General features: G+C 69.3%; 55 protein-coding genes (2 of these 55 only partly in view). 31 read left to right on the top strand and 24 right to left on the bottom strand.

The window, feature by feature from the left end; all coding sequences use genetic code 11:
- The 12 genes from ppsA to FB561_RS28580 form a co-directional block, all read left to right on the top strand.
- A protein-coding gene (ppsA, locus tag FB561_RS28635; protein WP_145812061.1) for a phosphoenolpyruvate synthase crosses the window boundary here: on the top strand, positions 1–1,598 show its 3' portion. Its footprint begins 829 nt before the window's first position; 1,598 of the gene's 2,427 nt are visible here — the last part of the coding sequence; the start codon falls outside the window, past its left edge; its stop codon occupies positions 1,596–1,598.
- On the top strand, positions 1,598–2,188 hold the full coding sequence (locus FB561_RS28630; RefSeq protein WP_145812059.1) for a 2-oxoacid:acceptor oxidoreductase family protein: 591 nt from the start codon (positions 1,598–1,600) through the stop codon (positions 2,186–2,188). The genes ppsA and FB561_RS28630 overlap by 1 nt, the downstream gene beginning before the upstream one ends.
- Positions 2,172–3,410: a transketolase C-terminal domain-containing protein gene (locus FB561_RS28625; protein WP_145812057.1), complete on the top strand. Its 1,239-nt coding sequence runs from the start codon at positions 2,172–2,174 to the stop codon at positions 3,408–3,410. The genes FB561_RS28630 and FB561_RS28625 overlap by 17 nt, the downstream gene beginning before the upstream one ends.
- 14 nt (positions 3,411–3,424) lie before the next feature.
- Entirely contained in the window at positions 3,425–4,429 is a 1,005-nt protein-coding gene (locus tag FB561_RS28620) for a thiamine pyrophosphate-dependent enzyme (protein ID WP_145812055.1), read from the top strand.
- Positions 4,430–6,067, top strand: a complete 1,638-nt coding sequence (locus FB561_RS28615; RefSeq protein WP_145812052.1) for an NAD(P)-binding protein — start codon at positions 4,430–4,432, stop codon at positions 6,065–6,067.
- A gap of 56 nt (positions 6,068–6,123) precedes the next feature.
- Complete coding sequence (locus FB561_RS28610; protein WP_145812050.1) at positions 6,124–7,017, top strand: class I fructose-bisphosphate aldolase; 894 nt, start codon at positions 6,124–6,126, stop codon at positions 7,015–7,017.
- 140 nt (positions 7,018–7,157) lie between these two features.
- Positions 7,158–8,402, top strand: a complete 1,245-nt coding sequence (sqr, locus tag FB561_RS28605; protein ID WP_145812048.1) for a type III sulfide quinone reductase, selenoprotein subtype — start codon at positions 7,158–7,160, stop codon at positions 8,400–8,402.
- A gap of 2 nt (positions 8,403–8,404) precedes the next feature.
- Entirely contained in the window at positions 8,405–8,719 is a 315-nt protein-coding gene (locus tag FB561_RS28600) for a TusE/DsrC/DsvC family sulfur relay protein (protein WP_145812046.1), read from the top strand.
- A 12-nt stretch (positions 8,720–8,731) separates the two neighbouring features.
- Positions 8,732–9,247 (top strand): DsrE/DsrF/DrsH-like family protein, encoded by a 516-nt coding sequence (locus FB561_RS28595; RefSeq protein WP_145812044.1) that lies wholly within the window; start codon positions 8,732–8,734, stop codon positions 9,245–9,247.
- Between the two features lie 48 nt (positions 9,248–9,295).
- Positions 9,296–9,904 (top strand): Rv1733c family protein, encoded by a 609-nt coding sequence (locus FB561_RS28590; protein ID WP_145812043.1) that lies wholly within the window; start codon positions 9,296–9,298, stop codon positions 9,902–9,904.
- Between the two features lie 120 nt (positions 9,905–10,024).
- The gene (locus FB561_RS28585) at positions 10,025–10,765 is read left to right on the top strand and encodes a phytanoyl-CoA dioxygenase family protein (protein WP_145812041.1); all 741 of its coding nucleotides are present in this window, start codon (positions 10,025–10,027) and stop codon (positions 10,763–10,765) included.
- Between the two features lie 36 nt (positions 10,766–10,801).
- The gene (locus FB561_RS28580; RefSeq protein WP_145812039.1) at positions 10,802–11,662 is read left to right on the top strand and encodes a helix-turn-helix domain-containing protein; all 861 of its coding nucleotides are present in this window, start codon (positions 10,802–10,804) and stop codon (positions 11,660–11,662) included.
- A gap of 52 nt (positions 11,663–11,714) precedes the next feature.
- Here the strand turns inward: FB561_RS28580 and FB561_RS28575 are convergent, their stop codons facing one another.
- Positions 11,715–12,455 carry a hypothetical protein gene (locus FB561_RS28575; protein ID WP_145812037.1) on the bottom strand — a complete coding sequence of 247 codons (741 nt, stop codon included), beginning with the start codon at positions 12,453–12,455 and terminating at the stop codon, positions 11,715–11,717.
- Between the two features lie 159 nt (positions 12,456–12,614).
- On the opposite strand from FB561_RS28575, the gene FB561_RS28570 reads away from it, so the two are divergent.
- Positions 12,615–13,343, top strand: coding sequence for a VIT1/CCC1 transporter family protein (locus tag FB561_RS28570; protein WP_145812035.1), 729 nt, complete (start codon positions 12,615–12,617; stop codon positions 13,341–13,343).
- Between the two features lie 21 nt (positions 13,344–13,364).
- Here the strand turns inward: FB561_RS28570 and qcrB (FB561_RS28565) are convergent, their stop codons facing one another.
- Positions 13,365–14,966 (bottom strand): cytochrome bc1 complex cytochrome b subunit, encoded by a 1,602-nt coding sequence (gene qcrB / locus FB561_RS28565; RefSeq protein WP_145812033.1) that lies wholly within the window; start codon positions 14,964–14,966, stop codon positions 13,365–13,367.
- 120 nt (positions 14,967–15,086) lie between these two features.
- Positions 15,087–15,977, bottom strand: coding sequence for a MerR family transcriptional regulator (locus FB561_RS28560; RefSeq protein WP_145812031.1), 891 nt, complete (start codon positions 15,975–15,977; stop codon positions 15,087–15,089).
- 144 nt (positions 15,978–16,121) lie between these two features.
- Here FB561_RS28560 and FB561_RS28555 point away from each other — a divergent pair, with 144 nt between their 5' ends.
- The 4 genes from FB561_RS28555 to FB561_RS28540 all read left to right on the top strand — a co-directional run bounded on the left by FB561_RS28555 (position 16,122) and on the right by FB561_RS28540 (position 19,381).
- Positions 16,122–17,459 (top strand): TIGR01777 family oxidoreductase, encoded by a 1,338-nt coding sequence (locus FB561_RS28555; protein ID WP_145812028.1) that lies wholly within the window; start codon positions 16,122–16,124, stop codon positions 17,457–17,459.
- Between the two features lie 160 nt (positions 17,460–17,619).
- Positions 17,620–18,600, top strand: coding sequence for a chymotrypsin family serine protease (locus FB561_RS28550; protein WP_170284793.1), 981 nt, complete (start codon positions 17,620–17,622; stop codon positions 18,598–18,600).
- 215 nt (positions 18,601–18,815) lie between these two features.
- Positions 18,816–19,043: a hypervirulence associated TUDOR domain-containing protein gene (locus FB561_RS28545; protein WP_145812023.1), complete on the top strand. Its 228-nt coding sequence runs from the start codon at positions 18,816–18,818 to the stop codon at positions 19,041–19,043.
- Positions 19,040–19,381 (top strand): DUF3140 domain-containing protein, encoded by a 342-nt coding sequence (locus tag FB561_RS28540; RefSeq protein WP_145812021.1) that lies wholly within the window; start codon positions 19,040–19,042, stop codon positions 19,379–19,381. Before FB561_RS28545 ends, FB561_RS28540 begins: the two co-directional genes overlap by 4 nt.
- Positions 19,382–19,400: 19 nt before the next feature.
- On the opposite strand, the gene FB561_RS28535 is transcribed toward FB561_RS28540, so the two are convergent.
- Positions 19,401–20,270 carry an alpha/beta hydrolase gene (locus FB561_RS28535; protein ID WP_145812019.1) on the bottom strand — a complete coding sequence of 290 codons (870 nt, stop codon included), beginning with the start codon at positions 20,268–20,270 and terminating at the stop codon, positions 19,401–19,403.
- A gap of 80 nt (positions 20,271–20,350) precedes the next feature.
- Between FB561_RS28535 and FB561_RS39055 the strand changes: the two genes are divergently transcribed.
- Positions 20,351–21,826 (top strand): aminotransferase class I/II-fold pyridoxal phosphate-dependent enzyme, encoded by a 1,476-nt coding sequence (locus FB561_RS39055; protein ID WP_145812017.1) that lies wholly within the window; start codon positions 20,351–20,353, stop codon positions 21,824–21,826.
- Here FB561_RS39055 and FB561_RS28525 read toward each other — a convergent pair.
- Positions 21,823–22,701 carry an SDR family oxidoreductase gene (locus tag FB561_RS28525; RefSeq protein WP_145812015.1) on the bottom strand — a complete coding sequence of 293 codons (879 nt, stop codon included), beginning with the start codon at positions 22,699–22,701 and terminating at the stop codon, positions 21,823–21,825. The genes FB561_RS39055 and FB561_RS28525 overlap by 4 nt on opposite strands.
- 106 nt (positions 22,702–22,807) lie before the next feature.
- Here FB561_RS28525 and FB561_RS28520 point away from each other — a divergent pair, with 106 nt between their 5' ends.
- Positions 22,808–25,273, top strand: coding sequence for a molybdopterin oxidoreductase family protein (locus FB561_RS28520; protein ID WP_145812013.1), 2,466 nt, complete (start codon positions 22,808–22,810; stop codon positions 25,271–25,273).
- Positions 25,270–25,761 (top strand): hypothetical protein, encoded by a 492-nt coding sequence (locus tag FB561_RS28515; protein ID WP_145812011.1) that lies wholly within the window; start codon positions 25,270–25,272, stop codon positions 25,759–25,761. The genes FB561_RS28520 and FB561_RS28515 overlap by 4 nt, the downstream gene beginning before the upstream one ends.
- Before the next feature lie 47 nt (positions 25,762–25,808).
- Here the strand turns inward: FB561_RS28515 and FB561_RS28510 are convergent, their stop codons facing one another.
- The 4 genes from FB561_RS28510 to FB561_RS28495 all read right to left on the bottom strand — a co-directional run bounded on the left by FB561_RS28510 (position 25,809) and on the right by FB561_RS28495 (position 27,398).
- Positions 25,809–26,228 (bottom strand): PRC-barrel domain-containing protein, encoded by a 420-nt coding sequence (locus FB561_RS28510; RefSeq protein WP_145812009.1) that lies wholly within the window; start codon positions 26,226–26,228, stop codon positions 25,809–25,811.
- Between the two features lie 23 nt (positions 26,229–26,251).
- Complete coding sequence (locus FB561_RS28505; protein WP_145812007.1) at positions 26,252–26,647, bottom strand: hypothetical protein; 396 nt, start codon at positions 26,645–26,647, stop codon at positions 26,252–26,254.
- A gap of 122 nt (positions 26,648–26,769) precedes the next feature.
- Positions 26,770–27,102, bottom strand: a complete 333-nt coding sequence (locus FB561_RS28500) for a hypothetical protein (protein WP_145812005.1) — start codon at positions 27,100–27,102, stop codon at positions 26,770–26,772.
- A 50-nt stretch (positions 27,103–27,152) separates the two neighbouring features.
- Complete coding sequence (locus FB561_RS28495; RefSeq protein WP_145812003.1) at positions 27,153–27,398, bottom strand: hypothetical protein; 246 nt, start codon at positions 27,396–27,398, stop codon at positions 27,153–27,155.
- Between the two features lie 466 nt (positions 27,399–27,864).
- Between FB561_RS28495 and FB561_RS28490 the strand changes: the two genes are divergently transcribed.
- The gene (locus tag FB561_RS28490; RefSeq protein WP_145812000.1) at positions 27,865–29,667 is read left to right on the top strand and encodes a thiamine pyrophosphate-requiring protein; all 1,803 of its coding nucleotides are present in this window, start codon (positions 27,865–27,867) and stop codon (positions 29,665–29,667) included.
- Between the two features lie 125 nt (positions 29,668–29,792).
- Here FB561_RS28490 and FB561_RS28485 read toward each other — a convergent pair whose 3' ends face one another.
- Positions 29,793–30,230: a MarR family transcriptional regulator gene (locus tag FB561_RS28485; protein WP_145811999.1), complete on the bottom strand. Its 438-nt coding sequence runs from the start codon at positions 30,228–30,230 to the stop codon at positions 29,793–29,795.
- Between the two features lie 89 nt (positions 30,231–30,319).
- Between FB561_RS28485 and FB561_RS28480 the strand changes: the two genes are divergently transcribed.
- Positions 30,320–31,234 carry an oxidoreductase gene (locus FB561_RS28480; protein WP_145811997.1) on the top strand — a complete coding sequence of 305 codons (915 nt, stop codon included), beginning with the start codon at positions 30,320–30,322 and terminating at the stop codon, positions 31,232–31,234.
- Positions 31,235–31,313: 79 nt separating this feature from the next.
- Here FB561_RS28480 and FB561_RS28475 read toward each other — a convergent pair whose 3' ends face one another.
- Positions 31,314–32,294: an ArsR/SmtB family transcription factor gene (locus FB561_RS28475; RefSeq protein WP_145811995.1), complete on the bottom strand. Its 981-nt coding sequence runs from the start codon at positions 32,292–32,294 to the stop codon at positions 31,314–31,316.
- Between the two features lie 166 nt (positions 32,295–32,460).
- Here FB561_RS28475 and FB561_RS28470 point away from each other — a divergent pair, with 166 nt between their 5' ends.
- Together FB561_RS28470 and FB561_RS28465 are read left to right on the top strand one after the other, a co-directional pair.
- A complete protein-coding gene (locus tag FB561_RS28470) occupies positions 32,461–32,943 on the top strand; it encodes a DUF4440 domain-containing protein (RefSeq protein ID WP_145811993.1) in 483 nt (160 codons plus the stop codon).
- A 175-nt stretch (positions 32,944–33,118) separates the two neighbouring features.
- Entirely contained in the window at positions 33,119–33,895 is a 777-nt protein-coding gene (locus FB561_RS28465; protein WP_145811992.1) for a phytanoyl-CoA dioxygenase family protein, read from the top strand.
- A gap of 185 nt (positions 33,896–34,080) precedes the next feature.
- On the opposite strand, the gene FB561_RS28460 is transcribed toward FB561_RS28465, so the two are convergent.
- Positions 34,081–34,479, bottom strand: a complete 399-nt coding sequence (locus FB561_RS28460) for a VOC family protein (protein ID WP_145811990.1) — start codon at positions 34,477–34,479, stop codon at positions 34,081–34,083.
- A gap of 120 nt (positions 34,480–34,599) precedes the next feature.
- Positions 34,600–35,055, bottom strand: a complete 456-nt coding sequence (gene soxR, locus FB561_RS28455) for a redox-sensitive transcriptional activator SoxR (RefSeq protein WP_475422034.1) — start codon at positions 35,053–35,055, stop codon at positions 34,600–34,602.
- A 52-nt stretch (positions 35,056–35,107) separates the two neighbouring features.
- Between soxR and FB561_RS28450 the strand changes: the two genes are divergently transcribed.
- The 3 genes from FB561_RS28450 (at position 35,108) to hrpB (ending at position 41,110) form a co-directional block, all read left to right on the top strand.
- Positions 35,108–36,595 carry an MFS transporter gene (locus tag FB561_RS28450; protein WP_145811986.1) on the top strand — a complete coding sequence of 496 codons (1,488 nt, stop codon included), beginning with the start codon at positions 35,108–35,110 and terminating at the stop codon, positions 36,593–36,595.
- A 333-nt stretch (positions 36,596–36,928) separates the two neighbouring features.
- Positions 36,929–38,464 carry a cytochrome bc1 complex cytochrome b subunit gene (gene qcrB / locus FB561_RS28445; RefSeq protein ID WP_145811984.1) on the top strand — a complete coding sequence of 512 codons (1,536 nt, stop codon included), beginning with the start codon at positions 36,929–36,931 and terminating at the stop codon, positions 38,462–38,464.
- Between the two features lie 135 nt (positions 38,465–38,599).
- Positions 38,600–41,110 carry an ATP-dependent helicase HrpB gene (gene hrpB / locus FB561_RS28440; protein WP_145811982.1) on the top strand — a complete coding sequence of 837 codons (2,511 nt, stop codon included), beginning with the start codon at positions 38,600–38,602 and terminating at the stop codon, positions 41,108–41,110.
- Positions 41,111–41,280: 170 nt separating this feature from the next.
- Here the strand turns inward: hrpB and FB561_RS28435 are convergent, their stop codons facing one another.
- Positions 41,281–41,499: a hypothetical protein gene (locus FB561_RS28435; protein WP_145811980.1), complete on the bottom strand. Its 219-nt coding sequence runs from the start codon at positions 41,497–41,499 to the stop codon at positions 41,281–41,283.
- Here FB561_RS28435 and FB561_RS28430 point away from each other — a divergent pair.
- The 3 genes from FB561_RS28430 (at position 41,488) to FB561_RS28420 (ending at position 45,204) form a co-directional block, all read left to right on the top strand.
- The gene (locus FB561_RS28430; RefSeq protein ID WP_145811977.1) at positions 41,488–43,512 is read left to right on the top strand and encodes a CehA/McbA family metallohydrolase; all 2,025 of its coding nucleotides are present in this window, start codon (positions 41,488–41,490) and stop codon (positions 43,510–43,512) included. The two genes, FB561_RS28435 and FB561_RS28430, sit on opposite strands and share 12 nt — an antisense overlap.
- Positions 43,512–43,925 (top strand): hypothetical protein, encoded by a 414-nt coding sequence (locus FB561_RS28425; RefSeq protein ID WP_145811975.1) that lies wholly within the window; start codon positions 43,512–43,514, stop codon positions 43,923–43,925. Before FB561_RS28430 ends, FB561_RS28425 begins: the two co-directional genes overlap by 1 nt.
- A gap of 61 nt (positions 43,926–43,986) precedes the next feature.
- Positions 43,987–45,204 (top strand): GNAT family N-acetyltransferase, encoded by a 1,218-nt coding sequence (locus FB561_RS28420; protein WP_145811973.1) that lies wholly within the window; start codon positions 43,987–43,989, stop codon positions 45,202–45,204.
- Positions 45,205–45,259: 55 nt separating this feature from the next.
- Here FB561_RS28420 and FB561_RS28415 read toward each other — a convergent pair whose 3' ends face one another.
- The 10 genes from FB561_RS28415 to nadC form a co-directional block, all read right to left on the bottom strand.
- On the bottom strand, positions 45,260–46,648 hold the full coding sequence (locus FB561_RS28415) for an MptA/MptB family glycosyltransferase (RefSeq protein ID WP_170284792.1): 1,389 nt from the start codon (positions 46,646–46,648) through the stop codon (positions 45,260–45,262).
- Positions 46,645–47,940, bottom strand: coding sequence for a DUF2064 domain-containing protein (locus FB561_RS38335; RefSeq protein ID WP_202880759.1), 1,296 nt, complete (start codon positions 47,938–47,940; stop codon positions 46,645–46,647). Before FB561_RS38335 ends, FB561_RS28415 begins: the two co-directional genes overlap by 4 nt.
- Positions 47,937–48,596 carry a glycosyltransferase family 2 protein gene (locus FB561_RS28405; protein WP_145811969.1) on the bottom strand — a complete coding sequence of 220 codons (660 nt, stop codon included), beginning with the start codon at positions 48,594–48,596 and terminating at the stop codon, positions 47,937–47,939. The genes FB561_RS38335 and FB561_RS28405 overlap by 4 nt, the downstream gene beginning before the upstream one ends.
- Entirely contained in the window at positions 48,593–49,609 is a 1,017-nt protein-coding gene (locus FB561_RS28400) for an NAD-dependent epimerase/dehydratase family protein (protein WP_145811967.1), read from the bottom strand. Before FB561_RS28400 ends, FB561_RS28405 begins: the two co-directional genes overlap by 4 nt.
- A complete protein-coding gene (locus FB561_RS28395; RefSeq protein WP_145811965.1) occupies positions 49,606–50,400 on the bottom strand; it encodes an S-methyl-5'-thioadenosine phosphorylase in 795 nt (264 codons plus the stop codon). The genes FB561_RS28400 and FB561_RS28395 overlap by 4 nt, the downstream gene beginning before the upstream one ends.
- Before the next feature lie 10 nt (positions 50,401–50,410).
- Positions 50,411–50,854 (bottom strand): hypothetical protein, encoded by a 444-nt coding sequence (locus FB561_RS28390; RefSeq protein WP_145811963.1) that lies wholly within the window; start codon positions 50,852–50,854, stop codon positions 50,411–50,413.
- Positions 50,851–51,972: a molybdopterin-dependent oxidoreductase gene (locus FB561_RS28385; protein WP_145811961.1), complete on the bottom strand. Its 1,122-nt coding sequence runs from the start codon at positions 51,970–51,972 to the stop codon at positions 50,851–50,853. Before FB561_RS28385 ends, FB561_RS28390 begins: the two co-directional genes overlap by 4 nt.
- A gap of 99 nt (positions 51,973–52,071) precedes the next feature.
- Positions 52,072–53,589, bottom strand: coding sequence for an L-aspartate oxidase (gene nadB / locus FB561_RS28380; RefSeq protein WP_145811959.1), 1,518 nt, complete (start codon positions 53,587–53,589; stop codon positions 52,072–52,074).
- Positions 53,586–54,566: a quinolinate synthase NadA gene (gene nadA / locus FB561_RS28375; protein ID WP_238335106.1), complete on the bottom strand. Its 981-nt coding sequence runs from the start codon at positions 54,564–54,566 to the stop codon at positions 53,586–53,588. Before nadA ends, nadB begins: the two co-directional genes overlap by 4 nt.
- 74 nt (positions 54,567–54,640) lie before the next feature.
- Complete coding sequence (nadC, locus tag FB561_RS28370; RefSeq protein WP_145811956.1) at positions 54,641–55,507, bottom strand: carboxylating nicotinate-nucleotide diphosphorylase; 867 nt, start codon at positions 55,505–55,507, stop codon at positions 54,641–54,643.
- Between the two features lie 69 nt (positions 55,508–55,576).
- On the opposite strand from nadC, the gene FB561_RS28365 reads away from it, so the two are divergent.
- Positions 55,577–55,797, top strand: partial view of an NUDIX hydrolase gene (locus tag FB561_RS28365; RefSeq protein ID WP_145811953.1) — the 5' end (the start) only. Its footprint extends 484 nt past the window's final position; the window shows 221 of its 705 coding nt (coding positions 1–221); it begins with the start codon at positions 55,577–55,579; its stop codon lies off the right edge, out of view.

Genomic DNA, 55,797 nt, shown 5'->3' with positions numbered 1-55,797 from the left:
AACGTCAGAGCTTGGTGCTCGCGGACGACGACATCTTGAGATTGGCCCGGTGGGCCGTGCTGGTCGAGCGACACTACGGCCGGCCGATGGACATCGAGTGGGCCAAGGACGGCCGCACCGGAGCCATGTACCTGGTGCAGGCCCGGCCTGAGACGGTGCAGGCGCGCCGGCGACCGACTTCGCTCCACACGTACCGGCTGCTCGGTCGAGGGGCCGAGCTGATCAGTGGTCTCGCCGTCGGCGAGGCGATCGCGGCCGGCCGAGTGTGTCGTCTTGATTCACCGCGGGAGCTGGACAGGTTCGTCGACGGGGCGGTCCTCGTCACCAGGCTCACCGATCCGGACTGGGAGCCCGTGATGAGCAGAGCCGCCGCCATCGTCACCGACCACGGTGGGCGGACCTCGCACGCGGCGATCGTCAGCCGAGAGCTCGGCATACCCGCCATCGTCGGGACCGGTGGTGCGACGGCGACGCTGACCGACGGCGCCGTGGTCACGGTGTGCTGCGCCGAGGGCGAACGAGGTCTGGTCTACGCGGGAGCAGTGCCGTACGAGACAGCGGAGGTCGACCTTTCGGCAGTCCCCGATACGGCGACCGAGGTGATGCTGAATCTCGCCGACCCGGCCGCGGCGTTCCGGTGGTGGCGGCTGCCCGCGGACGGCGTCGGTTTGGTCCGGATCGAGTTCGTCGTCGCCAATCAGGTTCGGGTCCACCCGATGGCGCTCGCGCATCCCGAGCGGATCGACCCTGAGGAACTGCGCCAGTTGGAGGAGATCGTCGGCCCGGGAACCGCGCCGGAGCAGTTCCTGATCGACACTCTTGCCGAGGGCGTCGCGCGCATCGCGGCCTCGCGCTGGCCGGCACCGGTGATCGTCCGCACCAGTGATTTCAAGACCAACGAGTACGCGCGGCTCGTCGGTGGGAGCAGCTTCGAGCCGGCCGAGGAGAATCCGATGATCGGCTGGCGTGGCGCAAGCAGGTACTACGGGCCCGGCTACGAGGACGGCTTCCGGCTCGAATGCCGGGCGCTTCGCAAGGTCCGTGACGAGCTCGGGCTGACGAACGTGGTCGCCATGATTCCCTTCTGCCGCACGGTCGACGAGGCCCACAAGGTGCTCGCGGTGATGACTTCGGAAGGGCTGAGCCGGGGACGCAACGGTCTGCAGGTCTTCGTGATGGCCGAGATCCCGGCCAACATCGTGCTGGCCGACGAGTTCGCCGCGTGCTTCGACGGGTTCTCCATCGGCAGCAACGATCTCACCCAACTCACGCTCGGCGTCGACCGGGACTCGGAGTTGCTGGCGCCGCTGTTCGACGAGCGGAATCCGGCCGTGACCCGGAGCATCGAGCACCTGATCACGACGGCTCATCAGCACGGTCGCAAGGTCGGGCTGTGCGGGCAACGCCCCAGCGACGACCCCGGTTTCGCGACGTTCCTGGTGGACAGCGGCATCGACTCCGTCTCGGTGACGCCGGACAGTTTCCTCCGGGTCAAGGCGAACGTCGCCCAGGCTGAGGCATCCAGGACCCGCGGGATGCCGGCTGCGAGGCAGGCGGCCGGTTCGTTCGTTCGAGCCGGGGACGGAGGAACGCACTGATGTTCCAGGTCCGGATCCATGGACGCGGTGGCCAAGGAGTGGTGACCACGGCGGAGCTGTTGTCGGTCGCGGCGTTCGCCGAAGGCCGGTACGCGCAGGCGTTCCCGACGTTCGGTTCGGAGCGGACGGGCGCTCCGGTCACCGGCTTCTGCCGGATCGACGACCGCCCGATCCGCAGCCATGAGCCGGTGTTGCGGCCCGACGCGGTGCTGGTGCAGGACGCCACCTTGGCGCATCAGGTCGACCTGTTCGGCGGGCTCGGCCCGGACGGGTATCTGCTGATCAACAGCGCTCGCAGCCTGGCCGAGCTGCACCTCGACGCGCTGGTCACGAGGTTCGACCGCCGGCGGCTGATGACCGTCGGCGCCACGGATCTGGCGATGGCCCACCTGGGTCGCCCCCTTCCGGGAACCGCATTGCTGGCGGCGTTCGCGGCGCTGACCGGCCAGCTCGGGCTGCCGTCGGTCGTCGCGGCGATCGAGGAGCGTTTCCCGGACCGGATCGCGGCCGGCAACGTGGCGGCCGCGACCTCGGCCTACGCGATGGCCCGGTCTCAGATGGAGGAGCCGGCTCGTGCTTCGGCAGATTGAGGGTTCTCGCGGGGTCGCCGCGGCGGTGGCGCTGTGCCGTCCCGAGGTGATCTGCGCCTATCCGATCTCACCGCAGACGCACATCGTCGAGGCGCTGAGCACGCTGGTACGGTCGGGCGAGCTCACGCCCTGCGAGTTCGTCAACGTCGAGTCCGAGTTCGCGGCCATGTCGGTGGCGATCGGTGCGTCCGCCACGGGAGCCAGGACGTACACCGCGACCGCGAGCCAAGGCCTGCTGTACATGGCCGAACCGCTCTACAACGCCGCCGGCCTCGGACTCCCGATCGTGATGACCGTGGCCAACCGGGCGATCGGGGCCCCGATCAACATCTGGAACGACCACGGCGACTCGATGTCGCAGCGGGACTCGGGCTGGATCCAGTTGTACGCGGAGTCGAACCAGGAGGCCCTCGATCTGCAGATCCAGGCGTTCCGGATCGCCGAGGAGGTCTCCTTGCCCGTGATGGTCTGCATGGACGGGTTCGTCCTGACCCACGCGGTGGAGCGGATCGAGGTGCCGTCGCAGGACCAGGTGGACGCGTTCCTGCCGCCGTACGAACCTCGGCAGCTGCTGGATCCGGACGACCCGATCTCGATCGGTGCCATGGTCGGTCCGGAGGCCTTCACGGAGGTGCGGTACCTGGCGCACCACCAGCAGATGCAGGCGCTGGACCTCATCCCGGCGGTCGCTGACGAGTTCGCGGCCGGCTTCGGACGCGCCTCGGGTGGATTGGTCCGGCCGTACCGGTGCGCCGGCGCCGAAACTGTCGTCGTCGCGCTCGGATCCGTCCTGGGAACGCTCCAGGACACCGTCGACGAACTGCGGGACGAGGGTGTCTCGATCGGTGTCCTCGGACTCACGTGCTTCCGGCCGTTCCCCCTCGACGCCGTCCGCGAAGCGCTCGGCCGCGCTCGCCGAGTGGTCGTGCTGGAGCGCGCCCTCGCGGTGGGAATCGGCGGCATCGTCAGCGCGAACGTCCGGATGGCCCTGGCCGGTGTCCAGGCGCACGGCTACACCGTGATCGCCGGGCTCGGCGGCCGGGCGATCACCAAGGACTCGCTGCGACGGCTCTGCGCCGACGCGATCGCGGACCGGCTCGAGCCACTGACCTTCCTCGATCTGAACCAGGACCTGGTCGAGCGAGAGCTGCACCGGCACCGGACCACCCGCCGCTCGGGGCCGACGGCCGAGAACCTGCTGCGGGATCTCCGGACCGGCTGAGAGGAACCCCGACGATGGGACAGCAACGGATTCGCTTCTACCAGACCGGCAGCTTCGTCGTCGGGAACCGGCTGCTCGACCCGGACCAGCGCTCGGTCCAGTCCGACACCCGGCGGACGAACTCGTTGAACTCCGGTCATCGGGCCTGCCGGGGCTGCGGCGAGGCGCTGGGCGCGAGGTACGTGCTCGACGCCGTGATGCGTGCCACCGGCCACCAGATGGTGGCGGTGAACGCGACCGGCTGCCTCGAGGTCTTCTCGACACCCTACCCGGAGACGTCCTGGCAGATCCCCTGGCTGCACTCGTTGTTCGGCAACGCCCCGGCGGTCGCGACCGGTGTCGCGAGTGCGCTCAGGGCCAAGGGCCGGCGAGACGTCCGGGTCGTCGGTCAAGGGGGCGACGGGGGCACCGTCGACATCGGCCTCGCCTGCCTGTCGGGGATGTTCGAGCGGAACGACGACGTGCTTTACATCTGCTACGACAACGGTGGCTACATGAACACCGGCGTGCAGAGATCCGGCGCGACGCCGCACGGCGCGGCGACAACCACCACACCGGCGGTGGGCCCGGATCCGGGCAACAGCTTCGGCCAGGGCAAGAGCCTGCCGCTGATCGCGATGGCGCACAGGATCCCGTACGTCGCGACGGCGACCGTGGCGGACCTGCGCGACCTCGAGTACAAGGCGACGCGGGCGATGGAGTTCCGGGGAGCGCGCTACCTGCATGTGCTGGTGCCCTGCCCACTCGGCTGGCGGACGGGGCCGCACGAGACGATCCGGGTGGCCAGGCTGGCGACCGAGACGGGGATGTTCCCGGTCTTCGAGGCCGTGGACGGAGAGGTCGTCGGCGTCACGAAGATCCGCAGGCGGCTGCCCGTGACGGAGTACCTGAGACCGCAGGGCCGGTTCGCGCATCTGTTCGGTGAGACGCCGCGTTCGGACATCATCGGCAAGCTTCAGGCGGAGGCGGACCGTACGGTCCGGACCTTCGGCCTGGTCGACCCCGAGGAGGTGAGCTGAATGCCGGAATCGCGGCAACACCAGTCGGTTCCGTTCGCGATCTCGCTCGATCCTGGCTCGAGCCTGGCCAACAAGACGGGCTCCTGGCGGACCGAGGTACCGAAGTACGTCGACCGGATGCCACCGTGCAACCACGCCTGCCCAGCCGGCGAGAACATTCAGCAGTGGCTCTCGTCCGCTGAGGAGGCCGGCTACGAGGCCGCCTGGCGCCAGATCATGGCCGACAACCCGTTCCCGGCTGTGATGGGGCGAGTCTGCTACCGGCCGTGCGAGACGGCCTGCAACCGGGCCGTCCTCGACGAGGCAGTCGGGATCAACTCGGTCGAGAGGTTCCTCGGTGACGAAGCGATCGCGCAGAACTGGTCGATCGAGTCCGCCGTGGCGCCTACCGGCAAGCGGGTGCTCGTCGTCGGCGCCGGGCCGTCCGGGCTCTCGGCCGCCTACCACCTCAGGCTCCTGGGGCATGAGGTGACCGTCCGCGACAGCGCCAAGGCCGCCGGCGGGATGATGCGGTACGGGATCCCGCGGTACCGGCTACCGCGGGACGTGGTGGACGCGGAGATCCAGCGCATCGTGGACCTGGGTGTGCGGCTGGAGCTCGGCACGGCGGTCACGGAGCTCGCTGGTCCACTGGACGAGTTCGATGCCGTCTTCCTCGCGGTTGGTGCGCATATCGGGCGGCGCGCGGAGATCCCGGCCGGAGACTCCGCACGCATTCTTGACGCGGTGTCGCTGCTTTCCGGCCTGGAGGAGGGGGAGCGGCCACTGCTCGGTCGAAGAGTCGCGGTGTACGGCGGCGGCAACACGGCCATGGACGTGGCACGGACGGCCCGCCGTCTGGGCGCGACCGACGCGGTGGTGATCTACCGCCGGACCGAGGACCGGATGCCGGCTCATCCGATCGAGGTGACCGAGGCGCTGGAGGAAGGCGTCCGGATGCGGTGGCTGTCCACGATCACGGCCGCGGACGCCGGCCGGATCACGATCGAGAAGATGCGGCTCGACGCCACCGGCTTCCCGCAGCCGACCGGTGAGTTCGAGGAACTGGACACGGACACGGTGGTGCTCGCCCTCGGACAGTCGTCCGACCTGACGTTGCTGGCCGGCGTGCCGGGCGTGACCGTCACGGACGGGGTGGTCGAGGTCGGCGCGAACCTGATGACCGGACGTCCGGGACTGTTCGCAGGCGGCGACATGGTGCCGGACGAACGGACCGTCACGGTGGCGGTGGGCCACGGGAAGAAGGCGGCGAGGAACATCGACGCCTGGCTGCGGGGAACCTCGTTCGAGCGGCCACCCCGGCACGCACCGGCGACGTTCGACCGGTTGAACACCTGGTACTTCTCCGACGCGCCGGCGACCGTCCGGCCGCGGCTGGAGTCCGCCCGCCGGATCACGACGTTCGACGAGGTGACCGGTGGGCTCGACGAATCCACGGCACTGTTCGAGGCCCGCCGGTGCATGTCCTGCGGCAACTGCCTGGAGTGCGACAACTGCTTCGGCGTCTGTCCGGACAACGCGGTGATCAAGCTCGGCGACGGCCGCTACGAGATCGACCTCGACTTCTGCAAAGGCTGCGGGTTGTGTGCGGCCGAATGCCCGAGCGGAGCGATCGAGATGTTCCCCGAGCGGTCCTGAGCAGGGACCTACGGCGAAGGGCCGGTGCATCCCACCGACCGGAAGAGGTGATCAGTATGCAGACACGGCCGCCCTTGGGAGAGCTGGGGCTGAACAGTGGGAAGAAGACGAGGCTCCGCCGGATCCTGTTCCGGCACGGGCTGAAGAACGGGACCGCGATCTTCCTGCCGTACGACCAGGGTCTCGAACACGGACCGCGGGACTTCTTCGCCAATCCGCAAGCGTCCGACCCGGCGTACATCGTGCGGCTCGCGGTGACCGGTGGCTTCAACGGGATCGCGGTCCAGATCGGCTTGGCGGAGAAGTTCTACTGGGACTACGCGGGCGAGGTGCCGTTGATCCTCAAGCTGAACGGCAAGACCGACATCCCCTCCGACGCGGAGGCGTTGTCCCCGGTCCACGCGAGTGTGGAAGACGCCGTCCGTCTCGGCGCCGACGCGGTGGGCTACACCTTGTACGTCGGTAGTCCCGCGCAGGAGCGCGACTTCGCGCAGTACCGGCAGATCCGTGCCGACGCTCACCGCCTCGGGATGCCCTTGATCGTCTGGGCGTATCCCAGGGGTGCGGCGATCGAGGCGAAGGGCGGCAAGGACTCCTTCTACGCGGTGGACTACGCGGCGCGCGTGGCGAGCGAGCTGGGTGCCGACGTGGTGAAGGTGAACTTCCCGCATCCCGAGAAGACGTCGGACGTGAAGTCCGCCTACCGGGCGGAGTTCAGCCCGGCGCAGGCGATCGACGGTGTGGTGCGCTCGGCCAATCGGACGCTGGTCCTGGTCTCCGGTGGGGAGAAGGCCGGTGACGACGCCATGCTCACCAAGGCGCGGCTGGCGATTGAAGCCGGTGGCCTCGGCCTCATCTACGGCCGCAACGTCTGGCAGCGCGGGTACGACGAGTCGTTGCGTTTCGTCGACGCGCTGAAGGAGATCCTCGCGCAGCATCCGAGTGAGTGAGGGGTCCGGAGCGGCGGTCGGACGACCTGGCTTCTGGCGGGCGGACGGAGGCCGAAGGGCCTGGAGAACACGTTCTCAACGGCCCTTGGGGACGTGGTCGCGGACGGCTGTGCTGGAGGTGAGAGCAAGGGGGAGCGCAGATGAAGCGGTTGGTGATCCTGGGTGCGGGGACGGCCGGCACGATCGTCGCGAACAAGCTGCGTCGCCGGTTCCCGATGAGCGAGTGGCAGATCACCGTGGTGGATCGCGACGACCACCACTTGTACCAACCGGGTCTGTTGTTCGTGCCGTTCGGAGCAGAGCCGCCGGAAGCGCTGACGCGAAGCCGGCGCAGCTTCCTGCGGCGCGGGGTGCGGCTGTTTCTGGGTGAGGTCGAGGTGGTTCAGCCGGAGCTGCGGGTCGTGCTGCTCACCGACGGTCGCGTCATCGGCTACGACTATCTGGTGATCGCCACGGGGACGAGCCCGCGGCCGGACCAGACGCCGGGGATGCTCGGACCGCAATGGCGTCGCAGCATCTTCGACTTCTACACCGCCGACGGGGCGGTCGCCCTGCGGCAGGCCCTGGCGGATTTCGACCGAGGACGCCTCGTGGTGCACGTGGTCGATCAGCCGATCAAGTGCCCGGTGGCGCCTTTGGAGTTCGCCTTCCTGGCCGAAGCCCGGTTCCGCGAGCGCGGGCTGCGCGATCGGATCGAGCTCGTGTACGCGACCCCGCTGTCGGGAGCTTTCACCAAGCCGGTCGCTTCGGCGGCCCTCGGGCACCTGTTGACCGAGCGGAAGATCGAGCTGGAGACGGATTTCCTGGTGGAGCGCGTCGATGCCGAGCGCAAGACGCTGGTGTCGTACGACGAGCGCGAAGTCCCGTTCGACCTCCTGGTCACCGTGCCGCTGAACCTGGGGGCCGACTTCGTCGCCCGCTCGGGGCTGGGGGACGAGCTGAACTACGTGCCGGTCGACCGGCACACGCTGCAGGCCACCGGCCACCCGGAGATCTTCGCGATCGGCGACGCGAACGACCTGCCGACCTCGAAGGCGGGATCGGTCGCGCACTTCTCCGCCGAGGTGCTGGCCGAGAACCTCGACGACCTCGTGCACGGCCGGCCGCTGCGGGCGAGCTTCGACGGGCACGCGAACTGCTTCGTCGAGACCGGCGACGGCAAGGGCCTGCTGATCGACTTCAACTACGACGTCGAACCACTGCCCGGGGAGTACCCGGTGCCACGGATCGGGCCGCTGAGCCTGCTCCACGAAACCGCCCGCAATCACTGGGCCAAGCTGGCCTTCCAGTCGGTCTACTGGCACCTGCTGTTGCCGGGCCGGCGGATGCCCGTACCGAATCAGCTGTCCCTGCGGGGCAAGCGACGAGTCAGCCGGGAGGACTGATCATGCCTGTGACGACGATCGGAACGAGTCGAGTACAGGTCGACGCCGAGGGTTTTCTCACCGAGTACGCGGAGTGGGACGAGAACCTGGCCGAGCAGTTGGCCGCCGCGATCGGGATCACGCTCACCGACGAACACCGAGAGCTGATCCGCTTCCTGCGCACCGACTTCGCGGACCACGGTGAGACGCCGACCCTGCGCCGGGTGGCCCTGGCCACGGGGACGCCGATCAAGCGGCTGTTCACCCTGTTCCCCGGCAAGCCGGCCAAGAAGATGGCCTACGTGGCAGGACTGCCGAAACCACGGGGCTGTGTCTGACAGGAGGAAATCATGACCACCACCGACGAGTTCGCCACGTTGGTGCCGGACTTCGGCGACAGCGCCACGACCGGCCGGAAGCTCGCGATCATCTGCTCCAAGGGGACCCTGGACATGGCCTACCCGGGACTGATCCTCGCGAACGCCGCGTTGGGTGAGGGCGTGGAGACCCATCTGTTCTTCACGTTCTGGGGCTTCGACATGATCACCAAGTCGAGGATGAAGGACCTGAAGTTCACCCTCCTGGGCAACACCGCGACCCATCTGCCGCAGGGACTCGGCGGACTGCCCGGGATGACCGGACTGGCCACCCATCAGCTGCGCCGGCAGATCCACGAGGCCGGCGTGCCCGACGTGCCGGAGTTCCTCGACCAGATCGTGGCGTCCGGCGGACATCTGTGGGCGTGCCGGTTGTCCGCCGACATGATGGACCTCGACCTGGACGACCTGTACGGCGCCGTGGAAGGCATCATCAGCGCGGCCGACTTCGTCGAGAAGACCGAGGGTGCCCAGTTGCTCTTCATCTGACCGGCTACTGGGCTCGTTGCGGCAGCGGCTGGTGGAAGGAGGACGAGGATGCGGGACAAGCCCAGGTACGCCGAGCAATGGGTCGTGATCCAGGCGCGCAGGCTCGCCTTCGGACGCAACCCGCTCCGGCGCCGCGTCGACCGCGTCGAGTCGGCGCTGCTGATCGTCACGCTGCTGCTGTCGCTCTTCTCGATCCCGGTCGCGGGCGGCGTCGGCTCGGTGGTGCGGGACCGGAGCGAAGCAGCTGCCGCTCGGCAGCGAGCACTCCTCCATCCGGTCCAGGCCCGAACGTTGGAGCCGACGGTGTCGGCGATCGGCCTCGCGCCGGGGCAGGTGACCTCGCGGGTTCGCGTCGGCTGGCTGGACGCTACCGGCGTCAGCCACGAAACCTGGACCGATGTCGTGGTCGGCACCGATCGAGGGACTGAGCTGACGCTCTGGCTCGACCGGAGCGACCGGGTCGTTGCCTCGCCGAGGTCGAGTGCGGACAGCGGCATGATCGGGGACGTGGCCGGCCTGGTGACGGTCATGCTCCTCTGGCTGCTGCTGTACGGCGCCTTCCTCGCGGCAAGGTTCCCGCTCGACCGCCACCGAGCCGAGAGCTGGGCCGACGAATGGAAGCAAGTCGCCCCGAGATGGAACGGCAACCAGCGGTAAGCCGTACAGACACCCCTCGCCGGGATGTCCAGGGGCTGGATTGTGCAGTCCATGTCGATCGGGGTCGGGCCGCTGGCAGGGTGGGTTCACGAGTTCCCGACCTGAGGAGTGGTTGTTCCGATGACTGTGACCGAGATCGGTGATCCGGAGACCCTGCAGCGCGGGTACGTCCTGATCGAGGACCTGCTGACGCCCGCCGAGTGCGAGGAGATCGGTGAGCGGCTGCTCGAGTACGCGCGGGGCGATCGGCAGGCGAGCGGCCGCCTGCAGGTCCAGCGCGAGCCCGCCCTGGTGCGGTCCGGCCAGGAGGTCGCGCCGGGCCAGGACGTCCGCAAGGTGGGCGGGTTGTGGGACGACGAGCTGATCCGGCGGGAGCTGATCACCCGGCCGTCGGTCGTCGGTCGGATCCAGTCCATCCTGGGCGAGCAGCTCTGGTTGTACCGGGCCGACGCCCTGATGAAGCCGGGCAAGGTCGGGTCCGAGAAGGGCTTCCACCAGGACTCGCCGTACTGGCCGATCCAGCCGATGTCGCTGTGGTCGTGCTGGTTGCCGCTCGACGACGCCACGATCGAGAACGGCTGCATGCTCGTCGTCCCCGGGAGTCATGCGGGCGGTGGTCTGCCGCACGAGTCGACCCTGGACGACTACGTCATCCCGGAGTCCCACTACGATCTGGACGCGGTGGTTCCGGTACCGATGCGCCGCGGCTCCGGGCTGTTCTTCCACAGCCTGGTCGTCCACGCTACGGCGGCCAACACCTCCGGCAAGTCACGGCGGGCGATCACGATGAGCTACTTCGGCGCCGAACACCGCCACGTCGGCGCGGAGGAGCCGCCCGAGTACCCGGTCGTCGCGCCCTGACACTGAAGACCGGCCAATGACGACGGGAGTCTTCGGGTGGGGACTGACGACGACGGTGCGGGACTTTCGCTGACCGTGCACGCGGCGGCCTTGTTCCACTGCGCGTCCAGCTGGCGGTTGCCGCCGCGGTCGATGCCGCACTACCAACTCTGGGTCGTCACGGCCGGCTCGATGAAGTTCCGACTCGGCTCACTCGCCGCCACCGAGGTCGGTCCGCGGTCGGCGATCCTGATCCCGCCGAAGGTCGCCCAGCAGGCCGAGTACGGCGCGCCGCCGCTGCGGACGTACGTCGCGCACTTCATGGCGTACGACCGTGGCGAGCCGCGCGCCGACCTCTGGCCGCCGACCCTGCTGATCGGCTGCGCGGCCAAGGGATGGGACCGCATCGTCGCCGACGTCCAGGACACCGCGGACGAACTCGAGCAACGCCGGCCCGGCGGCCGGATCATCGCGAACGCATCGATGGCCGGCGCGTTGGGGCGGCTGCTGCGGTCCGACGCGAAGTCGGTGATCACCGACGCGGGCGAGACCCTGCCACCCGCCGTCGCCGCCGCGATCGACCACATCCGGCAGAACTACGAGCAGGACCTGACCACCCGTGACCTCGCCGAGGTGGGCCACGTCAGCCCGGAACACCTCCGCCGCATGTTCCGCCGAGCCACCGGCCAACCCCCGTCCCGCTTCCTCCAGCGCTACCGCCTCGGCATCGCCCGCCAACTCCTTCGCGACACCGAGCTCCCGATCGCCACCGTCGCCCGCCGAGCAGGCTTCCCCGACGCCTTCTACTTCAGCCGGGTCTTCACAGCCACCGAAGGCACAGCACCCTCCCGCTACCGGGCAATAGCCCAAGACGACCTCACCGCCGGCCCAGGAGCCTCCCCGACCAACCTCCGCTAGGGCTCTGAGCACCTGGTTGGGTGAGCGGGCCTCCGGCGCCGGACGTCGTTGCCTACGAACTGTGTCCGAGACGCCGAAGACATTCCCGCCCGAACTCCGAACAACTGAACTCGATCAGTTCCGCGGCTGTCGGCGCCGGCGGGAAGTACGCGCGGGTCGAGCGCTCCCGGTAGTACTCGGTTTCCTCTTCGTCGGGGGTGAGGGCCCCTTCGCTCTGCACGACGAGGCCGTTGCGCTCGAGCACGGGCAGGACCGCGCGGGACAGATCCGGCTGTGCCTGCCGGGAGTCGTCGCCGGCCACGAACCGGTGAATGTGCAGCGCTCTCATCGGCCGCCGGTCGAGCGCGGCCAGGACCCGGACGTGGACCGGATCCAGATCGGCGAGCGAGCGGACGATCAGCGCCTCGGCATCGACTCTCGCCGCGTCGTCGATGCCGTTGGCCAGGCAGCGGGCGAGGCCCTCGATCTTCTCCCGATCCAGCGCCTCGGAGGCGGCGAGCAGGCTCGCCTGCAGCAACTGCCAGACCTTCGGATCGGCTTGTGCGGCCGCCAGGATCTCTTCCGGTTCGATCCCGTCCAAAGCCGCCGTCCGGGTGAGCAGGTGCTCGACGTTGGTCTCACGAAAGCCGATGAGCTCGCCCCAGACCTTGCGGATCAACGCGGCCGTCGCCGGAGCGGCGCCGGCGCCGACGACACCTCCGATCGGGCCGCCCAAGACCGCGCCGGCCGCCGCTGCGGCCGCCGCCCCCAGCACCTCTGAGCCGATCTTGGAGGACTCGCCGCGGTCGCTCATCTGTCTCCTCGATTGTCGACGCCGACCCGGAATGTACCCCGACCGCGGGCCATGGGACCTCCGGCGATCGGAGCGGGTCGCTCGCCTCTGTGGGCCGAGGTTCTTCGTGGAAAGCATGGGCGAGTCAGTTCCATGCCGCTGATTCGGAGGTCGGTCGAGATGTCTGGTTTTGAGGTGGTGCCTGCGCGGCATTCTGGTGAGCCGCATCGGGGGAATCTGGCTGGTCGGCTGAACTGGCTTCGGGCTGGGGTACTGGGTGCGAACGACGGCATCGTCTCGACCGCGGGACTGGTGGTCGGCGTGGCCGGCGCGACCACGTCGGCGACCGCGATCCTGACGGCTGCGGTGGCTGGGGTGACCGCGGGAGCGGTGTCGATGGCGCTGGGGGAGTACGTCTCGGTGAGCAGCCAGCGCGACACCGAACGGTCCCTGCTGGCCAAGGAGCGGGCTGAACTTGCCGCGTCACCCACCGACGAGCTGGCCGAGTTGACGGCCATCTACGTGAGCAAGGGCCTGCGTCCGCAGACGGCCGAGTTGGTGGCGACCGAGCTGACCGAACGGGATGCCCTGGTGGCACACGCCGAAGCGGAGTTGGGCATCAACCCCGAGGAGCTGACCAATCCCTGGCATGCGGCCGGTGCCTCCGCGCTGGCGTTCACCGTGGGCGCGTTGCTCCCGGTGATCGCGATCCTGCTTCCACCGGCCGCGATCCGGGTGCCGGTGACTTTCGGCGTCGTACTGCTGGCCCTCGCCGGTACTGGTGTGCTCAGCGCGTACCTGGGTCAGGCTCGGAAGACCCGGGCTGTCCTGAGGCTGGTGCTGGGTGGCGCGCTCGCGATGGCAGTCACGTTCGGTCTGGGGCAGCTCGTCGGGTCCTCCGCGCTGTGAATGCCGCGGGCGGTTTCAGGATCAGTGGTCTCGGGAGGAGGTGAGTTCGCGGTCCGTGGGTTCCAGTTCGTCGGCTGTTGGTTTCTGGACGGCGTCGGCGAAGTAGAACCTCGAGAGGGCGGCGCGGAGGCGGTGGCGGCGGGGGTTGGCTACGCCGTTCTCGTCGGTTTCCGGTGCTGGGTCCAGGGGTTCGAGGCGGGGGCGGGCGGTCAGTTCGTAGGCCTCGTACTTCGAGATCGGGCTGTGGGCTTCGACGTACTCGCCGTCGGGGCGGCGGACGATGACGCCGGTTTCCAGGCCGTGCAGCAGCCGCTCCTTGTCGGCGCGCTGCAGCGAGATCGCGATCCGCCGGGTCACCCAGAACGCGAGCACCGGGCCGGCGAAGATCAGGATGCGGCAGATCCACGTGATCGTGTTGATCGAGGTGTGGAAGTGGGTGGCGAGCAGGTCGTTGCCGCTGTTCAGCCAGAGCACGCCGTAGAAGGTGATCATCCCGGCGCCGATGCCGGTCCGGGTCGGCATGTTGCGCGGCCGGTCCAGCAGGTGGTGCTCGCGCTGGTCACCGGTGATCCACTGCTCGATAAAGGGGTAGAGGGCAACGGACGTGATGAACAGCGGTGGAACCAGGAGCGCGGGCAGCAGGATGTTCCAGCTGATGGTCGCCCCGGCGAACGAGGACTCGAGCCCCGGCATCAGCCGCACTGCCCCGTCGAGCCAGCCCATGTACCAGTCGGGTTGCGAGCCTGCGGTCACCTCCGCCGGGTTGTACGGGCCGTACAACCAGATCGGGTTGATCTGCAGGAGCGCGCCGAGGACCGTGGTGACGCCGAAGACGACGAAGAAGAAGCCGCCCGCCTTCGCCATGTACACCGGCATCAGCGGGTAGCCGACGACGTTCTTCTCGGTCCGGCCGGGACCGGGGAACTGCGTGTGCTTGTGGTACACGACCAGCATCAGGTGAACCGTGATCAGCGCGAGCAACAACCCAGGGATCAGCAACACGTGGACGGTGAAGAACCTGGGCACGAAGTCGTCGCCGGGGAACTCGCCGCCGAAGATGAAGAAGCTCAGCCAGGTACCGATGACCGGCGAGGCGAGGACCAGGCCCTCGGTGATCCGCAGTCCCGTGCCGGACAGCAGGTCGTCGGGAAGGCCGTAGCCGATGAAGCCCTCGACGACGCCGAGGAACAGCATCCCGATCCCGATCAGCCAGTTGAGTTCGCGCGGTTTGCGGAACGCGCCGGTTAAGAAGATCCGGAGCAGGTGCACGCTCATCGCCGCGGTGAAGAGGATCGCGGCCCAGTGGTGGATCTGCCGCATCAGCAGGCCGCCGCGGATGTCGAACGAGATCGCGAGCGCCGACTCGTACGCCTCGGACATCTTCAGCCCCTTCAGCAGGCTGTACGTCCCCTGGTACTCGACCTCGGCCATCGAGGGCTTGAACCACAGGGTCAGGAAGACGCCGCTGAGCAGCAGGATGACGAAGCTGTACAGCGCGATCTCGCCGAGCATGAACGACCAGTGATCGGGGAAGACCTTGCGCAGGTTCTTCTTGCCGATCTTGGCGACACCGAGCCTTTGGTCGAGCCAGCCGACTGTCGCCGGAAGTTCCTTGTCCGCCATCGCGCCGCCTTCCCGGTCGGCTGAGTTCGTCCGGTAAACTTACGCACAAGTTATGCACGCGAGCGGATTCGCTGTAAAGCGCGGAGCGTGGCTGCATAAGTTTGGGGCCGCGCCGCGGGGTCAGAACAGCCGGGCGCTTCGCCGGACGGTTAACGTCGCGGCGGCTTCGGAAAGGTTCGTGAACGGCTCGGCGTGAGGTGGCCAGCCCGGACCCGCGGTGTACGTCCGGTGGTCGCCGTCAGCGACTCGGCGCCGCAGTTCCGCCTGACCCGGGCGGGTGATGCTTGCCCAGAGGACCACCGCCGCGGGATTCACCCGCCGGACGAAATCCCGTACGGCGAAGGTGGTCGTCTCGGGGCCCAGGGTCAGTACGGGCTGGCTCCGCTCGAGCAGGACGGCGCGCAGTACCGTCAACGGCAGGGTGTGGCGCTCTTCAGGGCAGTGCACCAGGATCGTCGGGCGGCCGCCGCTGGGCCGGAGTCCGCGGCGATAGACGTACCGCTCGATCGTCGCCTCGAAGGTGCGGGACAGCAACAACTCGAGGTCGGTGCAGTCGCCCTGACCGGCGAAGCGGGCCTCGAGCCGGCGGAAGGCGGGGGCCACCACCTCGGTCCAGGTCTGCGCCGCGCCGCGTTGGTCCAAGCAGTTCTGCAGCAGGTCGTCGAGTTCGGTGGTGCGCAGCGATTCGGTGGCCGAGAGCAACAGTTCGGTGTTCGTCGCCGAGCCGTCCGCGTCCGGTCGGCCGGCGGCGTCCTGGTCGATCAGCACGGCCGCGTCGCGGGCGGCCAGGCCGCGTCCGATCAGCTCCTGCATCCGGCGCAGGCGGTCCACGTCGGCCACGGTGTACCGCCGGTGCAGGCCGGACGTCCGAGCCGACGGCCCGATTCCGTACCGGGACTCCCAGGTGCGCAGGGTGACGGCCGGGATCCCGAGCAGGGCTGAGACCCGCCCCACCGGCAGCACGGTCGCGGCCCGCGAGACGTCGTCCGGGGCGGACCCGAGTGACGCCATGGACAAAAGATTCTCACGTTCGTGCGGTTCCGCGAGGACTGAACAACTTCGGCCGTCTGCGAGTCGGACGGGTCGTTGGTGCCCTCGAGGATCGAACCTATGCAAAAGTGGTGCAGAGCAGCTCGTCGACAGAGGGAGCGGACCATGGGCCTGACCAGGAGCAGCATCGTCGACACGCCACGGGCCGGAGTCCTCGCCTGGCACGAACGGCCGGGCGCGATCGTCCGGCTGACGCCGCCCTGGATGCCGATCCGGATCGAGCAGGAGGCGGACGACCTGTCCGACGGCACCGCGGTCCTCGGGTTTCCGCTCGGCCTTCGCTGGGTGGCGCGGCATACCGATGCGGAGTCGCCCGACGGATTTCTCGACCAGCTGGACTCGGCACCGCTGCGGTGGGCGATCCGCTGGCGCCACCACCACGAGTTCGAGGCGCTGGATTCGGGCCGGACCCGGGTCACGGATCGGATCGACACGAACGTCCCCGGCTTCCTCCTCAAGTCGATGCTCGCGTACCGCCATCGGCAGTTGGCCGACGACCTCGCCGCGGCCGAGCGGGCGACGGCCGAAGGCATGCGTCCGTTGACGGTGGCGGTGACCGGCAGCAGCGGCACGATCGGCCGCGAGCTGACCGCCCTGCTGAGTACCTCCGGGCACGAGGTGGTCCGGCTCGTACGCCACCGCACCGAGGTACCAGGGGAGCGGCACTGGGATCCCGAGGACCCGGCTCCGACCTTGTTGCGCGGAGTCAACGCGGTCATCCATCTCGCGGGAGCCTCCATCGCGGGCCGCTTCACGGACGAGCATCGTCGACGGCTGGAAGCGTCCAGGCTCGGACCGACCCGGAAGCTCGCGCAACTCGCGGCCGGCACCGAGGACGGCCCGACCTCGTTCGTGAGCGCCTCCGCGATCGGGTACTACGGCCCGGACCGCGGCGACGAGGAGCTGACCGAGACCAGCCCGCCCGGTGAAGGCTTCCTGGCCGGCCTCGTCCAGGGGTGGGAGGAGGCGACCGAGCCCGCGGCCGAAGCCGGCCTCCGAGTCGTCCAGGTGCGCACCGGCCTGGTACAGACGCCGGCGGGCGGCACGCTGAAGCTGCAGTACCCCCTGTTCGCGGCAGGGCTGGGCGGTCCGCTCGGCGACGGGAAGCAGTGGCAGTCCTGGATCGGCATCGACGACCTGCTCGACATCTACCACCGGGCGATCTTCGACCAGGACCTCGCCGGCCCGGTCAACGCGGTCGCAACCGACCCGGTCCGCAACGACGAGTACACCGCGACCCTGGCCCGGGTCCTCCACCGGCCGGCCCTGCTCAAGGTCCCCGACCTCGGTCCCCGCATCCTGCTGGGCGACGAAGGCGCCGAAGAACTGGCCCAAGCCTCCCAACTCGTCGTACCCCGCGTCCTCACCGCCCGCGGCCACAAGTACCGCCGTCCCCACCTGGAAGACACCCTCCGCCACGTCCTCGGCCGAACCACCGACTGAGGACGCAGACAACGGGCTGAAGATCAAGCCCATCCTCATCGCTTGCACGAAGCTGCAAGTTTCTGTCGACGCCTTCTGGCCGTCAGGACGCGTCCCTAGAGTCTGGGCCGACTGCGTTCTGTCCTGACTGCCTGAGGAGCGGTGAGTGATCGTATCGAGGATGTTGGCAGGCCTGCTGGCGGCGGGAGTGGTTGCGGCGACCCTGTCGCCCGCGGCGGCGAGAACGCCCGAGCCGGTGGCGCCGAATCGGATCGAGGCGACGGCCAAGTACGCGTTCAGCGCGGCGGTCGCGCAGCAGAAGATGAAGGGACTCTGGGCGAGCCGGGCGACCTGGGCCGGCGACCACGCGAAGGATGTGACGTTCGTCTACCGCGACCCGAGTCGGTTCGTGGTGGTGGCGAAGGGCAATGTGGCGGCGGTGCAATCCGCGCTGCCCGACGATGTGAAGCCGTTCACCTCCGTCGTCCGCGCGGAGATCGTCCCCATGGCTGGTTCACCGGCCGACGACCGCGGTGGGTGGACGGGCGGGAACCACATCGTCTCGACGAACGGACTCGGCCAGAAGGCACGGTGTACCGCGGGGTTCGCGTGGAAGAGCTGGGACACCGGTGCCGTGCTCGGCAGCACGGCGCGGCACTGCTACGAGGATCCCTCGAGCGTCTACATCGACTGGTTCAACGGCACTCGGCTACTCGGCACCCGGACCCAGGCAGGGACCGGTACCAACGACGTCCTGCTGCTGCGGGCGGCACCCAACACGTCGTTCAACGCCAGTATCTGGCTCCGGGGTGGCGTCGAGGAGCGCATCGTGACCGGCGCCGGACCGAACCTGACCAACAGCCCGATCGCCTTCTACGGCCGGACCTCCGGTGGTGGCGGCGGCTACATCAGGGAACGCGAGCCGGCTGATCCGGGCGTGGTCTTCACCGACGCGATCCAGGTCCGGCCAGGCGACTCCGGTGGACCCGTGTACGCGACCTACACCAACGGCACGGTCCAGGCCCGCGGCACGGTCCACGCCTGCCTCTGCGCCGACTACGACGGAGACGGTGAGTACGAGGTCGGCGAGGTTTTCGGCATGTTCTTCATCGATGCCGGCTACAGCTCGGCGGACCTCCGGGCCTCGATCTACACGGCCTAGCCGAAAGTCATGAGTGAGTCGAAGCCCCGAACCGTCCGCGCGGTTCGGGGCTTCTCAGGTTCATGCCGTACGCGCGTCCACGCCGGCCGCGTCTCTGCCGGGGACGAGGCCGGCACGGTGGTCTCGACAGGCCAACGGTGGTTTCGGGGCAACTTTTCGCGGGCACCCGGGGCGCAGTCGAGAGGTGATGGAGGAGACATGGCAGGCGGTGCGTCGTGAGCGGGCAGGAGTTCCACAAAGGCGATGCGGTCGAGTGGGACAGTCACGGTGGTACGGCGGTGGGCACGGTGGAGCGGAGGATCACCGAGCGCACCGAGGCCGGCGGGCGGACCGTGGATGCGAGCCCGGACGATCCGCAGTACCTGGTTCGCAGCGAGAAGTCGGGGCAGACGGCGGTCCACAAACCATCGGCGCTGCGACGGGCATCCAAGGCGTCGTCATGACCGACGGGAGCGAGGATCGGGACGGCACCAGGCGGGAGTTCGGCGAGGCGGTGAACATGACCCCCAAGCAACTGGAGAAGTGGCTCACCACCGACGAGTCGAAGCGGGTGGGCCAGAAGAGTGGGTCCGGCTCGGAGTCGGTCGGTCATCGCAGTGGCCGGCGGATCATCGATCTGCTGAACACCAAGAAGGACGAGCTGAGCGACGACGACTACGCGCACATGCGGAAGGTCGTCGGCTACGTGCATCGCCACCGCAGACAGCGCCCGTCCGGCGACGTGACCGACACCGACTGGCGGTACTCCCTGATGAACTGGGGTCACGACCCGGCCAAGTAGGAACACCCGTGCTGTCGTGTTACAAGAAGGCGTGGAGGCTTCGGAGGAGGTCGGCCGGGTTCCGTTCGGCGATGTGGTGGGTCGACTTGATGCCGTGGCCCTGGACCTCGCGGCACCACGGGCGCCAGACCGCGACGACGTCGCCGTACAGCTGCTCCAGGTCGTCGTCGGTGGACCAGAGGGCGAGCGTCGGACACTCGATCCGCCGGCCGTTGTCCCGGTCGGCCACGTCGTTGCGGCGGTCGATGCCCAGGCCGGCCCGGTAGTCCTCCACCATCGCGTGGACCGTGGCCGGATCGCGGATCGCGGCCAGGAAGTCGGCGTGGTTCCCGGGTCCCAGCGCGGCCGGCGAGTTGGTGGTCCACGCGTTGTACCAGGTCTCCGGATCCGCGCAGATCACCCTTTCCGCGGGCTTGTCCTGCTGAGCGAAGAACCACCAGTGCCACCACTCGGCCGCGAACCGCGCGTCACACCGCTCCAGGGCCTCGACCACCGGTACGCCGTCCATCACGACCAGCTTGCTCACCCGATCGGGGTGATCGAGCGCGGTGCGATAGGCGACGTACGAACCGCGGTCATGACCGACCACTGCGAACCGGTCGTGGCCGAGGGCATCCATGACGCCGACGACGTCGGCGGCCATCGCACGTTTGGAGTACGGCGTGTGGTCCGCGTCGGTGGCCGGTTTCCCCGACCGTCCGTACCCCCGCAGGTCGGGGCACACCACCGCGAACCCCGCAGCCACCAGATCCGGCGCCACCGCGTACCAGGTCGTGTGCGTTCGCGGGTGGCCGTGCAACAACACCACGGCCGGTCCGGATCCGGCGTACCGGACCCGGACCCGCTGACCGCCGACCTCGAGCTCCTCCAGCGTGAAACCTTCGAACATGGTCCTCCGGTACCCCCCCCGCACACACCCGGTCCGTCCCCGGCTGTCTGCGAATCGGGGCTTCGGGTACCGGCGGTCGCATGGATCAGAGCAGCAGCCCGGTGCTGGAAGCGCTGGCGGAGTACCACCGGCGGGGTTATGTGAACTTCTGCCCGCCCGGTCACAAGCAGGGCCTGGGCGTCGACGAGGAGGTCCGGCGAGTTCTGGGAGCGGACGTGTTCCGGTCCGACCTGCTGGCGACCGGTGTACTGGACGACCGGACGAGTGGTGGCAGGGTTCTGGAACGAGCGCAGGAACTCATGGCGGACGCCGTCGGTGCCGATCACGCGTTCTTCTCCACCTGCGGGAGTTCGCTGTCGGTGAAGAGCGCGATGATGGCGGTGGCGGCGCCGGGGGAGTCGATGCTGATCGGCCGGGACGCGCACAAGTCGGTGATCGCGGGGCTCACCCTGACGGGGATCCGGCCGGTGTGGGTGCGGCCGCGGTGGGACGGAGAGCTGCATCTGGCCCATCCGCCGTCGCCCGAGGCGTTCGAGCAGGCTTTCGACGAGCATCCGGCGGCGGTCGGCGCGTTGGTCACCAGCCCGTCGCCCTACGGAACCTGTAGTGATCTGGAAGCGATCGCCGAGATCTGTCACCGGCGGGGAAAGCCGCTGGTGGTGGACGAGGCGTGGGGCGCGCATCTGCCGTTCCACGACGAGCTCCCGACCTGGGCGATGGACGCGGGCGCCGATGTCTGTGTCGTGTCGATCCACAAGATGGGCGCCGGCTTCGAGCAGGGCTCGGTGTTCCACCTGCAGGGCGACCTGATCGATCCGGTCCGGCTGGAACAGAGCGCGGACCTGTTGTCGACGACGAGTCCGAACGTGCTGCTCTTCGCGGCCATGGACGGCTGGCGCCGGCAGATGGCGCTGCGCGGTGAGGAACTGCTCGCGGCCGCGTTGCAGCTGGCCGACTCGACGCGGCGGGAGATCGACGGCCTGCCGGGACTCGAAGTCCTCGACGACCGGCTGGTGGCGAAGGAGGCGTCGCACGACCTGGATCGCCTGCAGATCATGATCGACACGCTGGCCGCGGGGATCTCGGGGTACCAGGCCTCGGACTGGCTCCGGGCCGAGCGTTCGATCAACGTCGGGCTGTCCGACCATCGGCGCATCGTGGCCCAGTTCACCTTCGCGGACGACCCGTTGTCGGCGGACCAGCTGGTGACCGCGCTCGCGGATCTCACCCGGACCGCGTTGCCCACGCCGAAGTCGGTCGTCCTGCCGGATCCCGGTGAGCTGGAGCTCGAACAGGTGACGACGCCACGCGAGGCGTTCTTCGCCGACCAGGAGACGGTACCGGCGCGGGACGCCGTCGGCCGGATCGCGGCCGAGCAGGTCACCCCGTACCCACCGGGGATCCCGGCGATCGTGCCGGGTGAGCGCATCACCGCGGGCGTCGTCGACTACCTCCGCTCCGGGATCGAGGCCACCATGGTCGTCCCGGACGCGGCGGATCCGGCTGTCCGGACGATCCGGGTGGTCCGCTCGGACCGCGGGACCGACCTGCCCTAGGGGAGCGGGCGGCCGCCGGTGGCGCCGAGGCGTTCGCCGGTGACGTAGGTGGAGTCGTCCGAGGCGAGGAAGACGTACAGCGGTGCGAGTTCGGCGGGTTGGCCGGCGCGGCCGAGCGGGGTGTCGGCGCCGAAGTCGCCGACCTTCTCGTCCGCCAGGGTGGCCGGGATGAGCGGCGTCCAGACCGGGCCGGGGGCGACGGCGTTCACGCGGATGCCGCGCGGCGCGAGTTCCTGGGCGAGGCCCTTGGTGAAATTGAGGATGGCAGCCTTGCTGGTGGCGTAGTCGAGCAGGTTCGGGGACGGTTCGTAGGCCTGGATCGAGGTCGTGTTGACGATCGCGGAGCCCGGCGCGAGATAGGGCAGGGCCGCCTTGCAGAGCCAGAACATCGCGTACACGTTGGTCTTCATCACCTGGTCGAACTGCTCGGTGGAGATGTCCGCGATGCCCGGCCGGGACATCTGGTACGCGGCGTTGTTGACCAGGATGTCGATACCGCCGATCTCCTCGCGGCACTGGTCGACGAGCCTTCGGCAGTGCTTCTCGTCCTGGATGTCGCCCGCCAGCGAGGCGGCGTTGCGGCCGGTCTCCCGGACCAGGCGGCAGGTCTCCCGCGCGTCCTGCTCCTCGGCTTCGAGGTGCGAGATCATCACGTCCGCGTCCTCCCGGGCGAAGGCGAGCGCGACGGCCCGCCCGATCCCGGAGTCACCACCGGTGATCAGCGCCCGCTTGCCCTTCAGCTTCCCGCTGCCCCGGTACGTCGTCTCGCCGTAGTCGGGCTCCGGCGTCATCGCGGCACCGTGTCCGGGATGCTCCTGGTTCTGCGGTTCCTGCTGGTCGGGTCGCGCGTACCTCGTCCTCGGGTCGTAGCTCATGCAGCGGCCTCTCTGATCGCGGATGGTCGCTTCGCTGTACCCCGAGGCGGCCGGACGACACGCTGTCCCCGGTTTCGCGGGGGCGGCCGGGGGTACCCGCCGCGCTATGACCACCATCGACCGGATCGCGGAGCCGTGGGGCACCCGTACCCCCTACGGGCCGGGGGAGAGCTGGCCGATCCGGGTCGACGTCCGGTTGGAGGACGGGCTGGGCGAGGCCGAGGTCGACCGGTGGGTGCAATCGGCGACCGTCCTGCACTCGAACGGGGACGGCCTGGACATCGCGGTGAAGGACGGGCGGATCGTCGGAGTCCGCGGCCGCGCCGTGGATCGGGTCAACCACGGCCGCCTGGGCCCGAAGGACCTGTTCGGTTACCAGGCGAACAACTCCGCGGATCGGCTCACCGTCCCGCTGGTCCGCCGGGACGGGCAACTGGTGGAATCGGACTGGGAGACCGCGATGTCGGCGGTCACCGGACGGACCCAGGAGTTGCTGGCCGAGCGTGGACCGAGTTCGGTCGGCTTCTACACGACGGGTCAGCTGTTCCTGGAGGAGTACTACACGCTTGCGCTGATCGGTCATGGGGGTATCGGCACGAACCATCTGGACGGCAACACCCGGCTCTGTACGGCGACGGCCGCCGAGGCGCTGAAGGAGACGTTCGCGAGCGACGGTCAGCCCGGCTCGTACACCGACATCGATGACGCCGATGTGATCGCCTTGTACGGGCACAACATGGCCGAGACGCAGACCGTGCTGTGGACCCGGGTACTGGACCGGCTGGCCGGGCCGAATCCGCCGCAGCTGATCTGCGTGGATCCGCGCCGTACGCCGGTCGCTGCCGCCGCCACGGTGCACCTGGCCCCGAAACCCGGGACGAACGTGGCCCTGATGAACGCGTTGGTGCACGAGATCGTCGACCACGACTGGGTGGATCGTGACTACGTCGACCGGTACACGGTGGGGTACGACGAGCTGGTCAAGCAGGTCGCCGACTGTGACCCGGACTGGGCGGCGCGGATCTGCGACCTCCCGGCCGCCGACATCCGAGCGGCGGCCTCGCTGATCGGTCACGCCGAGCGGTTGCTGTCCACGGTTCTGCAGGGGTTCTACCAGTCGCACCAGGCGACCGCGGCCTCGGTACAGGTGAACAACCTCCACCTGCTCCGAGGCATGCTCGGCCGGCCCGGGTGCGGCGTCCTGCAGATGAACGGGCAGCCGACCGCACAGAACACGCGGGAGTGCGGCGCTGACGGCGACCTGCCCGGATTCCGGAACTGGGCCAACGACGAGCACGTCGAGGACCTGGCCCGGGTCTGGAACATCGAGCCGGCACAGATCCCGCACTACTCGGAGCCGACCCACCTGATGCAGATGATGCGGTACGTCGAGGACGGCTCGATCCGCTTCCTGTACGTGAGCGGCACCAATCCCGCGGTGTCGTTGCCGGAGCTGCACCGCATTCGTGAGGTGCTGTCCCAGGACCGGCTGTTCCTCGTCGTCCAGGACATCTTCCTGTCCGAGACGGCGCAGTTGGCCGATGTGGTCCTGCCGGCCGCGACGTGGGGCGAGAAGACCGGGACGTTCACCAACGCGGACCGCACGGTTCACCTGTCGGAGCGGGCCGTCGACCCGCCTGGGCAGGCGCGCGCGGACCTGGACATCTTCATCGACTACGCGCACCGGCTGGGCCTGACGGACAAGGACGGTCAGCCGCTGGTGAAGTGGACCGATGCGGAGGGCGCGTTCGAAGGCTGGAAGGAATGCAGCGCCGGACGCCCGTGCGACTACACCGGCCTGACGTACGACAAGCTGCGGGGTGGCAGCGGCATCCAGTGGCCCTGCAACGACGAACACCCGGACGGAACCGAACGCATCTACCGCGACGGCGAGTTCTGGAGCTCACCGTCCTACTGCGAGACCTACGGCAAGGACCTGCTGACCGGCGCGCCGCTCGATCCGGTCGAGTACAAGGCGCTGAATCCGTCGGGTAAGGCGGTGTTCAAGGCCGCCGAGTACCTCCCGCCTCACGAACCGCCGACGACGGACTTCCCGTACCTGCTGACCACCGGCCGGACGCTGTACCACTTCCACACCCGGACGAAGACGGGACGCGCACCGCAGTTGCAGAACGCGGCGCCGGACGTGTGGGTCGAGATGTCCGTGGACGACGCGGCTCGGCACGGGTTCGGCGAGGGTGATCTGCTCCGCGTCTCGACGCCCCGCGGCAGTGTCGAGGCGAAACTGCGCATCAGCGGGATCCGGTCGTCGACGCTCTTCCTGCCGTTCCACTACGGCTACTGGGACACCACCGGCGGCCATGCACCGGGCGACGAGGCGGGCCGGGCAGCGAACGAGCTGACGGTCACCGACTGGGATCCCGCCTCCAAGCAGCCCTTGTTCAAGACCGCCGCGGCTCGGGTCGAGCGGATCGCCGCCGCGGAAGGTCCGTCCCCGGCGCCGACCACGACCGCGTCGAGGCCGGCCGCCGGCGACGCCGTGCCGGGCACCAACGGCGGCGGTCGGGCGGCAGTCGTCGAGCGCTTCGGCGTCGAGGAGAGCCAACGATGAACACCAAGGTCGGACTGGCCATCGCCGAACTCCACCGCGCCGAGAACGACCTCGCCGGGGAACTGTTGCAGGCCTCCGATCGGCACAGGACGGAGCATGACATCTTCTACCTCGGCCGGGACCTGGCCAGGTGGTCCCAGGAGCACGTACGGGAGCTGGCCGCCCAGGGCGAGACCTACGGGGTCGACCTCGATCCCGATCCGGACGACGAGGGCGGCCTGTTGGCGGCCGCCCGGCAGAAGGGCGCGGAACTCCTCGGCCGCCACCACGATCCGGCGTTGCTCCTGCTGAAGGATCTGCGCGAGATCCACCGCAAGGCGGCCGGCGTCTCGCTGGACTGGGAGATCCTGGCGCAGACCGCCCAGGCGCTCAAGGACGACGACCTGCTCACGCTGGCGAAGACGGCCCATCCGCAGACTCTCCGGCAACTGCGCTGGGCCAACGCGATGCTGAAGTCCAACGCGGCACAGACCATGGTCACGCCCTGACCGGTCCGTGAGCCTCTGAGACGTCCGCGTGTCCAGTACACCGATGCTCAGTGCGGGTCGGTACCCGGGAAGGGGCGGCCATGTCTCAAGCGCGGTCCGGACTCCGGGGAGTCGAGGTCACGATAGAGATCGCAGTAGTAGTGCGTCAGGCGATCTCGGTATTCCTGACTTCGGCCGGTTTCCACCTCGTACGGCGGTGCGTCCCGGATCTCGGTCGCCGTGCGATCCACCGCGATCGAGCGGGCGTCGTGATCGATGGACTCGACCGTTCCGGGCGGCAACAGGATCCGTTGCCCGACAACCCACGCACCGGTGTCGATGACGATGGTCACGTCGCCGGACGAATCGACGACCTCGGCGACCGTCCCGATCTCCTCGTCGGTCCCGGCGACGCGGTAGCCGACGAGATCGATCTGCTCGTCGAAGCCGGTACCGGGCCGGAGCTGCCACGGTTGGAAGCGGTTCATGCGGACAGACCAGCGGAGCTCGGCTAAGTGCGATCCGGGCGTTTGCCTGGGCCGCTGTCCGGACCACGGTCGGCCGCCCGGCCGACCGTCACCAGACCGATCGACAGTGCTGACAGCCGGGATTCGATGGCGGCTGCGACTTCGCCGAGGCACGCGTTGGTTCGACGGCACAAACCCTGGTAGTGCAGGGCTTCGACCGAGTACCCCTGCCGGCGCGACAGGCCGGCGGCTTGCTCGGCCGATTCGTCGATCACTGCGAGCAACTGGACACAGTCCCAGCCCAGCTGCGCCAGCACCGGGTCATGGCGAGCGACCTCAGCAAGCTGCAAGCCGGTCGCGACCTCCATCCGTTCGACCATCGGGGCGACGATTTCAGCCGCCTGATGGAGTCGCGTGCGGGCGTCTTCGGGGACAGTCATCTCACAACTCCGGTGGTGCTTGTGTCGCGGCACGTCCGGCCGGGAGCCTGGGTGCCGTGACGAAACGCTTTCACCTTCGAGGTACCCAGCCGGAAACGGGTCCGTGGGAAGGTCAGCGGGTGTTACTCGCCGCGTTGGGGGTTGGTTTGCTGGCGGCCTTGCTTACCCGTCTGCTTGGCGGCCTGTTTGGCGGCACCCCCCGAGCCGCTTCGTCCTCCGAACGCGGTCTCGCTGAGTGGCTTCGCGCCGGACAGCGGTTTCTGGCCGTCGAAGGCGTGCGCGATGGCGCGGTTCGCGTCCAGGATCGGCTGGCGCTGGTGGGCCTTGCCGCCGCTGCCGACCTGCGCCTGGCCGAACCGGTCGAGCTGGGGAAGTTTGTTGGTTCCCCGGCCCAGCCGTAGTGCGGTCTGCTGGTAGGCGGCGTCCTGGCCGTGCCGAGCGCCGATCGCGATCACGTCGCGGGCGTTGGTCCCACCCGCGTTCCGGCCGGGGATCTCCCGGAACGTCAGGCGGTGGTTGGCTTCCCGGTGCCGTCGCCGACCTTGGACACCACGATGTCCCGGCCGTCGCCGATCCCGTTGTGCGCACCGAGCACGTGGTGGCCGTTCGACGTCCCGGTCTCGAGATCCTGCAGTTCGCGGAGCACGTTCTTGTAGAGCCGGCGGTTCGCGTTGTTGACCGGCGTCTTGTCGTCGGGGTACTGCCTGGTCTCCGCGGCCGCCGCGTCCCGCATCCGGGTGAGGTCCTGCACGGCGCCTTCGCCGAGCAGGGCCTGATACTGCCGTCCATGGTAAAGGCCCGCAGGCTCGCCCGGGCGCTTGGCGGGCGTGGGCGGGTGGGGCGCAAGGTGCCGGCGGGGATCGCCAGGCCGGTCCGGCGACCTTCGCGGACCTGCGAGTTTATTGTCATATGACAAGTGTTTGGCGATGACGGACCCGGGTACCGGCGCCGCTGTGCTGGAGAACGCGTTACGTGAGCGGGTGGACGGCGAGGTGCGGTTCGACGCGGGATCGCTGGCCGCCTACTCGTGCGACTCGTCGAACTACCGAGAGGTACCGCTCGGGGTGGTGGTGCCGCGGTCCGTCGAGGCCGCAGTGGACCGTCCGGCGGAGATCTACCGGCAGCTGCTGGCGCTCAGGGACCCAGATCGAGCAAGCGACCGACCGGCGAGTCGTACATCTCGCCGAACTCTTGGCCACGGGCCTCAAGGAGGATCGATGAGCACGACAGTTGCCGACCAGCTGCTGCAACGGCTGCGCGAGTGGGACGTCGACCATGTCTTCGGGTACGCCGGCGACGGCATCAACGGACTGTTGTCGGCCTGGGAGAAGGCCGGGAACCAGCCGAGGTTCGTGCAGGCACGGCACGAGGAGATGGCGGCGTTCGAGGCGGTCGGGTACGCCAAGTTCACCGGCCGGGTCGGCGTCTGTACCGCGACCAGCGGGCCGGGCGCGATCCACCTGCTGAACGGGCTGTACGACGCGAAGCTCGACCACGTACCGGTGGTGGCGCTGGTCGGCCAGACGGCCCGCAGCGCGATGGGCGGGCACTACCAGCAGGAGGTCGACCTGCACACGCTCTACAAGGACGTGGCGTCCGACTACTGCGAGACCGTGATGGTCCCGGAGCAGCTGCCGAACGTGCTCGACCGGGCGATCCGGATCGCGGCGTCCCGCCGGACCGTGACGGCGCTGATCATCCCGTCGGACCTGCAGGAGCTGGAGTACACGCCACCGTCGCACGCGTTCAAGATGGTCCCGTCGAGTCTCGATCTGACCTGGTCGGTACCGGTGCCGCCGGCCGATCAGCTCGAGCGCGCGGCCGAGGTCCTGAACGCGGGGTCGAAGGTCGCGGTCCTGGTCGGGCAGGGCGCGCGCGGAGCGGTCGACGAGATCACCCGGCTCGCGGACCTGACCGGCGCCGGGGTCGCGAAGGCGCTGCTCGGCAAGGACGTGCTCCCGGACGACCTGCCGTGGGTGACCGGTTCGATCGGGTTGCTCGGCACGCGGCCGTCGTACGAGCTGATGACGGGATGCGACACCTTGCTGGTGGTCGGGTCGAACTTCCCGTACACGCAGTTCCTGCCGGCCTTCGACCAGGCGCGGGCGGTACAGATCGACATCGACCCGACGATGGTCGGGATGCGGTACCCGTTCGAGGTGAACCTGGTCGGGGACGCGGCCGCGACACTGCGCGGGTTGCTGCCGCTGGTCCAGCGGAAGGACGACCGGTCGTGGCGGGAGGACGTGGAGCAGAACGTCGAACGCTGGTGGGAGGTCATGCAGCGGCGCGCGTACACGTCGGCGGACCCGATCAACCCCGAGCTGGTGTTCCACGAGCTGTCGCCGCGCCTGCCGGGGAACGCGCTCGTCGCGGCCGACTCGGGTTCGGCCGCGAACTGGTACGCCCGGCATCTGCGGATCCGGGACAGCATCCGCGGCTCCCTCTCCGGGACGCTGGCCACGATGGGACCCGGGGTGCCGTACGTGATCGGCGCGAAGTTCGGGAACCCGGACCTGCCCTGCTACGCGCTGGTCGGTGACGGCGCGATGCAGATGAACGGGCTGAACGAGCTGATCACGATCGCGAAGTACTGGCCCGAGTGGGCCGACCCGCGGATGGTGATCGCGGTGCTGCACAACAACGACCTGAACCAGGTGACCTGGGAGCTCCGCGCGATGGGCGGCTCACCGCAGTTCCTGCCGTCGCAGCAGCTGCCGGAGTTCCCCTACGCCGAGTTCGCGCGACTGATCGGGCTGCACGGGGTGATCGCGGAGAAGCCGGAGGACGTCGTCCCGGCCTGGGAGGAGGCGCTGGCCGCGGACCGGCCGTGCGTGGTCGAGTTCCGGACCGATCCCGCGGTCCCGCCGATCCCGCCGCACGCGACCTGGGACCAGATCGAGAACGCGGCGGAGTCGATCCTGCGCGGCGACACCGACCGGGTCGGCATGATCAAGCAGGGCGTGAAGTCGAAGGTGCAGGAGTTCCTGCCGGGCACCAAGGACGAGCCACCGCGGTGACCGACGGGGTGTACTTCGAGCGGATGTGCGGCGCGGTCGACTGTCTGCAGGCCGACGTGACCCGCTGCGGCGGGACCGGGTGAGCTGACCGGATTGGCTCCGTGCAGAGCTGGTGCTCCGCGGCACTAGTGCTCGGAGGCCTTGGCGAAGCTGGTCAGGCCGCGGACCAGAGCGGTACGGTCGGCCGCGGACATCCGGGCCAGCACCTGGTCGAGCTCCTCACGGCGGGCGTCTCGGAGCCGGGCGAGCGTCGTCCGGCCGCGGGCGGCCAGGGTGAGCCGCAGCAGCCGGCGGTCGTGCTCGGGGACCCGTCGCAGGACCAGCCGTTCGTCGGCCAGCCGGGTGACGAGCCTGCTGGCCGAGGGAAGGGAGAGGTCGAGCTCGGCGGCCAGTTCGCCGAGGCTGACCGGGCCGTGCCGGTCGATGGCCAGCAGGACGCGCAGCTGCAGTACCGGCAACTGGCTCGACGCCGACATCGCCTTCAAGGTCAGTGCGGCCATCGCGAGCGACAGTTCCTCGACCACCGCGCCCTGGTCCTGCTCACGAGAAGCTCCCGCTGCCATCTCCGCACCCTAACGTCCACGCCCGGCTCCCGGTCGGCCGCGGCACCTTCTCGGCCGGCCTGCGCCGGTCCCGGCGCTAGCATCCTGCCATGCAGGCTTGGAGCGACGACGACATCACTGACCAGGGCGGCCGGACGGTCGTGATCACCGGCGCGAACTCGGGCCTGGGCCTGCGCGCGGCGACGGTCCTCGCGGCCAAGGGCGCCCGGGTGATCCTCGCCTGCCGGTCCAAGGAGCGCGGTGATCGCGCCGCGGCGGCGGTCGGCGGCGAGCTCGTCCTGCTGGACCTAGCAGACCTGGACTCGGTCCGGACGGCCGCGGCCGAGATCCGCGACCGGACCGGCGACCGCCTCGACCTGCTGATCGACAACGCGGGGATCCCGGCCGGTCCGTTGCGGCGCACGGCCGCGGGTCACGAGTCGATCTTCGCCACGAACTACCTGGGGCACGCCGCGCTGACCTGGCTGCTGATGCCGGCGCTGCGTGCGGGGGACTCGGCCCGCGTCGTCACCGTGTCGAGCATCGCCCACCGTGGCAAGGGGTTCGACGTCGAGGATCCCGGCTTCGAGCGGCGGCGGTTCCGGATGGCCTACGGCTACGCGCAGTCCAAGCTGGCCGGGCTGATGTTCGCCCTCGAACTGCAGCAGCGCCTGCACGCGGAGGGCTCCCCGGTGATCAGCCTGGCCGCGCACCCCGGGTTCACGGGGACCGAACTCGCTGCCGCGGGCGCCCGCAACCAGGGTCTCGGCGCTGTCGCGAGACCGCTGAACGCTTTGACGAAGGCGCTGTCCCAGTCCGTACCCGAGGGGACGTTGCCGGTGCTGTACGCGGCGACCGCGCCCGAGGTACGGGGTGGTGAGTACTACGGGCCGCAGAAGTTCGGCGAGTTCTTCGGGGGTGTCGGCCCGGCCCGGATCGACCCGAGGGCTCAGGACGGGGCCCTGCGCATCCGCCTCTGGGACCGCACCGCCGAGCTGACCGGCGTCGTTCCGGACCCGGCCTGACGCCGCACCGGGTCCCTCCAGGAGCTGGCGATGTAGACGTCCCAGCTGGCCGGCAGCCTGACGGATCGCTCGAGGGTGTTCAGGTGGCCGTGCGCCAGGCTGTGGGTGCACCGGTGGCGAGGTCGGTGCCGAGGGGCGTGCGGGTGTAGAGGACGCGTCGGCCTTGGCGGTGGGAGACGAGGAGGCCGGAGGCGGTGAGGACGGAGAGGTGGTCGCTGACCGTGCCGGGGGACAGGCCGAGCCGGCCGGCCAGCCACGTCGTTGTCCTGGGCAACTCCAGGTTGCCGAGGATCGCGGCCCGTGATCGGCCGAGCAGGGCCGCGAGGATGTCGGGCTCGTCCCGCCCGTGCTTGGACTCCCAGACCAGTGCGGACCCGCGCGCCGCATAGCTCACGACGGTGCTCGGTCCCTGCTGCCCGACCGCGATCCACGGCCACCGGAAGGCGGACGGTACGAGCCAGAGACCGTCCGGGCCGCAGGGCACGGTGGTCTCGGTGCGGTGGAAGTCCACGGTGATCACGCCGTCGCGACAGCTGAGCTCGTGGTGGATCTCGCCGACCGCCCGGGCGACGCCGGATCGCGAGATCAACCGGCCGCAGTACGCGAGGTCGTCCGTCGTGACGGCCTCGACGCGTTCCCAGACCGGCTCGAGGACGTCCCGCCAGTACTGCGCGAGCTCGGCCGCGACCCTGTCCGCGTACTCCCGCGGGCCCAGGTCGTCGGCCAGGCCGGGGCGTCGTTGCCGTAGTTGCTCCAGGTCGGAACGCAGCACCTGCTCGTCGGTGTCCTGCAACGCGGCGAACTGGGTGAGCGGATGAGGCGGGTCGAGCCGCGGCGCGGGCGCGAGGATGTCCGGAAACCACTGCGGGTCCGACGTCAGGGCGCTCAGGAACGACAGGTCGTACGTCGGCCGCGCGACCCGGCGCAACAGCCGGCCGTGAACGGCGTGCTGCCGCGGGAAGGCCAGCACGTGCAGACTCGCGACCGCCTCCCACACCGCGTCGGTGGTGAGCCGCACAGCGCCGAGCCCGGTCGCTCCCAGCTCGATGTGCAGCGCCATCGCGGTCCTCCGTGTCCTGATCCTGAGGGTCAATGTAGCCACGCGGGGGTCGGTCGAGGTGACGTTTCGGCCCGTACCGAATCGTGGTGCCGCAGGCGCGCCGGCCCGCACGCTCGGCAGCCGGAGCCGGTGTCGAGAAGCCGGCCGGAGAAGGCTGGAGCAACTGATGAACCGAACACTCGTCGCCACCGTGGGAGCCGTCGGGTTCCTGGCGTGCCTCACCACCACGACGGCGGAAGCGAACTGGACGGGCGACGACCGGGACAGCGCGAGGGGATGCGCCCGCTCGTTCGACGCGACTCAGCGAGCGGACATGGAGTCGTTCCGGGACTTCGACGCGGCGACCTTCCGGGCGGTCCACGCCCGGGACGCGGTCAGCATCTACCCGACCGGCGAACGGCACGTCGGCCTCGAAGCGATCATGGCCGCCGCGAAGAACCACTTCACCAACAAGAACGCGGTCTGGTCCTGGACCGAGCTCAGCCGCCGCGTGGACGGATGCCGCTCGGCGGTGATCACCTACGACGCGACGTACGACATCCCGAAGTACGAGTACCACCAGCGCGCGCTGACCGTCGTCACCTACGTCTACGAGCACGGCCGCTGGCTCGCGGTCATGGACCAGGGCACCCTCCTCGAGCTGAGCTGACAGCATCCGGGCGCGCACCGATCCCCACCGGCATACCCAGCTGGGGGAACCCACCCCCGTCGGCCCGGGCCGATTCGGGGGTGGGTTCGATGTTTATCGGCCGTGCGAAGCGACAGGATTGGATCTTGACCGCACTCTTCGCCGTTTTCTACACCACGGAGAAAAGGACACAGCGATGCTTGATCCCGTCGTCGGCAAAGGTCAGCTGACCGAGACCGACCGCTTCATCTTCGAGTCGTGGGGCTATTTCCTGATCCCCGACGTCCTGACCAAGGACGAGGCCGCGGAGGCGTACGACGTCTCGCAGCGGCTGCACCAGAGCCGCGACCGCGAGTTCGGGCAGATCGGCCGGACCTACGAGAACGAGCCGGTGCTCGAACGGCTCATCGATCACCCGGACGTCCTGCCGAAGGTGCAGGGTCTGCTCGGCGACCGCTTCGTCCTGCAGGCCGGCTGGAACACCATGCAGCCGGCCCACGCCGGAAACGGCGGCTGGCACCAGGACGGTTCGTCCGCCTTCGACTTCAAGGAGCTGGGCTACCCGGTTCCGCTGATCCAGCTCCGCGTGTCGTACCTGCTCACCGATCAGACCAAGCCCGGCCTGGGCAACATGGAACTGATCCCCGGCAGCCATCGCTCGCGGGTCCCGCTGCCGGACTCGATCCGTCAGAGCAAGGGCGACGTCCCGATCGGCCATGTCGTCTGCGCCGAGGCCGGGGCCGCCCTGGTCTTCCACAACGGCGTCTGGCACAGGACGTTCCGCCACGACGGCGATTACGACCGCTTCACCACCCATTACGTGTACAGCCCACCCTGGGTCCGCCCGGCCGACCGCTTCGGCAACGACCCCGAGTTCCTCGAGCGCACGACGCCCCTGCGGCGCGCCCTGCTGGGGGAGTTCACCAGGCCGGACGCCCCGTTCGGCGCCAACTACGACCCACTGCCGATCTGACCCGATCACCCGTGGCACCGGCCTCCGCGAACCTCGGAGGCCGGTGCCTCGCCGGCTGACCAGAGGGGGACGATGTTCACGCTCGACCAGATCAACGAGATCCACGACACGCTCGGGAAGGCCGGCTCGCTCCCGGCAGCCACGCGGTACGGCCTGAGCTCTCATCAGCGAGCTGCGAGTGCGACTCAGCCACCTGGAGCGAACAGGCAGAACGGGTGTCCCGCGGGATCGAGCATCACCCGTACGAGCGGCTGCGGCTGGTACTCCGCCTGGGTGGCGCCCAGCTCCTCGGCCCGGGCGACAGCGCCGTCGAGATCCTCACCGACCGCGATGTCGAGGTGAAGCTGCATCTGCTGCTCCTCGGACCCGGCCGGCCAGGCGGGCGGTACGTGGTTCTCCTCCCGCTGGAACGACAAGCCGGCCTCACCGCCACCCGGCGGCGGCTTGATGACGATCCAGTCGGGGTCGCCGGCCGCGTCGTCGTCCCGATACCGCCAGCCGAGCAGCGCGACGTAGAACGCGGCCAGCTCCGGCGGATTCGGCGAACCGAGCACGGTACTGGCCAGCCTGAAGTCGGTAGTCATCCTTCCACTCTAGGAAGACCGTCGATCCCGCCCAGTTCTCAATCGCTCTCGAACGTGATCGTGCCGCTCCACGAGTGCCGCCTCAGCCGATCGGCGACGTAGTCGGAGATCTGTCTCGGGTCACGGCAGTGCGTCGATCCACAGCCGGCGAGGGCCGGTGCCGGTGGCACCGAGTTTGTCGTCGCGGTTGCGCAGCACGCAACGCTCCAGGGAGAGGCATCCGCAGCCGATGCAGTCGGTGAGTTTGTCGCGGAGCCGGACCAGCTGCTTGATGCGCAGATCGAGGTCGGCCTGCCAGGACGTCGACAGCTGCTCCCAGTCGTCCTGGGTCGGGGCCTGGCCGACCGGCAGTCGGGCCAGCGCCTCGCCGATCTCACGCAGCGGGATGCCGACGCGCTGAGCGACGCGGACGAAGGCGATCCGGCGCAGCATGTGCCGGGCGAACCGGCGCTGGTTCCCGGCCGTCCGCCGGCTCTGGATCAGGCCCCGTTCCTCGTAGAAATGCAGCGTCGTCACCGTCACACCGGCGCGCTTGGCCAGTTGACCGATCGTCAGTTCGGCATCGGGATCCACCACCCGCCCAACACTACCTTGACCTCGGGTTAACCCGAGGTTTGAGGATGACGTCATGACCACTGACACCACCGCATCGCGAGCTGCCGGCCGACGGGAGTGGCTCGGCCTCGCCGTCCTGGTGCTCCCCGCGCTGCTGGCCTCGCTCGAGCTGACCATCACCCATCTCGCCCTGCCGGCGATCGGCCGCGACCTCGGCGCGTCCAGTACCCAGCTGTTGTGGATCGTCGACGGCTACGCGTTCCTGCTGGCCGGCACGCTGATCGTGATGGGGGCGCTGGGTGACCGCATCGGGCGCCGCCGGCTCCTGCTCGGCGGCGCGGTCGCGTTCAGCGTGCTCTCGGTCGCCGCCGCGTACGCACCGACCGCGGAAGTCCTCGTCGCGGTCCGGGCCCTGCTCGGCATCGCCGGAGCCACGCTGATGCCGTCCGTCCTCGCGCTCACCACCGCACTGTTCACCGAGCCGCGGCAACGAACGCAGGCAGTCGGCATCGTCATCGCCGCGGTCTCGGCCGGTACCGCGATCGGGCCGCTGGTCGGCGGCTGGCTGCTCGACCACTTCTGGTGGGGCTCGGCGTTCCTCTTGCCCATTCCGCTGATGCTCGTGCTCGTCGTCGTTGGACCCGCGACGCTCCCTGAGTGCAAGGCGCCCACCGGTCGCAGGCTCGACCTGCCCAGCGCCGCACTGTCCATCGCCGCCGTGCTAGCGATCGTCTACGGGCTCAAGCAGGTAGCCGCGGCCGGATCAGACCCGTCGGCCTTCGCCGCGATCGTGGCGGGGGTGGTTTGCGCCACGATCTTCATCCGCCGTCAGAGACGGCTTGCCGACCCCCTGGTCGACCTCGGGCTCTTCACCAGGCCGGAGTTCACCACGGCCACCGTCACACTCCTGCTCGGAATCTTCGTTCTCTGGGGAACCAACTACGCGGTCGCCCAGTACCTGCAACTGGTGGCCGGGCTGGATCCCTTGACCGCGGGACTGTGGACCGCCCCGGCCGCGCTCGGCGTGATCGTCGGTTCGCTCGGCGCCACCCGTCTCGCCCGGAAGGTCTCCGCCGGGCGCATCATCGGCGGCGGGTTGCTGCTGTCCTCCGTCGGCTTCGTGATCATCACCTGGATCGATCCGGCGACCCCCTTGCCCGTACTCACCGGCGCGATGATCCTCGTATCGGCCGGGCTGGGGCCGACCATGGCGCTCGCCACCGACCTCATGGTCGGCAGCGCTCCGGCCGGACGAGCCGGTGCGGCGTCGGCGATCGCCTCCACCGCACCGCAACTGGGCGGAGGCCTGGGCATCGCCATCCTGGGCAGCATCATCACCGCCGGCTACCGCGCCAAGATGCAGGGAACCACCAGTCCGGCCGACGACAACCTGACGGCCGCCGTCGCCACCGCTGCCCACCTCCCAGCTACCGAAGCCGCCGCCCTCCTGACCGCAGCCCGCTCGGCCTACACCGAAGCGTTCGCCCTCAGCGCACTGGCAGCAGCCGCCCTCACAGTCCTGACCGGCATCTCCGTCCTGCTCATCCTCAGGCGCCGGTGACCCCATCCTGCAGCTCCGCAAGTTCGGTCAGCTCGTACTCGGTGATGGAGGTAGTAGTTGTGGGGCCCGTGCGTGGGTCGTCGACGTGTGCTGGTGCGGCGGTCGCTAGCGGGTTGTTGTACGCCTGCCGGGCTGTTGTGCAGCCTGCCGTGTTGCAACACGTCAGCCATCAAACAAGCCGCCATTGGCAAGCAGCTGACCGAGAACTCACCGCTTCACCTTCGAGTCGTCGGGCCTTTGCGGCGGCGATGTCACGAATGGAGGTGCTGGGGAGTCTTAGTGGTAGCCGCGGTCCGCGGCCGGAGTGCGCAGGGGTGACGAAAGGACGAGCCGATGCAACGCCTGCGGAGGAAAGTGTTCCCCGACGACTGGTCGCTGCTGTTCGGCCAGATCGCGTTCTACAGCTTCGTCGTGGTGCTGCTCAGCGGTGTGGTTCTGATGGTTCCCTACGAGCCGTCGGTCGACCACGTTGTCTACGACGGCCCGTACGCGCCCCTTCGCGGCGTCTCGATGTCGCGCGCACTGGATTCGACGCTGGCGCTCAGCTTCGAGGTTCGCGGTGGTTTGCTCGTGCGTCAGATCCATCACTGGGCGTCGCTGCTGATGGTGGCGGCGATCATGGTGCACCTGCTGCGGCTGTTCTTCACCGGTGGGTTCCGTCGGCCACGGCGGCTGAACTGGCTGGTCGTCTTCGGGCTGCTCGTCGTCGTGCTGGGCGCGTGCCTCACCGGGACCTCGCTCCCGGACGACATGCTCTCGGGCTCGAGTCTGGCTGTACTCGACGGCGTCCTGCAGGCCACTCCGATCGTCGGCTCCGACCTCTCGGCCCTCCTGTTCGGCGGGCAGTTTCCGGGTGACGTGATCGCGCGCTTCTATCCGCTGCACGTCTACGTCCTGCCGGCCGTACTCCTCGCGCTGTTCATCGCGGCCGGGATCCTCGGGCTCAAGCACGGACCCGCGCAGTACGGAGGGCCCGGGCGGACGAACGACAACATCGTGGGACGTCCGCTGGCTGTGGCCGCCGTCAAGAGCGTGGGCCTGTTCTGCTTCGTGACCGGCGTCGCGGTGCTGATGGGAGCCACGGCGACCATCAACCCGATCTGGCTGTACGGCCCGGCCGACCCGGCGAACGCCTCCGCGGGTATCGGTCCGGCGTGGTACCTCGCGTTCCTGGACGGCGCGCTCCGGCTGGCACCGGGATGGGAGTTCGTCTGGTGGGGCAAGACCTTCACCCTCGCCATCCTGGTACCGGTCGCGGTCTGCACGCTGTTCCTTGTGCTGCTCGCCGTCTACCCGTTCATCGAAAGCTGGGTCATCGGTGACCGGGGGACTCACCACATCCTCGAACGGCCTCGCAACAACCCGACCCGCACCGGCATCGGGGCCGCCGGCGTCGTCTTCTACGGTGTCCTGTGGGCCGCGGCCGGCGCCGATACGATGGCCGTACTGTTCCACCTCTCCGTCAACTCGCTCCTGCGGGTGTTCCAGGTGCTCCTGATCGTCGGTCCGCCGGTCACGCTCGTCCTGACCCGTCGCATCTGTGGGGGACTGCAGGGACAGGACCACCAGATCGCGACGCACGGAATCGAGACCGGCCAGGTCCTCCGGCGCCCGGACGGCGAGTACGTCGAGCTGCATCGTACGGTCAACCACTATCGCCGCTGGACCCTCGCCGGCTACGCCAACGTCGAACCCGCGCCACTTCCCGACACCGGCCACCGAATCTCGCCAGTACGGCGCCTGCGCCTCCGTCTGGCGGCGCTCTTCGACGAGAGTCGGCAAACTCCCTTGGCCGAAACCCGCCGACTACCTGCTGCGCCCGAGCAGAAGGCGCTCGGCCCCTCACCCAGCACGAGTAGTCGGACCTGAGAGCGGGTGATGCGACGACGGCGGCCGGATGAGGTTTCTGGCTGTGTGGCGTTGCTCCCAGCCCTGGCCGACGCCGGACCGAGATGTCGACCGGGTTGTCGAGACTCTGCGGTGGTAGTCGGCTAGCGTCGGGGCGTGTTGTTGCCTGACTCGTCGGCGCCGGGGGCGGATCTGCCTGTCCGGGCGGTTCTGCCTGCCGCGGTCGATGCGGTGCGTTCGCGCGGCACCGCGGTGCTGGTTGCGCCGCCTGGATCGGGGAAGACCTCGCTGTTGCCGCTCGCGCTAGGCGACGCGCTCGGGGGTACGGTCATCGTTGCCGAGCCGCGAAGGATGGCGACCCGCGCGGCTGCGAGCCGGCTGGCGATGCTGGTCGGCGAACCGCTCGGGCAGCGGATCGGTTACGCGATGCGTGGTGAACGCAGCGGTGGCCAGGGACTCCGTGTCGAGGTGGTGACGACAGGGCTCCTGGTCCGGCGTCTGCAGCAGAACCCGGAGTTGCCGGGTGTCGCCGCGATCGTGATCGACGAGTGCCACGAGCGGCACCTCGATGCCGACCTGCTGCTCGCGCTCTGCATCGACATCCGGGCGAATCTTCGGGACGACCTGGCGATCGTCGCGACCTCGGCCACGGCGGACACGATCCGGCTGAGTCGCGCCTTGGGCTCGGACGTACCGGCGCCCGTGATCACCGCGTCTGCGGCACTGTTCGACGTGGCGATCGAGTGGGCGCCACCGCCGGTTCCCGTGCCGCTGCTTCCCGGTGGGCGGGTCGATCCGCGGCTGCTGGATCACGTCGCGGCCGTCGTCCAGCGTGCGCTGACCGAGAACGACGGCGACATCCTCGTGTTCGTCCCGGGGGAGGCCGAGATCAACGGGGTGACTCGCCGGTTGGCCGGCCAGAATGTCCTGCCGTTGTTCGGTCGCCAGTCCCGGGCCGAGCAGGATCGCGCGTTGAGGTCGGCCACCACTCGCCGGATCGTGGTCACGACGTCGGTCGCGGAGAGTTCGCTGACGGTGCCCGGGGTCAGGGTCGTGGTCGACTCGGGTCTTGCCCGGGAGCCGCGGACCGATCAATCCCGTGGCCTCGGTGCGTTGGTCACCTGCCGGGTGTCGCGATCGTCGGCCGACCAGCGAGCGGGTCGTGCCGGGCGGGAGGCGCCTGGCCGGGTCTATCGGTGCTGGTCTGCCACCGACCACTCGCACCTCGACGCCCATCCGGCGCCGGAGATCGCGATCGCCGATCTGGCCGGCTTCGCCCTCGACCTCGCGGCGTGGGGCGCTCCTGCCGGTGACGGTCTGACCTTGCTCGAGGCGCCGCCGGCGGTGGCGATGACCGCGGCCACCGAACTGCTGCACCGCCTCGATGCCGTTGACGACCGCGGCCGGATCACCGAGCGGGGACGGCGGATGGCCGCGATCGGGGCGCATCCTCGGTTGGCTCGTGCGTTGCTGGACGGTACGCCGCGCGTCGGTGCCGACCGGGCGCGCGAGATCGTCGCGATGCTCTCGGACGACTCCGGCCGTGACTTCGGCGACGATCTACCGGCCCGCTGGCGAGCCCTCCGCCGCGGTGAGGACCGCGGAGCCACGGCCCGTTGGCGAGAAGAAGCGAAGCGCCTCGGCCGAGGCGCCTCAGTTGGTGGGCCGGCTGGGGGGACGCGCGGAGTACCGGATGATCTCGCGGTGGGGGCTGTGGTGGGGCTGGCGTATCCGGATCGGATCGCGCGGATCCGGGGGGCCGACTCGGCGACGTACCAGATGTCCGGTGGTACCGGTGCTGCCCTGGATCCGCAGTCGCCCTTGCGGACCACGACCTGGCTGGCGATCGCGGTTGCCGACCGGGCACCCGGTCGCGCCGACGCGAGGATCCGGTCCGCGGCGCCGATCGACGAGCAGACCGCACGGGACATCGCGGGCGACCTCGTCTCGACCACCGACCAGATCCGCTGGGACGGCGGCCGGATCGTGACGCGGCGAATAGAGGCACTCGGCGCGATCGTGCTCAACGACACCCCGCTGGCAAAGCCCGATCCGCTGCTCGTCCAGGCGGCCGTCCGCGACGGTATCCGGCGCAGCGGTCTGTCCGTACTGCGCTGGTCGGAGGCCGCACTCGCTTTGCGGGAGCGGCTCGCGTTCTGCCACGCCTACCTCGGAGCACCGTGGCCCGCGGTCGACGACGAGGCACTCCTTGCCGATCTTCACGGCTGGCTGGGGAGCGAGCTGGCCTCGGTGCGAGGCTCACGCGATCTTGCCCACATCGACGTGGCTTCGGCGCTGCGGCGACTGCTGCCCTGGCCGGCGGCAACCCGGTTCGGCGAACTCGCGCCGGAACGGCTCCGGGTCCCATCGGGCTCCGAGGTGCGACTCGCGTACGACGGTGTCGAGCCGCCGGTCCTCGCCGTGAAACTGCAGGAGGTGTTCGGCTGGACGGCCACTCCCGCCGTCGCGGACGGTCGGGTCCCGGTCGTTCTGCACCTCTTGTCACCCGCCCGGCGCCCGGTCGCGATCACGAGCGACCTCGCCTCTTTCTGGAAGCAGGGCTATCCCCAGGTCCGAGCCGACCTGCGAGCCCGCTACCCCCGGCATCCGTGGCCGGAAGACCCACTCACCGCCATCCCCACCAAGCGAGTCAAACCCCGCGGGTGAACCGAAACTGCGCTGGGCCGCCGGACCTCTGCGCCCACCCGGGGAAAACCGCGAGCCAGCCGTAGCCGGGGCAACTAAGCTCGAAGTGGCCACGAGGAGGTCCCGTGTTCCAGCCACTACTGGCGTCCGCGATCAGAGCCCTTGAAAAACTCCGTGACATCGGTGAACCCCTACCCGACGATCTGCCCAGCCAGCTGGCAAAGCTGGCCGACGACGCCCAGACCGATGCCGTCAGGTCCGCCGAAGTCGAAGAACTCCTGCGCCCCTACGTCCTCGTCGACGTGCAGATCGACGAGCAGGGCCTGACTGCGGCTACGCCGGGTGCTGCGCCACCACGACTCGTTCAGCACGGGTGGCGAAGCTTCCTCGTCCGGGTTGTGAACCCGCATCGGTTGCTGGGTGATCTGTCCGCGCCGTCGAATCACGTGCTCGGGCTGGTCGATCACCACAGCCACGCAGCGCGGATCACACTGCCCGACACGTTGACCGTCGTACCACGGATCGAGAGCAGTTGGCTGCAGGTGAAACTGGCCGGTCCGACCGACGTGGCCGGCCTCGACTTGGAATACAAGGTCATCAGCCTGTACAGCCGCGACGGCGGCAGCCGCAGCGGCGAGCTGACGTTCGTCCTGGCGGTGGAGGAGGCGACCGAAAGCCTGACCCGGCCGCCGTTCGCGAAGGCCGGCCGGCGGATGGGATTCGAGAGCCGTCAGTACGCCGCGATGTTCGACTTCGACTGCCTGCCCGCCCGGGACATCCGGTTCGACGTCAGAGAGCCCGACGGCAGCAGTACCGTGGCGGCGCTGACCGTCCGGGACTCCCAGCGGCGGGCGTACCCGTCGAAGGCGATGCGGCTGGCGCCGGACATGTTCTTCCACGAGCACGTCTACCGGGCGACCGGCGAGGTGATCACGCTCCCGGCCGGCCAGTACGAGATCTCCGCCCGCCGCGGACCGGAGTATCGCGAGGTCCGCGTCGAGGTGGACCTGTCGAGCGACAGCGAGGCGGTCACGATCGAGCTCGATCGCTGGGCCGATCCGGCCGCCCGTGGCTACTACTCCGGTGACCCACACATTCACGCCGGCGGCTGCTCGCACTACAGCGTGCCGTCGGAGGGCGTCAGTCCGGAGACGATGATCCGGCACGTTCGGGGCGAAGGGCTCTGGATGGGCAGCGTGCTCACCTGGGGACCGTGCTACTACCACCAGAAGCAGTTCTTCAGCGGCTTGTCCATCAGCCCGCGCGCCGAGCTGGAGTACCCCGCCATGCAGCGGGCCCAAGGCATGACGTGGGATCCGCAGGACACCGACCGCGACAGCCAGAGCCTGCTGCGGTACGACCTCGAGGTGTCGGGTTTCCCGTCCAGCCACTCCGGTCACGTCATCCTGCTCGGGCTCACCGACCAGGACTACCCCGGCACCCAGCTGATCGAGGACTGGCCGTCGTGGAACCTGCCGGTCATGCGCTGGGGCCACGCGCAGAGCGCCCTGGTCGGGTATGCGCATTGTGGTCTCGGCCTGTCGGTCGGAACCGAGGAGTTGCCGAACTATGTCATCCCTGGGTTCCAGTCGATCGGTTCCAACGAGATCATCGTTGACGTGCCGCTCGGCGCCGCCGACTTCCAGTGCGGTGCGGAGTTCGCTCCCGCCGCCGAGCTCAACATCTGGTACCACCTGCTGAACGTCGGGTACCGCACCCTGATGCTCGGCGAGACCGACTATCCCTGCATCTACGACGACGGCCCGGGAGTCGGGCGCACCTACGTCCGGCTGCCTGAGCCTCCCCAAGGTGAGCAGGCCTTGGAGGCCTGGCTCGGTGGGTTGAAGGAGGGCCCGTCGTACTTCGGCGACGGGCGCAGTCACGTCTACGACTTCGCCGTCGACGGCGACACCGGCCGGGAGCGCGCACTCGACGCTCCGGGACCGGTCCGGGTGACCGCGACGGTCGCGGCCTGGTTACCCGAACAGCCACCCGCGCCCCCAGCGGCGGGCCGGCCGGTGTACTCCGCACCCGTCGGCTGGCATCTCGAGCGGTCGCGGATCGGCCGAACCCGCACCGTGCTCGTCGAGGTACTGGTCAATGGCGTTCCGGCCGAGGCACGGGAAGTACTTGCGGACGGCAACGAGCAGGCGATCGAGTTCGACGTGGACCTGGAGCGTTCGTCCTGGATCGCACTGCGGATCCTGCCCAGTGTCCACACCCAGCCCATCTTCGTCGAGATCGCTGGGCGTCCGATTCGGGCGTCGCGTCGCAGCGCGCGATGGTTGCACGACTCGGTCGACGCGCTGTGGAAGGCGAAGTCCGGGTTCATTCGCGAGAGCGAACGATCGGCGGCGCGGGAAGCGTACGACGCCGCGCGAGCCACCTACCTGGTCCGGAGTGACGAAAGTGAGGTGGACTGATGGTTCACGGCGAACCGGCGGGCTGTTGCGCGCCGGTCGATACCTCGGCACCGATCTCGGTCACGATCAATCCGGAGGCACGGGTGAATGTCGCCCGGACCGGGAGCCGGGTGGAGAGCTTGACCATCGGTGACTGGCACCTGATCGAGTTCCCGATCGTCAACACCGGTTACGTGACAGGTCTGCTGGTGATCGAGGGCGGCCCGGTGCCGGGCGCCGAGCTGGACCTTCCGGCGCACGAACTGACCGGCGAAGCGCGCCAGGAGGGTGGCTTCCGGGTTCGCTTCGACGTACCGACGATCGTGGACGTCACACTGACGTTCCGTGCCCTCGGCGCACTCGGAGGGCTGGCCATCCACAGTTCCCTGCACCTGATCCTCCGGTCGCATGTCGCTCCCCTCGCGAGTGCGTGATGCGGGCGACCTGGACACCGATCGGGGAGCGTTTGTCGGAGCGGGGTGTGACGATGCAGTCATGGTGAATTCCGAGTACGTGCTGCGGCCGGCGACAGCTGACGACCATGATCGGTTCGTCAGTCTGTTCGCTACGTCGATGATGTTCGAGAGCACGCCGACCGACCTGGACCGGGAGCTGTTCGAGCCAGAGCGGGCACTGCTGGCCGTGGACGGCGACAAGCTGGTCGGTACCGCCAAGGCGATGAGCCGCGATCTGTCCGTACCGGGCGCCGTGGTGCCGGCGGCGCACGTGACCGCGGTCGGCGTCCGCGCGACGCACCGGCGACGCGGCATCCTGTCCAGCCTGATGAGCCGGCAACTGCGCGAGGTACCGGAAGCATTGGCGGTGCTCTGGGCGAGCGAGCCCGGGATCTACGGCCGGTTCGGCTACGCCCCAGCGGCCTGGGGCGTCTCGTACGAGGTCGACCTGCGCAAGGTCGGGCCGCATCCCGTGCACCGCGGCGCCGACCGCATCGAGGAGTTGCCGGTCGAGGACGCACCCGCTCAGCTGGCACCCATGCTTCGGGAGCTGCAGACGAAGCGTCCTGGAGTCTCGGGTCGATCCGAGCAGGCCTGGCGCAAGCGACTTCAGGACGAGCCCGAGAGTCGCGGCGGCAAGACCGCCAGGCTGATCCTGGTCCACCGCGACCAGGCGGGCAGCCTGGACGGATACGCGTTGTGGCGCGGAAAGCTGAGTTGGGGATCCGGTGGTCCGGCCAACGAAGTGACCGTGGAGGAACTGGTCGCTCTCCATCCGACGGCTTACCACGCGCTCTGGCATCACCTGCTGACCCTCGACCTGGCCGCCAAACTCGAGTTCGGCCACGCCGCGCTCGACGAGCCGCTGCAGCAGTTCGTGAGCAACCCGGTCGCGCTCAATCGGCGGCTGACCGAGTCACTGTGGGTTCGGCTCACCGACGTCAGGCGCGCTCTCACACAGCGCCGCTATGCCAGTCCTGTGGACGTGGTCGTCGAGGTGAGCGATGACCTCATCGACGACAACAACGGCCGGTTCCACCTGACCGGCGACACCGAGCACGCCACCTGTGAACGCACCGAGTCCACCCCCGACCTCTCCCTGTCGGTGGGCGAACTCTCCGCCACATACCTCGGCGGTCGATCACTTGCCGAGTTCGCTGCGACCGGCCGAGTCAGCGAACACACCCCCGGTGCCCTCCCAGTCACCACAGCCGCCTTCCAATGGCCCGCCGTCCCCGCGAGTATCGAGATCTTCTAGCCACGGAATATCCATGCTGAGGGCGAGAACGACGGGGCAGGTGTGGTGCTGCCGGTCAGGTCGCCGGCTGTCGGGGTAGACGATGCTCGTGCGCAGTTCGACGAACGAGCGATGCGATCAGAACCACGGCGCCGGCCCCCAAGTAGGCAAGACCTTGGCGCGTGTCGTGGCCGAAGCCGGCGTAGGCGAGGTAGGCGGCCAGGGGGACGGCGATCCACTCGTAGCGTTGAGCGAGGACTGCGAGCGCGATCAGTGGGATCCCGTACCAGGGGTACGTCGGGGTGGTCAGGAGGAGTGCGCCGCCGTACAGCCAGCAGGAGGCAACCGCGATCGTGACGCGGTCTCGGAGCAGGATGACGACCAGAGCGAGGCCGGCGGCGGTCACGGCGACAACCACCTGGCGTGCCTCGGCGGGGAGGACCAGGGCGAGGAGGGCGGAGCGGGATCGCCCGTCGGAGAAGCCTTCTTGGCCGAGGTAGCCGGGCAGGAATCCGAGCACCAAGGTTCCCGCGGCCAGCAGGTGGGGGACGTAGCTGGTCAGGAACGTGCCGACGGTGGCGAGGGAGGTCTTCATGCCTCCGCGCCGGACGAAGGCAGGTATCAGGAGCATCGGGAGCAGCTTGACCGCTGCCGCGGCGCCGAGCAGCAGGCCGGCGAGCAGTGGTCTGCTGCGCGTGGCGACGACGACCGCGCCGACGACGAAGGCGGCTGCCAGGACGTCGACGTGGGCAGCGTTGCCGGCCTCGAGCGCAACGATGGGGGACCAGCCCCACAGGACCGCCCACCGCGGATCGCGTCCCGAACGACGGAGAGCGTTGATCAGCAGCGCCGTGATCATGACCGCGAGGATCGCGGCGGCCAACTGGAGCCCGAAGGTCCCGGCGGGCCAGGGAGTGACGAGCGCGACCGCGGCGAAGAAGGCCTGCGCGACCGGGGGATAGATCGTCGGGACCCGCGGCCGGTTGATCCGCGTCCGTGGGTCGTCGGCGGACAGTGCGGCCAGGGCCGTCGGATCGTCGGGCACCCGTGGTGGCCCGGCGATCCACGATCGGTCGGCCGGCGACAGACCAGGGAAGAGCACCGGATCCCGCAGGTCGGCAAGTGCGTCGTCCAGCGGGACATGGGAGTACGGCGAGCTCCCGGACAGCTGGACTCGTCCGTCCCACACGTACCGATACGCGTCGGTGCTCGTGATCGGAGCGGACAGGAGGCCTGGCACCTGGCAGGCTGCCGCGACGACGAGCAGTCCGGGCAGCGCCCGTGGACCCTGGGGAGTACGCGTGACGAGCCAGGCGACGGCGCCGACCGTGAGTACCGCGAAGAGCAGGGTCACGTTCGGCCACCATCGGTGGGCCGCGGTGACGACGGTCGCGGCACTGGCCAGGACCGCGACGGATCCAGCCGCGGCCAAGGACGCCGGCCGGGACCGCGCCTGACGGGTCACGTGGGGGCACGGACGCTGCGGGCGACTGGTCTGCTCCGGTCGTGCACGCGGCGAAGGGTGAGAAACGCCCGGTCGCCCGTCCGCCAGTCCTCCGCGGCGTCCAGGCCGGCAGGTGCCGCGTACCGGATCGCTGCGCGACTACCAACTCTTGCCCAGGGCAATGGAGTGGAGCGCCGGCCGGCGGCGCTGTGGAGCACGATCGCCTCGGTGCAGTCGAGGTCGTCGTCCGGGTCGACCTCGACGACGACCAGGCCATTCGGCCGGACGAGCTGGGCGCACCGCTCGAGCAGGGCGGCCGGAGCGCCGCCGATGCCGATGTTGCCGTCCATGAGCAGGACGCTGCCCCATCGTCCCTCGCCCGGGAGCGGATCGTGGATCGCCCGTCGCAGTGCGGTGGCCCCGCGATCGGTGGTCTGCCGGACGGCGAGCTCGGAGATGTCGACACCCAGCGCCGGGACACCCTGTTCGGCCAGCGCGGTGACGATCCGGCCGGGTCCGCAGCCAAGATCGAGGACCGGCCCCTCGCACCGGCTGATCGCGAGCCGGTCGACGTCGTCAGCCGGCGCCTGCCAGCGGTCCATCTCGGACAGTCTCAGCAGCGGGCTGCCATCGGATCCCATGGCCGTTACCGGTGCGCCGTCGAGCGCCTGTTCGAACAGCAGTGTCGGGGAGGCCGCATGCACCAACCGCCGGTACAGTCGCGCCGTCCGCAGCTCGGGGTACGCGGCCGCGATGGCCGCGGCGTCCTGCGGGGTGTCCATGTCTCGCAGGGTCGGGAGCAGCTTGACCCGGTAACCGAGGCCTTCGAGTCGCGTCAGTTGGTCGCTGCCCGTGTGGTCGGTCGACATGGGTACGCCGAGGAGTGCGCGCTCGTCGGGTTGCCGGAGGCCGAGGCACCAGTACCCGCCGTCCTCGGTCAGCCCGAGGACGGCGTCGTATCCGGACCAGTCGACGGTGAGGCGGGGACCCGTGATCTGCGGTGTGTCCATGCCGACGAGCAGCATCGGCAGGCCGGTGTAGGAATCCTCGAAGGCCGCGGCGAGTCGCTCGTCCAGTCCGTCGCCGCGCTGGGCGACGATGCGGAACTGCGGTGGCAGCCAGGCGCCGGGTTTGCCGTCGAGCGCGATGACGCGGTGACGTGCCGGTGTGCGTTCGAGCGTGGCGAGGGTGTCGGCGAGCGAGGCACGAGCCAGGGCCGCCGCCTCGCCGGGGGTGAACTCGGTCTGCAGCCTGGTCTTGACCCGGCCGGGTACCGGCTCCTTCGCGATCAGGATCAACGTTCCGGTCGTCATGTGGCGAGCACCTTCGTCATGTCCTTGACCGCCCGGAGCGCGCCGAGCGGCGTACCGGTCACCTTCGATCGTCCCGAGCGCGGCAGGTAGTCCACGTCCACTTCCGCGATCCGCCAGCCGGCGTCCGCCGCTCTGACGACAGTCTCGAGTGGATAGCCCGACCGGCGGTCGGTCAACGGGAGGTCCAGCAGCGCCAGCCGCCGTGCGGCGCGCATCGGTCCGAGATCGTGCAAAGACGCGCCGGTCCGCCGCCGCACCCGGCGGGCAAGCTCGGCGTTGGCCAGCCGCAGGTGCCACGGCCACGCCTGGCGGCTGTGTGGACGGCGGCGACCGAGAACCAGATCGGCTCGCCCGGCCAGGACCGGAGCTGTGACCCGGATCAGTTGCCTGGGGTCGAGTGAGGCGTCGGCATCGCTGAACGCGACGACCGCCGCGGTGGCGGCCTCGAGGCCGGCGTGGCACGCGGCGCCGTACCCACGAACCTCGCATCGGACCACCGTCGCGCCGAGCCGGGTCGCGATCTCGGCGGAGCCGTCGGTCGAACCGTTGTCGATGACGATCGCCCGCACGTCGCCGGGGAGGCGTCCGAGCAGCCAGGGGAGCGCGGCTGCCTCGTTCAGGCAAGGCAGGACGAGGTCGACCTCTTGGGCCTTCATGAGCGGACCAGCGCGGCGACACCGTCGCGCAGATCGTAGGCCGGTTTCCACCCGAGCTCCGCCTTGATCCGGCCGGAGTCAGCGGTGACGTGCCGTACGTCGCCCAGCCGGAAGCGTCCGGTGATCTCGGGCGCGGGTCCGCCGTACGCACGGGACAGCTCGGAGGCCAGGTCGCCGATCGTGTGCACGGTGCCGCTCCCGACGTTGTACGCCGTGAACTCGGCGTGCTCCGCTTCGACCGCCAGCGCGACAGCTGTTGCGATGTCGCGCACCTCGACGAAGTCGCGGCGCTGCTGCCCGTCCTCGAACACTTGCGGCGCCAGCCCACGCTCGAGTCCGGAGCGAAACAGCGCTGCGACCCCGGCGTACGGCGTATTGCGGGGCATTCCCGGGCCGTAGACGTTGTGGAAGCGGAGCGCGGCAACCTGTCCGCCCGTCTCCCGGGCCCAGCCGGCGGCGAGTTGTTCGCCACTCAGTTTCGAGACGGCGTACGCGTTGCGTGGATCGGGGCGGGCGGACTCTTCGACCAGACCCGGGACGAGGAACTCACCACAGACCGGGCACGGCGGTTCGAACAGCCCGTCGCGCAGATCCTCCACGCGGCGCGGACCGGGCGCGATCTCACCGTGCCGGTGGCAGCGGTAGCGTCCTTCGCCGTACACGACCATCGAGCTCGCGTACACCAGGCGGCCGACGCCCAGCCGGCCCAGCTGACGGAGCAGAACAGCGGTGCCGAGGCTGTTGCTGCTCACGTAGTCGTCGATGTCGTCAAGGCTGACGCCGAGTCCGACCTTGCTCGCGAGGTGCACGACCGCGTCGACGCCGCGCAGCGCGGTGGCAACGGCGTCGGCATCCCGGACGTCGGCCACGACGAGGTTCTCGACGTCCGGTGGCTGCCCGTGGACGTCGGCACGCAGTGAGTCGAGCACGACGACTTCGTGGCCGTCGGCAAGGAGCTGGTGATGCACGTGACGGCCGATGAAGCCGGCGCCACCGGTCAGCAGTACCTTCACCGGACGGCCTCAGGTGCGGCAGCGGTTCCGTCCAGCGCGTGCCGGCAGGAGCAGTCGGCGTCCGGTCCTGGCAGAGCGGCGATCACGTCGCGAACCAGCGACTTCAACCGTTCGATACTGCGCCCGAACACTTCGAAGACCTCGGCCTGGGTGACGCCTTCCCCGGTCGCGACACCGGCGTCGTGGTCGGTCACGACAGCGATCGAGGTGTAACAGACACCCAGCTCACGCGCGATGGCCGCCTCCGGCGCTCCGGTCATGCCGACCACGGACCATCCTTGCGCGGCGTGCCACCGGGACTCCGCTCGCGTGGAGAAGCGCGGCCCGTTGATCACCACCATGGTCCCGTCCGGTACGACGTTGCCCGCGGCAATCACGGTCGCCCGGCCGGCCGGACAGTAGGGGTCGGCGGGTGAGGTATGGACGACCGGCGCGGGGTACCCGTCGTACACCGTGTGGTCGCGTCCCCAGGTGCGGTCGACGAGCTGGTCCGGAACCACGAAGAGGCCCGGTGTCAGCTCTGGTCGCAGGGAACCCACGGCACAGGGGCCGAGGACCTGGCGTACTCCGAGCGATCGCAACGCCCATAGGTTCGCCCGGTAGTTGACTCGGTGGGGCGGGAATCGATGGTCGGCGCCGTGCCGCGGCAGGAACGCGACCTCGCGCCCGCCCACCCGTCCGACCACGGGCGGTTCGCTCGGTGGCCCGAAGGGTGTGTCTACCTGCATCGGACGAGCATCCTGCAGGAACGAGTAGAAGCCTGATCCACCGATCACACCGATGTCTGCCATGCGCCCGAGCCTAGGAGTCACGACGCCGGCGCGGACCCGATTCGCGGGATCCGTCAGCGCGCCGTAACCGCAGCACCACGGCGATCGCGCCGGCCGCGACGAGCGCTGCCTCCAGGAGTAGCCAGTCCCGCAGATAGTCGCGCGGCAGGATGGTCGGATTCGCCCCTTCGCCCTGTCGGAGCAGGAGCGGAATCGCCATCAGGGTAGTGATTCCGGCGTACAACAGCGTCACGCCCACCGGTCTGACGACGGCGCCGTGCAGGCGGTGGGTCAGAACCCATCCTCCGATCACGATCAGCGGCACGAGGACGAAGTCGTCCGCGATGACCACTCCTCCGAGCCACAACGGCAGTCGCATCAGGGCCGCCGGACTGACCGTCTGGAAAAAGAGCCAGAGCCCCCACAGACCGAACCCGCAGCCGGCGGCGGCCAAGGTGCGCCGGGTCCAGCTCATGACAGGACCTCCAGCCGGTGGACCCACTTCGTCTGCAGAACGCCGGGGCGGTTCGGTGCGATGATGCGGGCCGGGTAGCCATGGTCCAGATCGAGGTCGGCGCCGTTGAGCCTGAGCGCGAGCAGCGTCAGTGGGTCCTGCGCGAACTGCGCCGGCAGCTCCGAGGTTCCGTAGAAGCCGCCCTTCTCCAGCGACCTGACCCGGACACCGGCCGACTTCGCGGCACCGCAGAGCGACAACAGGTCGCGGATCCGGATGCCTTCCCAGCGCGCGCCCTGGCTCCAGCCCTCCACGCACGCGATCGGCAGGTCGGCCTGTGTCTGCGGGAGTCGCCGCAGTTCGTCCAGGGTGAACGACAGCTCCCGCGGGCCGACGATCGTCAAGCGCCACTCGGAGTCGGCCCGTACCACTCCGGCCGCCTCCGCGGTCCGATTCACCGGTAGGCCCTGCGGACCGACTCCCGGACGTCGCGGTGCGAGGACGGCGAGCGGACCGAGCGGGGGAACGGACTGCCCGACCGTTGTCACCCCGACCAGCGCGCCGGCGCCGGCCACGATCCGGAACAGGCCACGCCGGCTCAGCCCGTCCTGGCGCGGTGCCGCCCGCACTTTCCGCCAGTGCTCCACGATGAGCGGAAGCTTGACCGCCAGGTGCACGATCAGCGCGCCGACGATGATCCACGCGAGCGCGTAGTGGGTCTCGCGGAACGGAAACGGCCACGGGTACCACTGGATCGTGTTGAGGAAGCCGGTCAGCAGCTCCAGCGCCAGGGTGGCGACCAGAACCAGGATCGACAGCCGCTCCACGATCGACACCAAGGCTTGCCGGCTCGGCGGCCAGGGCGGCTTCGCGAACAGCTTGGGGTAGACCGTCCACAACTTTGCCAACAGCAACGGAATCGCGATCGTCCCGCTGAGCACATGCAGCCCCTGGGTCACCCGGTAGAGCGAAACCGGCCGGCTGGGAACGTAGGTCGTCTCCTGCTGGACGTGGCTGAAGACCCCGGTCAGGAAGCAGACCAGTACCGCGGCACCCAGCCACCTACCGATCACGACTGCCACTCTGGGGTGGTGCAGAGGCGAGGAGAACTGCGGCTGCGGGAGAGGTCTGAACTTCATGAATCCATCAGAACGCACAAATTCAGGACCAGGAGCGAATCGTCGATTACCTTCCGCGAACGTCCGGCTCTGCGGTGCTGCGAAGGTTCGGTCGTAGTTCTACCGGGGGAGCAAACCGGCAGTGGGCAGTTGGCGCGTAGTCGGGCGTCCTTCCTGGTCGAGGCGTACGACTATGTGCTCGTCCCATCGTTCGGCGGCGTGCGGATGGTCGGAACGCCAGTGGCAGCCGCGGCTGTCCTGCCGTGCGGTCGCCGCGACGACGACCGCCCTCGCCACCGTCGCGAGCGGTCCGGTGCCCATGGAGTCGAGTTCTTCCGCGGCGGCGTTCAGACCGGCGCCGTCGCGACGGATGCCGGCGTACCTGCTGAGGGTCGTGCGAATCCGCTCCGGTTGACGGTCATCGCCGAGCGTGAGCTCACGGGTGCGGCCGAGGTCCTTCGCGGGGAGGTCGAGGGTCAGGGCCGTTGCGACGCGTCGCCCGAAGACGAGTCCTTCCAGCAGGCTGTTCGAGGCGAGCCGGTTGGCCCCGTGGACGCCGGTCGCGGCGACCTCGCCGACGGCGTACAGGCCGGGTACGTCGGTTGCGCCGTTCCGATCGGTCCGAACGCCGCCACAGAGGAAGTGTTCGGCCGGCGCGACCGGGATCTGCTCGGACAACAGGTCGACGCCGATGCGTGCGCACGAGGCCAGCACGGTCGGGAACCGCTTCCGGAGCACGTCCGGCGCGACCTCGGTCGCATCCAGCCAGACATGATCGGATCCGTCCCGGCGCATCGTCGCCTCGATCGCCCGGGCGACGACGTCTCGCGGCGCCAGGTCGGCTCGCGGATGCCGTCCGGCCATGATCCGGCGGCCGTGGACGTCGCGCAGTACGGCGCCTTCGCCTCGGACGGCCTCGGTGACCAGCGGCAACTGACCGCTGGTCTCACCGGTGTGGAGCGCGGTCGGGTGGAACTGGACGAACTCCATGTCCACCAGCGACGCGCCCGCTCGCAGCGCCAAGGCGATCCCGTCACCGCGCACCGTCGCGGGATTGGTGCTGGCCAGGTACGCGTTGCCGATACCGCCGGTGGCCAGGACGACGGCGCGTGCCTCGATCTGACTGAGCTCGGTGCCCGTGTCGACGAGCACCCCGACCACGCTTCCGGTCTCCGACTGAAGCAGACCGGCGGCACGCCCGGTCACCGTCCGAACGCTGCTTCGGCGCAGGGCGTCGAGGAGCGCGCGATGAACCTCGGCACCGGTGGCGTCACCGCCTGCGTGCACGATCCGAGGACGACTGTGGCCGCCTTCCAGCGTCCTCAACAGCGAGCCGGTATCGTCACGGTCGAAGCGTGCTCCGTGGGCGATGAGTTCGGCAAGCCGCTGCGGTCCCTCCTCGACCAGCGCCCGGACGTTGCGGGGATCGCAGAATCCCGCGCCCGCGACCTCGGTGTCGTGCCAGTGGTCGAGCGGATCGTCCTCGCCGTACGCGGCCGAGATGCCACCCTGCGCCCAGGGCGTGCTGCCGTCGCCCGCACTGAGAAGGATCACCTGACGGGTTGCCGCGAGACCGAGTGCGGTCGACACGCCCGCCACGCCGGACCCGATGACGACGACATCGGCCACGCGCGTCATCGAGGACCCGCGGGCTTGCCGATGGCAACCATCCGCTCGACCGAACGCCGGGCCCGCTCGACGACCTCGGACGGCAGCTGGATCTCGTCGCGTCCCTCCCGCAGGCACCGCACCAGCAGTTCCGGGGTGATCATCTTCATGAAGCGGCACGAGGCCTTCGGATTCACCGGCAGGAACGTCGTCTGCTGGTTGACCTTGCGCAGCTGATGGAGCATGCCGATCTCCGTCGCGACCAGAGCGGTCTTCGCGGTCAGGCCGCGAGCGGTGTCCAGCATGCCGGCGGTGGAGAGGATGTGGGTCCGCTCGGCCGGAAGATCACCCACGCCGGCGAGCCAGACGGCCGATGACGCGCAGCCGCACTCGGGGTGCACGAGGACCTCGGCCGCGGGATCGGCGGCTACCTGAGCGCGCAGGTCGGCCGCGCTGATGCCGGCATGCACATGACACTCGCCCATCCACACCTCGATGTTGCCCCGGCCGGTCTGCCGCCGGACGTGCGCTCCGAGGAACTGGTCGGGCAGGAACAGGATCGGCTGGTCCGCCGGAATCGAGTTCACCACCTCGACCGCATTGGAGGAGGTGCAGCAGACGTCGGCCTCGGCCTTCACCGCCGCGCTGGTGTTGACATAGGCAACAACAGCGGCGTCGGGATGCTCGGCCTTCCAGGCCCGCAACTGGTCGGCGTCGATCGTGTCCGCCAGCGAACAGCCGGCCTGGGCGGTGGGGATCAGCACGGTCTTGTCCGGGCTGAGGAGCTTGGCCGTCTCCGCCATGAAGTGCACGCCGCAGAAGACGATCGTGGACGCGTCGGTACTGGCGGCGAGGCGCGACAGCGCGAGGGAGTCGCCGACGTGGTCGGCGACGTCCTGGATCGCCGGTTCCTGGTAGTTGTGGGCGAGAATCACAGCATCTCGCTCTCGGGCGAGGCGCCGTACCTCTTCCTGCCAGCTGATGGCCGTGCGCTGACCAACGGTCACAACAGGTCCTTCTTTCGGGAGGTTTTCGCTTGACAAGCGATAACTGGGCATGATGGTGGGCGACGATCCCTGGTTCACCCGTGGTTCCGGGTCACCAGCAGACTGATGTCCAGTGCGGTGGGGGAGTGGGTCAGGGCGCCGACCGACAGGGCATCGACGCCGGTGGCGGCGACCTCCGCAACGGTGTCCAAGGTGATGTTGCCGGAGGCCTCGAGCCGGGTGGTGGATCCGGAGGTGTTGCGCCGCTCGACGATCCGGGCCACCTGCTCGACCGGCATGTTGTCCAGCAGGATCCACTCGACCTGGCAGTCCAGCGCTTCGCGGGCCTCCTCGGCAGTGGTGACTTCGACCTCGATCGCCCGGCCGGTGTCTTCGGCGGCCATGCCGTCCCGGACCCGCCGAACGGCCGGGACGACGCCGCCGGCCGCGGCGAGATGATTCTCCTTGAGCAGCACCATGGCCGACAGGTCGAGCCGGTGGTTGGTCCCGCCGCCGCAACTCACGGCGTACTTGTCCAGGGCCCGGAGGCCGGGTGCTGTCTTTCGGGTGTCGAGGAGCGCGACCGGGCGCCCAGCGATCGCGGCAACGAACGCCGACGTGAGGGTGGCGATGCCCGACATCCGTTGGGCGAAGTTCAGCGCGACCCGCTCGCCGGTGATGACCGACCGCGCCGCGCCGCTGATCCACGCCAGCGGCTGCCCCGGGACCACCGGATCACCGTCGGCAACAGCCGTCCGCACCTTCACGGTGGGATCGACGGCCATGTACACCTCCTGCACCACAGTCAGGCCGGCCACGCGACCGGACTGCTTGGCGATCATCGTCGCCTCGGCCTCCAGCGCCTCCGGGACGCTCCATCGGGTGGTGACATCGTCTGCCGCCTGGTCCTCGATCAGTGCTGCCGCTACCGCGGTCCGGATCGTCTCCGTCGTCAGTTGCATCCGCTGTCCCGCTCTCCGTGATGTTTTCGCTTCTGAGGCGATAACTAGAGGCACGCTACCATCGGCCCCGTGCCGACAGCCAAGAAAGGTGATCCAGTCAACTTCCCCAGTTACCCGCACGAGGTGCTCGCCGTGGTTCTGTCCGTTCGCGACGCCAGGCTGTGTGTGCTGCTGTGGAAACGCGCTCGGAGCCCGTACCGCGGCCGCTGGGCACTACCCGGCGGCGGGGTCGAACCCGCGGAGCGGCTCCGGGAGGCCATCACCGGGCACCTTGCGACGAAGGTCGAGGT

This window comes from Kribbella amoyensis, assembly GCF_007828865.1.
Lineage (GTDB): Bacteria > Actinomycetota > Actinomycetes > Propionibacteriales > Kribbellaceae > Kribbella > Kribbella amoyensis.
The sequence above is the reverse complement of the archived record's forward strand: the minus strand, read 5'-3'. Positions and strand labels throughout refer to the sequence as shown.

Excerpts from the sequence above, each read along its gene's own strand:
- FB561_RS28460 (WP_145811990.1), bottom strand. The coding sequence starts at position 34,479 with ATGACTACCGACTTCAGGCTGGCCAGTACCGTGCTCGGTTCGCCGAAT.
- FB561_RS28450 (WP_145811986.1), top strand. The coding sequence starts at position 35,108 with ATGACCACTGACACCACCGCATCGCGAGCTGCCGGCCGACGGGAGTGG.
- nadC (WP_145811956.1), bottom strand. The coding sequence starts at position 55,507 with ATGCAACTGACGACGGAGACGATCCGGACCGCGGTAGCGGCAGCACTG.
- FB561_RS28395 (WP_145811965.1), bottom strand. The coding sequence starts at position 50,400 with ATGGCAGACATCGGTGTGATCGGTGGATCAGGCTTCTACTCGTTCCTG.
- nadB (WP_145811959.1), bottom strand. The coding sequence starts at position 53,589 with ATGACGCGCGTGGCCGATGTCGTCGTCATCGGGTCCGGCGTGGCGGGC.
- FB561_RS28615 (WP_145812052.1), top strand. The coding sequence starts at position 4,430 with ATGCCGGAATCGCGGCAACACCAGTCGGTTCCGTTCGCGATCTCGCTC.
- FB561_RS28490 (WP_145812000.1), top strand. The coding sequence starts at position 27,865 with ATGAGCACGACAGTTGCCGACCAGCTGCTGCAACGGCTGCGCGAGTGG.
- FB561_RS28600 (WP_145812046.1), top strand. The coding sequence starts at position 8,405 with ATGCCTGTGACGACGATCGGAACGAGTCGAGTACAGGTCGACGCCGAG.
- FB561_RS39055 (WP_145812017.1), top strand. The coding sequence starts at position 20,351 with ATGGATCAGAGCAGCAGCCCGGTGCTGGAAGCGCTGGCGGAGTACCAC.
- FB561_RS28550 (WP_170284793.1), top strand. The coding sequence starts at position 17,620 with ATGTTGGCAGGCCTGCTGGCGGCGGGAGTGGTTGCGGCGACCCTGTCG.
- FB561_RS28570 (WP_145812035.1), top strand. The coding sequence starts at position 12,615 with ATGTCTGGTTTTGAGGTGGTGCCTGCGCGGCATTCTGGTGAGCCGCAT.
- FB561_RS28475 (WP_145811995.1), bottom strand. The coding sequence starts at position 32,294 with ATGGCGCTGCACATCGAGCTGGGAGCGACCGGGCTCGGCGCTGTGCGG.
- FB561_RS38335 (WP_202880759.1), bottom strand. The coding sequence starts at position 47,940 with ATGACGACCGGAACGTTGATCCTGATCGCGAAGGAGCCGGTACCCGGC.
- FB561_RS28540 (WP_145812021.1), top strand. The coding sequence starts at position 19,040 with ATGACCGACGGGAGCGAGGATCGGGACGGCACCAGGCGGGAGTTCGGC.
- FB561_RS28435 (WP_145811980.1), bottom strand. The coding sequence starts at position 41,499 with ATGCGGGTTCACAACCCGGACGAGGAAGCTTCGCCACCCGTGCTGAAC.
- FB561_RS28610 (WP_145812050.1), top strand. The coding sequence starts at position 6,124 with ATGCAGACACGGCCGCCCTTGGGAGAGCTGGGGCTGAACAGTGGGAAG.
- FB561_RS28560 (WP_145812031.1), bottom strand. The coding sequence starts at position 15,977 with ATGGCGTCACTCGGGTCCGCCCCGGACGACGTCTCGCGGGCCGCGACC.
- FB561_RS28575 (WP_145812037.1), bottom strand. The coding sequence starts at position 12,455 with ATGAGCGACCGCGGCGAGTCCTCCAAGATCGGCTCAGAGGTGCTGGGG.
- FB561_RS28510 (WP_145812009.1), bottom strand. The coding sequence starts at position 26,228 with ATGAACCGCTTCCAACCGTGGCAGCTCCGGCCCGGTACCGGCTTCGAC.
- FB561_RS28465 (WP_145811992.1), top strand. The coding sequence starts at position 33,119 with ATGCTTGATCCCGTCGTCGGCAAAGGTCAGCTGACCGAGACCGACCGC.
- qcrB (WP_145811984.1), top strand. The coding sequence starts at position 36,929 with ATGCAACGCCTGCGGAGGAAAGTGTTCCCCGACGACTGGTCGCTGCTG.
- FB561_RS28390 (WP_145811963.1), bottom strand. The coding sequence starts at position 50,854 with ATGAGCTGGACCCGGCGCACCTTGGCCGCCGCCGGCTGCGGGTTCGGT.
- FB561_RS28620 (WP_145812055.1), top strand. The coding sequence starts at position 3,425 with ATGGGACAGCAACGGATTCGCTTCTACCAGACCGGCAGCTTCGTCGTC.
- FB561_RS28590 (WP_145812043.1), top strand. The coding sequence starts at position 9,296 with ATGCGGGACAAGCCCAGGTACGCCGAGCAATGGGTCGTGATCCAGGCG.
- FB561_RS28525 (WP_145812015.1), bottom strand. The coding sequence starts at position 22,701 with ATGAGCTACGACCCGAGGACGAGGTACGCGCGACCCGACCAGCAGGAA.
- FB561_RS28555 (WP_145812028.1), top strand. The coding sequence starts at position 16,122 with ATGGGCCTGACCAGGAGCAGCATCGTCGACACGCCACGGGCCGGAGTC.
- sqr (WP_145812048.1), top strand. The coding sequence starts at position 7,158 with ATGAAGCGGTTGGTGATCCTGGGTGCGGGGACGGCCGGCACGATCGTC.
- FB561_RS28595 (WP_145812044.1), top strand. The coding sequence starts at position 8,732 with ATGACCACCACCGACGAGTTCGCCACGTTGGTGCCGGACTTCGGCGAC.
- FB561_RS28405 (WP_145811969.1), bottom strand. The coding sequence starts at position 48,596 with ATGAAGGCCCAAGAGGTCGACCTCGTCCTGCCTTGCCTGAACGAGGCA.
- FB561_RS28630 (WP_145812059.1), top strand. The coding sequence starts at position 1,598 with ATGTTCCAGGTCCGGATCCATGGACGCGGTGGCCAAGGAGTGGTGACC.
- FB561_RS28480 (WP_145811997.1), top strand. The coding sequence starts at position 30,320 with ATGCAGGCTTGGAGCGACGACGACATCACTGACCAGGGCGGCCGGACG.
- FB561_RS28535 (WP_145812019.1), bottom strand. The coding sequence starts at position 20,270 with ATGTTCGAAGGTTTCACGCTGGAGGAGCTCGAGGTCGGCGGTCAGCGG.
- FB561_RS28420 (WP_145811973.1), top strand. The coding sequence starts at position 43,987 with ATGGTGAATTCCGAGTACGTGCTGCGGCCGGCGACAGCTGACGACCAT.
- FB561_RS28515 (WP_145812011.1), top strand. The coding sequence starts at position 25,270 with ATGAACACCAAGGTCGGACTGGCCATCGCCGAACTCCACCGCGCCGAG.
- FB561_RS28505 (WP_145812007.1), bottom strand. The coding sequence starts at position 26,647 with ATGACTGTCCCCGAAGACGCCCGCACGCGACTCCATCAGGCGGCTGAA.
- FB561_RS28585 (WP_145812041.1), top strand. The coding sequence starts at position 10,025 with ATGACTGTGACCGAGATCGGTGATCCGGAGACCCTGCAGCGCGGGTAC.
- FB561_RS28520 (WP_145812013.1), top strand. The coding sequence starts at position 22,808 with ATGACCACCATCGACCGGATCGCGGAGCCGTGGGGCACCCGTACCCCC.
- qcrB (WP_145812033.1), bottom strand. The coding sequence starts at position 14,966 with ATGGCGGACAAGGAACTTCCGGCGACAGTCGGCTGGCTCGACCAAAGG.
- FB561_RS28385 (WP_145811961.1), bottom strand. The coding sequence starts at position 51,972 with ATGAAGTTCAGACCTCTCCCGCAGCCGCAGTTCTCCTCGCCTCTGCAC.
- FB561_RS28425 (WP_145811975.1), top strand. The coding sequence starts at position 43,512 with ATGGTTCACGGCGAACCGGCGGGCTGTTGCGCGCCGGTCGATACCTCG.
- FB561_RS28470 (WP_145811993.1), top strand. The coding sequence starts at position 32,461 with ATGAACCGAACACTCGTCGCCACCGTGGGAGCCGTCGGGTTCCTGGCG.
- FB561_RS28485 (WP_145811999.1), bottom strand. The coding sequence starts at position 30,230 with ATGGCAGCGGGAGCTTCTCGTGAGCAGGACCAGGGCGCGGTGGTCGAG.